Origin of the sequence: Burkholderia sp. MBR-1, from assembly GCF_013822785.1 — a bacterium.
GTDB classification, from domain to species: Bacteria; Pseudomonadota; Gammaproteobacteria; order Burkholderiales; family Burkholderiaceae; genus Burkholderia; species Burkholderia vietnamiensis.
Genome location: NZ_CP053610.1, coordinates 687,356 through 743,607, shown reverse-complemented (window position 1 = coordinate 743,607; position 56,252 = coordinate 687,356). Strand labels below are relative to the sequence as shown.

At 69.7% G+C, this 56,252-nt stretch carries 51 protein-coding genes (2 of these 51 running past the window's edge); 23 read left to right on the top strand and 28 right to left on the bottom strand.

The genetic code is table 11. The features are described 5' to 3' along the window. Nucleotides 1–457, top strand: the end of a protein-coding gene (locus tag MBR110_RS18110) for a glycoside hydrolase family 68 protein (protein WP_059559600.1). The gene continues 1,124 nt to the left of window position 1, outside the view; only the last 457 of its 1,581 coding nucleotides appear in the window; its start codon lies off the left edge, out of view; the stop codon is at nt 455–457. 154 nt (nt 458–611) lie between these two features. Beyond that, nucleotides 612–2,258, top strand: coding sequence for a glycoside hydrolase family 32 protein (locus MBR110_RS18105; protein ID WP_181709460.1), 1,647 nt, complete (start codon nt 612–614; stop codon nt 2,256–2,258). Nucleotides 2,259–2,314: 56 nt separating this feature from the next. On the opposite strand, the gene MBR110_RS18100 is transcribed toward MBR110_RS18105, so the two are convergent. Together MBR110_RS18100 and MBR110_RS18095 are read right to left on the bottom strand one after the other, a co-directional pair. Then, the gene (locus MBR110_RS18100; RefSeq protein ID WP_034193500.1) at nt 2,315–3,064 is read right to left on the bottom strand and encodes an SDR family oxidoreductase; all 750 of its coding nucleotides are present in this window, start codon (nt 3,062–3,064) and stop codon (nt 2,315–2,317) included. Nucleotides 3,065–3,207: 143 nt separating this feature from the next. Further along, nucleotides 3,208–4,125 carry a LysR family transcriptional regulator gene (locus MBR110_RS18095; protein WP_011882118.1) on the bottom strand — a complete coding sequence of 306 codons (918 nt, stop codon included), beginning with the start codon at nt 4,123–4,125 and terminating at the stop codon, nt 3,208–3,210. A gap of 247 nt (nt 4,126–4,372) precedes the next feature. Between MBR110_RS18095 and pdxR the strand changes: the two genes are divergently transcribed. From pdxR to MBR110_RS18080, 3 genes are all read left to right on the top strand, one after another. After that, on the top strand, nt 4,373–5,854 hold the full coding sequence (gene pdxR / locus MBR110_RS18090) for a MocR-like pyridoxine biosynthesis transcription factor PdxR (protein ID WP_181709506.1): 1,482 nt from the start codon (nt 4,373–4,375) through the stop codon (nt 5,852–5,854). Nucleotides 5,855–5,948: 94 nt separating this feature from the next. Further along, complete coding sequence (locus tag MBR110_RS18085) at nt 5,949–6,386, top strand: carboxymuconolactone decarboxylase family protein (protein ID WP_045578043.1); 438 nt, start codon at nt 5,949–5,951, stop codon at nt 6,384–6,386. Nucleotides 6,387–6,396: 10 nt separating this feature from the next. Then, nucleotides 6,397–6,822 carry a cupin domain-containing protein gene (locus MBR110_RS18080; RefSeq protein WP_011882115.1) on the top strand — a complete coding sequence of 142 codons (426 nt, stop codon included), beginning with the start codon at nt 6,397–6,399 and terminating at the stop codon, nt 6,820–6,822. 101 nt (nt 6,823–6,923) lie between these two features. Here MBR110_RS18080 and MBR110_RS18075 read toward each other — a convergent pair whose 3' ends face one another. The 5 genes from MBR110_RS18075 to MBR110_RS18055 form a co-directional block, all read right to left on the bottom strand. Beyond that, on the bottom strand, nt 6,924–8,120 hold the full coding sequence (locus MBR110_RS18075; protein WP_045578045.1) for a porin: 1,197 nt from the start codon (nt 8,118–8,120) through the stop codon (nt 6,924–6,926). A gap of 519 nt (nt 8,121–8,639) precedes the next feature. Further along, nucleotides 8,640–9,707 carry a phytoene/squalene synthase family protein gene (locus MBR110_RS18070; protein WP_181709459.1) on the bottom strand — a complete coding sequence of 356 codons (1,068 nt, stop codon included), beginning with the start codon at nt 9,705–9,707 and terminating at the stop codon, nt 8,640–8,642. A gap of 253 nt (nt 9,708–9,960) precedes the next feature. Further along, complete coding sequence (locus tag MBR110_RS18065) at nt 9,961–11,586, bottom strand: rhodanese-related sulfurtransferase (RefSeq protein ID WP_181709458.1); 1,626 nt, start codon at nt 11,584–11,586, stop codon at nt 9,961–9,963. 94 nt (nt 11,587–11,680) lie between these two features. Beyond that, nucleotides 11,681–12,247 carry a cysteine dioxygenase gene (locus tag MBR110_RS18060; protein ID WP_014724967.1) on the bottom strand — a complete coding sequence of 189 codons (567 nt, stop codon included), beginning with the start codon at nt 12,245–12,247 and terminating at the stop codon, nt 11,681–11,683. Nucleotides 12,248–12,556: 309 nt separating this feature from the next. Continuing rightward, nucleotides 12,557–13,897, bottom strand: a complete 1,341-nt coding sequence (locus MBR110_RS18055; protein ID WP_014724969.1) for an acyl-CoA dehydrogenase family protein — start codon at nt 13,895–13,897, stop codon at nt 12,557–12,559. Between the two features lie 353 nt (nt 13,898–14,250). Between MBR110_RS18055 and MBR110_RS18050 the strand changes: the two genes are divergently transcribed. The 8 genes from MBR110_RS18050 (at nt 14,251) to MBR110_RS18015 (ending at nt 22,418) form a co-directional block, all read left to right on the top strand. Beyond that, a complete protein-coding gene (locus MBR110_RS18050) occupies nt 14,251–15,336 on the top strand; it encodes an LLM class flavin-dependent oxidoreductase (RefSeq protein ID WP_014724970.1) in 1,086 nt (361 codons plus the stop codon). 18 nt (nt 15,337–15,354) lie between these two features. Beyond that, nucleotides 15,355–16,200: a class II aldolase/adducin family protein gene (locus MBR110_RS18045; protein WP_045578050.1), complete on the top strand. Its 846-nt coding sequence runs from the start codon at nt 15,355–15,357 to the stop codon at nt 16,198–16,200. A 37-nt stretch (nt 16,201–16,237) separates the two neighbouring features. Next, nucleotides 16,238–17,272 (top strand): ABC transporter substrate-binding protein, encoded by a 1,035-nt coding sequence (locus MBR110_RS18040; protein WP_014724972.1) that lies wholly within the window; start codon nt 16,238–16,240, stop codon nt 17,270–17,272. Between the two features lie 4 nt (nt 17,273–17,276). After that, nucleotides 17,277–18,365, top strand: coding sequence for an ABC transporter permease (locus MBR110_RS18035; protein ID WP_131754157.1), 1,089 nt, complete (start codon nt 17,277–17,279; stop codon nt 18,363–18,365). Further along, the gene (locus tag MBR110_RS18030; RefSeq protein WP_069263590.1) at nt 18,359–19,183 is read left to right on the top strand and encodes an ABC transporter ATP-binding protein; all 825 of its coding nucleotides are present in this window, start codon (nt 18,359–18,361) and stop codon (nt 19,181–19,183) included. The genes MBR110_RS18035 and MBR110_RS18030 overlap by 7 nt, the downstream gene beginning before the upstream one ends. Nucleotides 19,184–19,236: 53 nt before the next feature. Next, nucleotides 19,237–20,430, top strand: a complete 1,194-nt coding sequence (locus tag MBR110_RS18025) for a c-type cytochrome (RefSeq protein ID WP_059474309.1) — start codon at nt 19,237–19,239, stop codon at nt 20,428–20,430. 42 nt (nt 20,431–20,472) lie between these two features. Further along, nucleotides 20,473–21,429 carry an ABC transporter substrate-binding protein gene (locus MBR110_RS18020; protein WP_059474308.1) on the top strand — a complete coding sequence of 319 codons (957 nt, stop codon included), beginning with the start codon at nt 20,473–20,475 and terminating at the stop codon, nt 21,427–21,429. Between the two features lie 122 nt (nt 21,430–21,551). After that, nucleotides 21,552–22,418 (top strand): MOSC domain-containing protein, encoded by an 867-nt coding sequence (locus MBR110_RS18015; RefSeq protein WP_011882102.1) that lies wholly within the window; start codon nt 21,552–21,554, stop codon nt 22,416–22,418. A 144-nt stretch (nt 22,419–22,562) separates the two neighbouring features. Here MBR110_RS18015 and MBR110_RS18010 read toward each other — a convergent pair whose 3' ends face one another. Together MBR110_RS18010 and MBR110_RS18005 are read right to left on the bottom strand one after the other, a co-directional pair. Beyond that, complete coding sequence (locus tag MBR110_RS18010) at nt 22,563–23,960, bottom strand: sensor histidine kinase (RefSeq protein ID WP_060044460.1); 1,398 nt, start codon at nt 23,958–23,960, stop codon at nt 22,563–22,565. 31 nt (nt 23,961–23,991) lie between these two features. Next, complete coding sequence (locus tag MBR110_RS18005; protein ID WP_011882100.1) at nt 23,992–24,666, bottom strand: response regulator; 675 nt, start codon at nt 24,664–24,666, stop codon at nt 23,992–23,994. A 231-nt stretch (nt 24,667–24,897) separates the two neighbouring features. Between MBR110_RS18005 and MBR110_RS18000 the strand changes: the two genes are divergently transcribed. The 4 genes from MBR110_RS18000 (at nt 24,898) to MBR110_RS17985 (ending at nt 30,181) form a co-directional block, all read left to right on the top strand. After that, on the top strand, nt 24,898–25,986 hold the full coding sequence (locus MBR110_RS18000) for an ABC transporter substrate-binding protein (RefSeq protein WP_011882099.1): 1,089 nt from the start codon (nt 24,898–24,900) through the stop codon (nt 25,984–25,986). A 117-nt stretch (nt 25,987–26,103) separates the two neighbouring features. After that, nucleotides 26,104–27,876 carry an ABC transporter permease gene (locus tag MBR110_RS17995; protein WP_014724978.1) on the top strand — a complete coding sequence of 591 codons (1,773 nt, stop codon included), beginning with the start codon at nt 26,104–26,106 and terminating at the stop codon, nt 27,874–27,876. Beyond that, entirely contained in the window at nt 27,869–28,936 is a 1,068-nt protein-coding gene (locus MBR110_RS17990; protein ID WP_181709457.1) for an ABC transporter ATP-binding protein, read from the top strand. Before MBR110_RS17995 ends, MBR110_RS17990 begins: the two co-directional genes overlap by 8 nt. A gap of 153 nt (nt 28,937–29,089) precedes the next feature. Next, the gene (locus tag MBR110_RS17985; RefSeq protein WP_014724980.1) at nt 29,090–30,181 is read left to right on the top strand and encodes a porin; all 1,092 of its coding nucleotides are present in this window, start codon (nt 29,090–29,092) and stop codon (nt 30,179–30,181) included. A 121-nt stretch (nt 30,182–30,302) separates the two neighbouring features. Here the strand turns inward: MBR110_RS17985 and MBR110_RS17980 are convergent, their stop codons facing one another. Then, a complete protein-coding gene (locus MBR110_RS17980) occupies nt 30,303–31,265 on the bottom strand; it encodes a quinone oxidoreductase family protein (RefSeq protein WP_181709456.1) in 963 nt (320 codons plus the stop codon). Between the two features lie 43 nt (nt 31,266–31,308). Continuing rightward, the gene (locus MBR110_RS17975) at nt 31,309–31,560 is read right to left on the bottom strand and encodes a hypothetical protein (RefSeq protein WP_059890604.1); all 252 of its coding nucleotides are present in this window, start codon (nt 31,558–31,560) and stop codon (nt 31,309–31,311) included. Nucleotides 31,561–31,656: 96 nt separating this feature from the next. Here MBR110_RS17975 and MBR110_RS17970 point away from each other — a divergent pair, with 96 nt between their 5' ends. Then, the gene (locus MBR110_RS17970; protein WP_011882093.1) at nt 31,657–32,454 is read left to right on the top strand and encodes an AraC family transcriptional regulator; all 798 of its coding nucleotides are present in this window, start codon (nt 31,657–31,659) and stop codon (nt 32,452–32,454) included. 97 nt (nt 32,455–32,551) lie between these two features. Here MBR110_RS17970 and hpaI read toward each other — a convergent pair whose 3' ends face one another. The 7 genes from hpaI to MBR110_RS17935 are packed head-to-tail and all read right to left on the bottom strand — an operon-like array spanning nt 32,552 to nt 38,461. Next, a complete protein-coding gene (hpaI, locus tag MBR110_RS17965) occupies nt 32,552–33,358 on the bottom strand; it encodes a 4-hydroxy-2-oxoheptanedioate aldolase (protein WP_059559565.1) in 807 nt (268 codons plus the stop codon). 14 nt (nt 33,359–33,372) lie between these two features. Beyond that, a complete protein-coding gene (gene hpaH / locus MBR110_RS17960) occupies nt 33,373–34,176 on the bottom strand; it encodes a 2-oxo-hept-4-ene-1,7-dioate hydratase (RefSeq protein ID WP_131754154.1) in 804 nt (267 codons plus the stop codon). 20 nt (nt 34,177–34,196) lie between these two features. Then, nucleotides 34,197–34,589 (bottom strand): 5-carboxymethyl-2-hydroxymuconate Delta-isomerase, encoded by a 393-nt coding sequence (locus tag MBR110_RS17955; protein ID WP_014724986.1) that lies wholly within the window; start codon nt 34,587–34,589, stop codon nt 34,197–34,199. 29 nt (nt 34,590–34,618) lie between these two features. Then, nucleotides 34,619–35,467: a 3,4-dihydroxyphenylacetate 2,3-dioxygenase gene (gene hpaD, locus MBR110_RS17950; protein WP_011882089.1), complete on the bottom strand. Its 849-nt coding sequence runs from the start codon at nt 35,465–35,467 to the stop codon at nt 34,619–34,621. 51 nt (nt 35,468–35,518) lie between these two features. Then, nucleotides 35,519–36,982: a 5-carboxymethyl-2-hydroxymuconate semialdehyde dehydrogenase gene (gene hpaE / locus MBR110_RS17945; RefSeq protein WP_131754153.1), complete on the bottom strand. Its 1,464-nt coding sequence runs from the start codon at nt 36,980–36,982 to the stop codon at nt 35,519–35,521. Between the two features lie 22 nt (nt 36,983–37,004). Next, nucleotides 37,005–37,769, bottom strand: a complete 765-nt coding sequence (locus MBR110_RS17940; RefSeq protein WP_059559555.1) for a fumarylacetoacetate hydrolase family protein — start codon at nt 37,767–37,769, stop codon at nt 37,005–37,007. Next, nucleotides 37,766–38,461, bottom strand: coding sequence for a fumarylacetoacetate hydrolase family protein (locus MBR110_RS17935; RefSeq protein ID WP_045578062.1), 696 nt, complete (start codon nt 38,459–38,461; stop codon nt 37,766–37,768). Before MBR110_RS17935 ends, MBR110_RS17940 begins: the two co-directional genes overlap by 4 nt. 152 nt (nt 38,462–38,613) lie before the next feature. Here MBR110_RS17935 and hpaR point away from each other — a divergent pair, with 152 nt between their 5' ends. Next, a complete protein-coding gene (hpaR, locus tag MBR110_RS17930; RefSeq protein WP_011882085.1) occupies nt 38,614–39,054 on the top strand; it encodes a homoprotocatechuate degradation operon regulator HpaR in 441 nt (146 codons plus the stop codon). A gap of 82 nt (nt 39,055–39,136) precedes the next feature. Here hpaR and MBR110_RS17925 read toward each other — a convergent pair whose 3' ends face one another. Further along, on the bottom strand, nt 39,137–40,342 hold the full coding sequence (locus MBR110_RS17925) for an SDR family oxidoreductase (RefSeq protein ID WP_069224605.1): 1,206 nt from the start codon (nt 40,340–40,342) through the stop codon (nt 39,137–39,139). A gap of 562 nt (nt 40,343–40,904) precedes the next feature. Here MBR110_RS17925 and MBR110_RS17920 point away from each other — a divergent pair. Both MBR110_RS17920 and MBR110_RS17915 read left to right on the top strand, forming a co-directional pair. Beyond that, nucleotides 40,905–41,252 carry a DUF3564 family protein gene (locus MBR110_RS17920; protein WP_034193484.1) on the top strand — a complete coding sequence of 116 codons (348 nt, stop codon included), beginning with the start codon at nt 40,905–40,907 and terminating at the stop codon, nt 41,250–41,252. Nucleotides 41,253–41,614: 362 nt separating this feature from the next. Then, the gene (locus MBR110_RS17915) at nt 41,615–43,501 is read left to right on the top strand and encodes a peptidoglycan D,D-transpeptidase FtsI family protein (protein ID WP_014724992.1); all 1,887 of its coding nucleotides are present in this window, start codon (nt 41,615–41,617) and stop codon (nt 43,499–43,501) included. 377 nt (nt 43,502–43,878) lie between these two features. Here the strand turns inward: MBR110_RS17915 and MBR110_RS17910 are convergent, their stop codons facing one another. From MBR110_RS17910 to MBR110_RS17890, 5 genes are all read right to left on the bottom strand, one after another. Then, a complete protein-coding gene (locus MBR110_RS17910) occupies nt 43,879–45,594 on the bottom strand; it encodes a cation:proton antiporter domain-containing protein (RefSeq protein WP_059474304.1) in 1,716 nt (571 codons plus the stop codon). Between the two features lie 245 nt (nt 45,595–45,839). Beyond that, on the bottom strand, nt 45,840–47,264 hold the full coding sequence (locus tag MBR110_RS17905) for a c-type cytochrome (RefSeq protein ID WP_181709455.1): 1,425 nt from the start codon (nt 47,262–47,264) through the stop codon (nt 45,840–45,842). After that, nucleotides 47,261–49,039, bottom strand: a complete 1,779-nt coding sequence (locus tag MBR110_RS17900; RefSeq protein ID WP_046428498.1) for a GMC family oxidoreductase — start codon at nt 49,037–49,039, stop codon at nt 47,261–47,263. Before MBR110_RS17900 ends, MBR110_RS17905 begins: the two co-directional genes overlap by 4 nt. Further along, nucleotides 49,039–49,779 (bottom strand): gluconate 2-dehydrogenase subunit 3 family protein, encoded by a 741-nt coding sequence (locus tag MBR110_RS17895; RefSeq protein ID WP_046428495.1) that lies wholly within the window; start codon nt 49,777–49,779, stop codon nt 49,039–49,041. The genes MBR110_RS17900 and MBR110_RS17895 overlap by 1 nt, the downstream gene beginning before the upstream one ends. Nucleotides 49,780–50,312: 533 nt before the next feature. Beyond that, the gene (locus MBR110_RS17890; protein ID WP_011882077.1) at nt 50,313–50,729 is read right to left on the bottom strand and encodes a DUF3995 domain-containing protein; all 417 of its coding nucleotides are present in this window, start codon (nt 50,727–50,729) and stop codon (nt 50,313–50,315) included. Between the two features lie 322 nt (nt 50,730–51,051). Between MBR110_RS17890 and ald the strand changes: the two genes are divergently transcribed. Continuing rightward, entirely contained in the window at nt 51,052–52,167 is a 1,116-nt protein-coding gene (ald, locus tag MBR110_RS17885; protein ID WP_011882076.1) for an alanine dehydrogenase, read from the top strand. A gap of 66 nt (nt 52,168–52,233) precedes the next feature. Here the strand turns inward: ald and MBR110_RS17880 are convergent, their stop codons facing one another. Next, nucleotides 52,234–52,626, bottom strand: a complete 393-nt coding sequence (locus MBR110_RS17880) for a TraR/DksA family transcriptional regulator (RefSeq protein ID WP_046428490.1) — start codon at nt 52,624–52,626, stop codon at nt 52,234–52,236. 335 nt (nt 52,627–52,961) lie between these two features. Here MBR110_RS17880 and MBR110_RS17875 point away from each other — a divergent pair, with 335 nt between their 5' ends. Next, the gene (locus MBR110_RS17875) at nt 52,962–53,135 is read left to right on the top strand and encodes a hypothetical protein (protein WP_014724999.1); all 174 of its coding nucleotides are present in this window, start codon (nt 52,962–52,964) and stop codon (nt 53,133–53,135) included. A 147-nt stretch (nt 53,136–53,282) separates the two neighbouring features. Here the strand turns inward: MBR110_RS17875 and MBR110_RS17870 are convergent, their stop codons facing one another. From MBR110_RS17870 to MBR110_RS17860, 3 genes are all read right to left on the bottom strand, one after another. After that, on the bottom strand, nt 53,283–54,455 hold the full coding sequence (locus tag MBR110_RS17870) for a glycosyltransferase family 4 protein (protein ID WP_052691546.1): 1,173 nt from the start codon (nt 54,453–54,455) through the stop codon (nt 53,283–53,285). Nucleotides 54,456–54,609: 154 nt separating this feature from the next. After that, on the bottom strand, nt 54,610–56,016 hold the full coding sequence (locus MBR110_RS17865; RefSeq protein WP_181709454.1) for an undecaprenyl-phosphate glucose phosphotransferase: 1,407 nt from the start codon (nt 56,014–56,016) through the stop codon (nt 54,610–54,612). Nucleotides 56,017–56,027: 11 nt separating this feature from the next. Then, on the bottom strand, nt 56,028–56,252 hold the final stretch of the coding sequence (locus tag MBR110_RS17860; protein ID WP_011882072.1) for a Crp/Fnr family transcriptional regulator. It continues 558 nt past the right edge of the window; 225 of the gene's 783 nt are visible here — the last part of the coding sequence; the start codon falls outside the window, past its right edge; the stop codon is at nt 56,028–56,030.

Genomic DNA, 56,252 nt, shown 5'->3' with positions numbered 1-56,252 from the left:
GGACGGCAAGTACTACCTGTTCACGATCAGCCACCGCACCACGATGGCCGCGGGCGTCGACGGCCCCGACGGCGTCTACGGCTTCGTCGGCAACGGCATCCGCAGCGACTTCCAGCCGCTGAACGGCGGCAGCGGCCTCGTGCTCGGCAACCCGACCGACTTCTCCGCACCGGCCGGCGCCCCGTATGCGCAGGACCCGAATCAGAATCCGCGCGAATTCCAGTCGTATTCGCACTACGTGATGCCGGGCGGGCTCGTCGAGTCGTTCATCGACGCGATCGGCCCGCGCCGCGGCGGCACGCTCGCGCCGACCGTGAAGGTGAACATCAACGGCACGTCGACGGCGGTCGACCGCAGCTACGGCCGCGGCGGCCTCGGTGGATACGGCGAGATTCCGTCGAATCTGCCGGCGACGGGCGCCGGCCACAACGACGGCGGCCCCGGCACGCGGCCGTAACAGGCTCAGGCGGCACACGCCGCCTGCTGCGGAGGCGCACGTCGCGCGTGTCGCGCGTGCGCCTCGCCTTCCGTTCCCCATCACGCGCATGCAGCCGGTGCCGGCAGCGTGCGCGCTTCTCTCCCGCCCCGCACGACGACGCCCGGCCTCTCGCATGACATCGACTTTCCCCTGCTTTTTCCTCCGGCTCGCCGGACTCCTGCTCGCCTGCTCGGCCGGCGTACAGGCGGCGAGCGCCGCCTGCACCGCAGCGCCCGCCGACGGCACGCCGCAATGGCGGCCCGCATTCCATTACACGCCGCAACGCAACTGGATGAACGACCCCAACGGCCTCGTCTACGAGAACGGCCGCTATCACCTGTTCTACCAGTACAACCCGCTGGGCGCCGACTGGGGCAACATGTCGTGGGGCCATGCGACCAGCACCGACCTCGTCCACTGGCACGAGCAGCCGGTCGCCATGCGCGCGAACGCGACCGAGGAAATCTTCTCCGGCTCGATCGTCGCGGACCCGCACAACACTTCCGGCCTCGGCGCGCCGGGCGACACGCCGCTGATCGCGGTGTACACGAGCGTCTACAAGGAAGGTTCGGGGCACCCGCCGGGCACCCAGGCGCAATCGATCGCGTACAGCCTCGACCACGGCGCAAGCTGGCAACCGTACGCGCACAATCCGGTACTGACGCTCGATCCGGAATCGAAGGCGTTCCGCGACCCGAAGGTCTCGTGGTACGCGCCGGGGCGCTACTGGCTGATGACGACGGTGGTCGCGGACGCGCAGGTGGTCAAGCTCTACCGTTCCGACGACCTGATCCATTGGTCGTTCCTGAGCGACTTCACCTTGCCGGGCGTGCCGCATACCGGCGCACTGTGGGAGATGCCCGATCTCGTGCCGCTACCCGTCGATGACGACCCGCGGCACATCAAGTGGGTGATGATCGTCAACGTCAATCCGTGGTCGATTGCCGGCGGCTCCGGCGCGATGTACTTCGTCGGCGAGTTCGACGGCCGCACGTTCGTTCCCGACCGTGTCGCCCCGGCCGGCTCCGACCCTGCGCAATTCCGCTGGGTCGATCACGGCGCCGACTTCTACGCGGCCGGGACGTTTTCCGGTGCGCCGGGCCGCCGCCCGCTCGCGATCGCGTGGATGAGCAACTGGGACTACGCGGCGAAATCGCCGACCGCGCCGTGGCGCGGCGCGATGACGTTGCCGCGCGAACTCGCACTCAAGGCGATCGATGGGGAGCCGACGCTCGTCGTCACGCCGGCCGCTGCATTCACCGCATGGGCCGACCGGCGGCCCGCGGTGCACGTGGGCACGCTGGAAGTCGATTCGGCCGCGCGCGCATTGCCGCCGGCCACCCGCGGCGTCGCACAGCGCATCCAGGTGACGATCGCACCTGGGCAGGCGGCCCGCGCAGGCGTCGTCGTGCGGGCGTCGGCGGACGGCGCGATCGGCACGCGCATCGTGTACGACACCGCCGCGCGCACGCTGACGCTCGACCGCTCACGCTCCGGCACACCGGACTTCGCCGCCACTTTCAGCCGCCAGCACATCGTCGCCTTGCCGCTCGAGAACGGCTTGCTGCGACTCGACATCATCGTCGATCGCGGGTCCGTCGAAGTGTTTGCCAACGGCGGCCGCACGGTGCTGACGGACGTGGTCTTCCCGCCCGCCGACGCGGACCGGGTTTCGGTATTCGCCGAACGGGGCACTGCGACGTTTTCAGGACTGACGGTGACGCCGCTCGGCGCGCGCGACCGGGCCGGCGAAGGCGACTGCGTGGCTTCTGCGCGCTAGCGACACGAACGCCCGGCCGGCACAGCGGCACGCATGCCGCTGCGCCGGCCACGCGCTCAGAGCAAGCCCATCCCGCCCGACGCGATGATCTCCGCGCCCACGATGAACGCCGATTCGGGCGCGCTCAGATGCAGCACGGTCGAAGCGATTTCGTCAGGCGTGCCGAACCGGCCGAGGGGCACGAGCCCCTTGATCTTGTCGGCGGTCTCGTCGAGCGTCGCCGCGTCGAGCCCGAGCTTGCCGTACAGCGGCGTCTGGACCGGCCCCGGGCTCACCACGTTCACGCGCACGCCGTTCGGCAGCAACTCCGTCGACAGCGTCTTCGCCAACGAATTGACCGCAGCCTTGCTCGCCGCATACACCGACGAGCCCGGCATGCCGATATGCGCGTTGATCGAGCCGTTGATCACGATCGACGCGCCGCGATTCAACAGCGGGACGAGCGCCTGGATCTGGAAATACGCGCCCTTCACGTTGGTGTCGAACACGAGGTCCCACAGCGCCTCGTCGGTGTCCGCGAACGGCGCGAGTTTGGCGACGCCCGCGTTGACGAACACCGCATCGAGCCGCACGCCGGCCGCGCCGAGCGCGTCGGCCAGCGCCCGCGCCGACGCGACGCTGCCGACTTCGTTGCGGATCGCGAGCGCGCCGTGCCCGAGCGTCGCGCGGGCCGCTTCGAGCGTCTGCTCGTCGCGGCCGGTGATGACGACGCGCGCGCCTTCGGCCGCGAATGCCCGTGCGGCCGCCAGGCCGATGCCGCTGTTGCCGCCCGTGACGAGTACCGTCTTTCCTTCGAAGCGTTGCATGATGTTCTCCTGTGAACCGGTGAGTTGACCGTGAACACAGGATGCGCGCGTCGCCCGGCCGTGCCGTACGAGCGGCACGACGAACACGTTCGAAAACGTCGAACGAGTCGATGGAGCCGCACTTTGCGCCGCGCGCCGCGCCCTCACCCGGTCACGTCGATTCCGTCGAGCAACCGCTGCGCGAGCCGCGGCTCGCGCAGCCGTTCCAGCCACCATTGCAGCGCGCGGCCGTCGCGGTCGCCGCGCCACGCGACGTACAGCACGTTCGGTTCGCGCGGATCGGCGGTCTCCTTCTCGAGCAGTTCGCCGCGCGCAAGCAGCGTCGCGGCGCGTCGGCGCGGCAGCCAGCCGACGCCGAGCGCGTCGCGCTGCGCGAGGATCTTCGCGCGCATCGACGGCACCGCGAGCAGCGACTGGCCGCCGAGCAGCCCGTACGCGCGGCCGACGGCCCGGCGCGACGAATCGGCGACCACGACCGCGCGATGGGCGCCGATCGCGTCGCGGCTGAGCGGCCCGGCCACCGATGCGAGCGGATGGCGCGGCGCGACCGCGAACACCCATTCCATCGCCCCGAGTTCGAACCATTTGAAGCCGGGGATGGCCGGCGGCTCGTTGGTCGCACCGATGACCAGATCGGCGCGGCCGTCGCGCAGCGCCTCCCACGTACCGCCGAGCACCTCGTGCGTGAAGCGCAGCGACACGCCCGACTCGAGCGCATCGAACGCGCGTACGACCGGCAGCAGCGTATCGAACTCGAGCACCTCGTCGCTGACGATCCACAGCCGGTCCTCCCAGCCGCTCGCGACCTGCCGCACGCGCTGCGTGAGCCGCGCGACGTCGAGCGCGAGGCGCGCCGCCTCGTCGGTCAGCAGTTGACCGGCCGGCGTGAGCTGCAGCCGGTAGCCGCGCCGGTCGAACAACAGCGCGTCGAAGCGGGTTTCGAGCTGCCGCGCCGCGTGCGAGATCGTCGACGGCGCCTTGCCGAGCCGCGCGGCGGCGCGCGACAGGCTGCCGGTCGCCCGGATCGCGTCGAGCAACGCGAGTTCGTCTTCGGACAGCATGAGGGCACTCCGGTCGCGGTAATGGAGTCGATCCTAAGGCAGCGGCGAGCGGCGGTCCAATCGGATCCACGCAGGAATCCACCGGCGGGATCCGCCGCAGTGCGACCGCCGCCTCCCCGCGCCGCAATGGCTCGTCCACGGCTCATCCGTCCGCCGGCCCGCCCGCGATCCGCTCACGCCGCTCTGCCGCCGCTGTTCCGGTATGCTGACCGACACCCCATTCCGCTACGTCGAGGTAACCACTGCGATGGACATCGCGATCCGCATCGAAGGCCGGCACGACCTGACCGGGCAAATCTTCCGGCAATTGCGCACCGCGATCGTCGACGGGCGGCTTGAAGGCGGCGCGCGGCTGCCGTCCACCCGCGATCTCGCGAAGCAGCTCGGCGTATCGCGCAAGACGACGCTCGACGCGTTCGAGCGCCTCGTCGCCGAGGGTTATCTGAGCACGCGCGCGGGCGACGGCACGTTCGTCGCCGACGGCCTCGCGCGCGTGCCGCATGCGGCCGCGGCCGCCGCGTCGCTGGTCGACGGCACGCCGCCGCCCGCCGCCGTCAGCGCACTGGCGCTGTGGGACGAACTGCCCGACACGCTCGCCATGCCGGCGCCGCAGGACTCGCCCGCGTTCGACTTCCGCGGCGGCGTGACCGACAAGGCGCTGTTCCCGTTCGACGCGTGGCGGCGCTGCCTGCATCACGCGTTGCGCCAGCAGGCGCGCGGCCCCGGCCAGTACCACGACCCGGCCGGCGACGCGCAGCTGCGCGGCGCGATCGCCCGCTACGTCGGATTCAGCCGCGCGGTCGCGTGCGGCTGGGACGACGTGCTGGTCACCCAGGGCGCACAACAGGCGCTCGACCTCGTCGCGCGCGTGATGCTGCGGCCCGGCGACGTGGTCGCCGTCGAGAATCCCGGCTATCCGCCCGCGCGCGCGGCGTTCGCGTCACTCGGCGCCACGGTGGCGGGCGTGCCGGTCGACGCGCACGGCCTCGTGATCGAGCAACTGCCCGACGACGCACGGCTCGTCTACGTGACGCCGTCGCACCAGTTCCCGCTCGGGATGCCGATGACGCTCGAGCGGCGCATCGCGCTGCTCGAATGGGCGCAGCGCCGCCGCGCGGTGATCGTCGAAGACGACTACGACGGCGAATTCCGCTTCGAGGGCCGGCCGGTGGAATCATTGAAGAGCCTCGACCGTACCGGCCTCGTCGTATACGTCGGCACGTTCTCCAAAACGATCTTTCCCGAACTGCGGATCGGCTATGCGATCGCGCCGCGCGCGCTCCGCGGCGCGCTCGCGAAGGCGCGGCAGATCGTCGGCTGGCACAGCTGCACGCTGACGCAGGCGGCGCTCGCCCGCTTCATGCTCGAAGGCGATTTCGCGCGGCATCTGCGGCGCGTGCAGAAGCACTACGACGCGCGCCGCAAGATGCTGCTCGCGCATCTGCACGGCGAGCTGGCGCGCTGGTTCGACGCGATCGTGCCGACCGCCGGCATCCACGTGGCCGCGCCGCTGAAACCGTGGCTCGACGAAACGGCGCTGATCCGGGCGGCCCGCGCAGAGGGTATCGGGCTGTACGGGATCTCGGGCTTCCATGTCGGCGCGGGCGCACGCGCCGGGCTGCTGTTCGGATACGGCGGAATCGACGCGCTGCGCATCGACACCGCGCTCGCCCGGCTCGCCGTGCTGCTGAAATCCGGGGGTGCCGGTGCGATGCCGGTGGTCACCTGACTTTTCCCGGAATTGGTCATTCAAGCGGGCCAGTGGCGCGCTTAAAGTGGGTCCTGTCGCGCCGCCGTGCGCACCAACCGAACGAGGAGCCGTGATGCAACCCCGCCTGAACTTCTATACCGCCAGCCCGAACGCGATCAAGGTGATGCGCAACGCCGAGGAATTCCTCGGGAAGTGCTCGATCGAAAAGCCGCTCGCCGAGCTCGTCCGCCTGCGCGCGTCGCAGATCAACGGCTGCGCGTTCTGCGTCGACATGCACACGAGCGATGCCCGCAAGGGCGGCGAAACCGATCGCCGCCTCGCGACCGTCGTCACGTGGCGCGAGACGCCGTTCTTCACCGAGCGCGAACGCGCAGCGCTCGAATGGACCGAAGCGTTGACACTCGTCGCCGGCAGCCACGTGCCCGATTCGGTGTGGGAAGCCGTCCGGCCGCACTTCACCGATGAAGAACTGTTCGACCTGTCGATGCTGATCGCCACGATCAATTCGTGGAACCGCTTCGCGATCGCGTTCCGCAAGATGCCCGAGTAAGGAGCCGACGATGACGCAAACGAGCATGACGTTGCGCCGCGCGCTCGTCGGCGCGGCGCTCGCGCTGGGCGTCGCGCTGCCGGCCGCCGCGCAGGCGCACGACGGCGGCGACAACGTGCACGCCATCCTGCAGCAGCCGGTGCCCGAAGCGCCGGGCCGACTCGCGGTGGTCGCGACCGTCGACTACGCGCCCGGTCAGGCATCCGCCGCCCACAAGCATCTCGGCTCGGTGTTCGCGGTCGTGTCGAAAGGCGAAGTGCTGTCGCAGGTGAACGACGGCCCGCTGCGCCGCTACCGCGCCGGCGAAGGCTGGTACGAGCCGCCCGGCTCGCGTCACATGGTGTCGCGCAATGCGAGCGCGACCGAACCGGCGCAGCTGGTGGTGTTCGGGCTGACCGGCGAGCATCAGCCGCTGAAGTCGCCGATCGACCAGTGATCGGGCGCGCCACGCAAAGGCGCGCACCGTAAACGAGAAAACCGGCCCGAAGGCCGGTTTCGTACCGCATGCCGTGAGCGGCGCTCGCGCGCCGCGCGACATCAGAAGCGGTGGATCATGCCGACGCCGGCAGCGATCTGGTTCTGCTTGGAACCTGCGCCCACGCCGTCGCCGATCGACGTCGTTGCTGCCTGGATGACGCCAGTCTTGTTCAGCGTGTTGCCGCTTGCGTGCTGGTAAGCCTCGACTGCGTACAGGCCCGTGCGCTTCGACAGGCTGTAGTACTGCGACAGCGTGACCTGGTGGTACTTGGCCGAGCTCGAGATGCCGTTCGACTGCGTTGCCGCCGTGTACGAGTAGCCTGCCGCGAAGTCCCACTGCGGCGCTGCCTTCCAATGCAGCACGGCGCCTGCCGTGTTGAAGATCGCCGTGTTGCGGAACGCCGAACCGACGCCCGGAACGTACTGGACGTTCGTGTACGACACGGACACGTCCCATGCCGGCGTGAACTGGTAGCCGGCCGTCACACCGAGGCGCTGCTGCGTTTGCGCCGTCTGGTAGCCGCTGTTGATCGACGACACGGCCGGCTGGCCGCCGCTCGTGACCGTCGAGTTGTCGCCCCACACGCCGCCGCCGAGCGTCGAGTTGTTGACCTTCTGGAAGCCGACCGCGATGCCTGCCGGGCCGTTCAGGTACTGGATCGCCGCGCTCCAGGTCGAGCCGCGGTTGAAGCTGCCTGCGACGCCGCCGAGCGAGTACGAACCGCCGACCGTGAAGCCGTAGAACTTCGGCGACATGTAGACGAGCGAGTTGTTCGCGCGGTAGCTGGTGTCGAGCGAGTCGATATCGCCCGGGTGTGCGCCGTAGTAACCGGTCAGCCAGGTCGTCGGGCTATACGGCGACAGCAGCGTGTAGTACGCGGTGTACTGACGGCCGGCCGTCAGCGTACCGTACGTCTGGTTGGTCAGGCCAACCCACGCCTGACGCGTGAAGATGCCGTTCGCCCATTGCGACGAGCCGTTGTTCGCGTTGAACCCGGCTTCCAGTTGGAAAATCGCCTTCGTGCCGCCGCCGAGGTCTTCGCTGCCCTTCAGGCCGAAGCGGCTGCCTGCCCAGATGCCGGTGGCCATCTGCACCTTCGAGTGGCCGCCCGAGGTCGCGCCGGTTCCCGACGAATTGTTCTGCCAAGCGATGGCGTTGTCGACGATACCGTACAGGGTCACGCTGCTCTGAGCGTGGGCTGCGGTTGCGGCTGCGAGACCCGCTGCCGTCATGGCGAAAGCGACGCGCTTTTTCATTGATTCTCCGTCCTCAAAGAATGATTTCTTTTCTGGTGTGGTTTTATGACTGACACATGTGCGAGTACATGCCGGTGCGATTCTGACGGATTACCAATCGTTTCCCAACACGTGCGGTCGGTCATCGTATGATCGACGCAACGCGGTGGTTCACCAAGCGGTTACCTAACACCTGAAAACGCTTACGCAGCGGGCCTTTCCGGCATTTCCCGGTGAAAACCCTAGCTTTACATTTTTACGGCTGTAACGCGACCGCCCGATGTCGTCAGACGCCTTCGGCACATAGTGCCCGGCCGAGGCGCGGACCCTGCCCGAAGACTGATCACACCGCCGCGCAGGATCGCTGACATTCATGACAGCCACATTTCTGAAAACGAAATCGTGAAAACGTTTTTGTACGGAGACGCGCGCTGAATGGAAACGGCCCGCGAGCGCGGGCCGAAGAATGCTGCGGAAGAATGCCGCCGAGCGACGCTGCTGCCGGCTGCCGCCAGCCGGCCGACGGCGGCTCGGCGCGCGTCAGGACGCGCGGCCCGTCTGCGCGAGCCGCGCGTCGACCGCGCCGACGAGCGCGTTCAGGCGCGCACGAACCGCCGCGTTCGAGCCGACGAGCGCGAGCGACGCCGCCATGATCCGGTAGATGCGCTTGCGCGGCACTTTCGCCGGCCGTGCCGGATCGAGCCACGCGTCGTGGTCCGCGAGGCGTTCGAGCGTCTCGAGGCCGATCATGATCGGCCACAGGCACGCCAGCCGCAGCCGCACGAAGCGGCGCGGAATCGCGAGCGTGTACAGGCATGCGTCGCGATACAGGTCGAGCGCCACGCGCAGCAGGTCGACCAGCACGCCGCGCGCACGCGCCGACGCGTGCGGCGCCATCAGTTCGGCGACGCCGACGCCGTGCGCGGCCAGCACGTCGTCCGGCAGATAGCAGCGGCCGATCCGCAGATCCTTCGGGCAATCGCGCAGGATGTTGGTCATCTGCAATGCCTTGCCGAAGCGGATGCCCTTCTCGCGCATGTCCGCGCAGTCCCAGCCGCGCGCGGCGCGCGTGTGCGCGGCCGTCATGTCGGTCCAGAATTCGCCGACGCAGCCGGCGACCAGGTACGTGTAGCGATCGAGCGCGTCGCGCGTCGGCAGCGACGCGACCTGCCCCGACTGCTCGTCGGGGAACGTGCGCAGGTCGAACTCCATCCCCGACGTGAGCGTCGCGACGACCTTGCGGATCGCCGCGCGGTCCGCGTCCGGCTGCACGCGCAGCAGCGCGAGCATCGGCTCCATCGAGCCGAGCAGCACGTGCTCGTGGGAATCGGCCTGCATCCGCGTCACGTCGTCGAGCGAGCGCGACAGCGCCGCGCCGTCGCCGAGCCGCTCGATCTCGTCGCGCAGGCCATTCAGCAGCGTCGCGCGCCGCTCGGGCGCGACCAGCGCGGTGTCGGCGATGGTGTCGGCCGCGCGCGCGAGCAGATAGGCGAGGCCGACGGGTTCGCGCATGCCGTCGGGCAATACGCGCAGCGTCAGGTAGAAGGAGCGGGAAACGTTTTTCAGCAGATCGCCGAGCAGGTAGGCGGGTTCGGTATGAGTCGTCATGGGTCGGTCAGGGTCGGCCGGCGCGGGCGCCGGCCGCCAACCGGCGCCGGGCGCCCGCGCCGGCCCGCGATTCGCCGCACCGCCGCGTGCACGCGAGACGCGGCCCGACGCGGCGATGCAAAAGTCCCGCAAGTTTAGTGCATCCGGCGCGACTGCTGCCGCCGGCGCGGCGACCGAGCGCCGTGCGCGGCCCGCCGCCTCGCCTGCCTCGCCTGCCTCCTGCCTCGCCTGCCCCGCGCTTGCCGCACCGCGCTCAGATCACGCGGAAGTGGTGCGTGCCGTCGCGCTTCAGTTGCTCGACCAGCCCGTACTCCCAGTCGAGATACGCCTGCATCGCCGCGCTCGCATTGTCGGTGCCCTCGTACGGCCGCCGGTAACGGTCGACGCGCGGCGAAGCCAGATGCGTGTCGCCGTGCTCGAGCGGCAGCCCCGCGTCGATCCACGCGGCCGTGCCGCCCGTCAGCACCGAGATGGGCGCGGACGCCGGCAGCAACGCGCGCGCGTCGTCGGCCGCGAAGCGCGCGAGCAGGCTCGACCCGCACGTGAACACGTAGCGCTGCGCAGACGGGATCGCGCGGAGCGCGTCGCGCAGCTGCGCACGCACGACGAACCACGCGCCGGGGATGTGGCGCTTCACGTAGTTGGCGCTGGTCGTCACGTCGACGATCGCGATCTCGCCGGCGCCCGCTTCGCGCAGCCAGCCGGCGAGCGTCGCAGGCGCCACCTCGGCCGCCTGCGGCGCGGCCGGCACGGCGCGCGGCGGCTGGCCGCGCTCGGTGAACGCGGCCGGATCGACCGGTTCGAGCACGCGCACGTCCCAGCCCATCTGCGCGAGCCACGACGCGGTCATGTCGGCGCGCACGCCGTCGTCGTCGGCCAGCACGATCCGCGCGCCGCGCACGGCCGCGTGATGATCGGTCTCCTGCACGAGCTGGCCGCCCGGCGTGCCGAGGAAGCCCGGCAAGTGGCCGGCTTCGTATTCTTCGGGCGTGCGCACGTCGAAGCGGTACAGCGTGCGGCCCGGCTCGTCGAGCGCGGCCAGTTCGGTGAGCGTGATGCGCGGCACGCCGGCGCGCTCGGCCACCGCGCGCGCCGCGCGGCGCGCTTCGTCGCGTTGCGCGGGTTCGACGTCGTCCGGGAAGCGCCGCGCGGCGCCATGCTCGAGCGTCTGTCCCGCGAGCGTCCAGCCGATCGTGCCGTTGCGCAGCGCGGCCACCGGGTTCGGCAGGCCGGCGTTGATCAGCGACTGCGTGCCGATGATGCTGCGCGTACGCCCCGCACAGTTCACCACGACCTGCGTCGCCGGGTTCGGCGCGAGCGCGCGCACGCGCAGCACGAGCTCCGCGCCCGGCACGCTGGTCGAGGTCGGGATGTTCATCGTCTGGTATTCGTCGTAGCGGCGCGCATCGACGATCACGACGTCGGCCTGCGCGTCGATCAGCGCCTGCACTTCCTCGGCGGACAGCGACGGCGTGTGGCGCTCGGCTTCGACCCATTCGCCGAACGCCTTGCTCGGCACGTTGACGTCGATGAACAGCTCGCCGCCGGCCGCGCGCCAGCCCGCGAGGCCGCCGTCGAGCACGCGCACGTCGGTGTAGCCGAGCTGCGCGAGCTTCGCGGCGGCGCGCGGCGCGAGATCCTCGCCGCCGGCTTCGCCGAAGACGACGATCGGCGTGTCGCGGCGCGGAATGCGCGTCCATGCGTCGAGTTCGAGCTTCGACAGCGGCAAGTTGGCGGCCCACAACGGATGGCCCTGTGCGTACGGATCTTCCTCGCGCACGTCGATCAGCGCGAGTTCGTCGCGTGCCAGCAGGCGTGCGCGGACGTCTTCGTACGTCGCGACGGGAAAACGGGAAAGGGAATCGGCGGATTGCGTCACGGTGTCTCGGTCGGATTCGGTTGAAGTCGTTGAAAAGCGAAGCGGGCGTCGGATGGATGCCGGGCGCGCCGGGCGCGGCCCGCCGCGCTGCGGGTCATGCGTTCGAATAGCCGGAGATGAACGGCTTCACGGTGCCGTCGTCCAGGAACACGGCGCGCTCGACCTTGCCGATGTTCGCGCCATAGACGTGGATGCTGATCGACACCTGATCGGCGTACGCATTGGTCACGCGATGGATGTCGCCGATGCGCGGCGACACGGCCTCGACCTCGCCCGGCTGCAGCCGCACTGCGTCGCCCGACGGCACCGGCTTGCCGGTCGGGTCGAGCCGGTACGGCTGCGAAAACTCGCCGCCGCGCAGCATGCCGATCAGCCCCCACACCGTGTGGTTGTGGATCGGCGTGGCCTGGCCGGGGCCCCACACGAAGCTGACGACGGAAAACCGTTCGTCGGGGTCGAGATGCAGCAGGTACTGCCGGTAGCGCTCGGGATCGGGTTGCGCGAACGCGTCGGGCAGCCAGTCGTCGCGCGCGACCAGCGCGGCGAGCAGCGCGCCGCCGTCGTCCAGGATGCGCGCCTCGTTCGCGCCGGACGCGAGCAAGGCGCCCAAGCCTTCGACGAACGGGCGCAGCGGCGTGTGCTGCAACGAAAGCGTACTCATCGGGGTCTCCTCGAATAAAAATGCCCGGCTTGATCGATCGTCATGATGCACCTGGTCGTGCATGCAGAACAAACGTGAAAATCAGCGATATCGATGCTTTGTGGTGGTCGTGCGTTGCCGAACGCCGAACTCGGCCGAGCCGCGCCGCAGCGGGCCTCGGAATCACGCAGCCAGTGATCGCGCAACGCGTGCGAAGTCCCGCGCAAGTCTGCGGCGCCTTCGCCCTGCGCGCCGATGTGGCCGATCGAGCCCGTTCGGCGACGCACGCACGGCGCGGTCCGGCCTGCGCGGTATGCCCCATCGCCGTCCTTACGCATCGCTTCGATCGAATGCCCGCGCAGCGTGCGGCGCGCTGCGCGAACTCGCGGCGTCGCTCGGCGCGTTGCGCGCCGCCGCCGCCGCTGCCGCATCGAGCGCCGCGCGGCCGGCCGCCATCGCGATCGCATCGTCCTGCGGCGTATGCACGCGCCCGCACAGCACGTCGCGATAGTGACGTTCGAGCGGATTGTGGCGGCTCAACCCGTGGTTGCCGGACAGCTTCAACGCATGCTCGACGACGCGGATCGCCTGCTCCGTCACGGTTCGCTTGACGAGGCCGCTCGTCGTCACCGTCGGCGCGTCGCCCGCATCGGTGCGCGCGATGTGCTCGTCGAGCAGCACGCGGTTCGCGTGCAGCCAGCCTTCGATCTCGCCGATGGCCTCCTGCACGCGCGGCAGCGTCGCGAGCGGCGCGCCGAGACCGCTCGGCGCGCGGGTCGTCGCGAACCCGAGCAGCCAGTCGCGCGACGCGCGCGCGACCGCATCGTAGAGACTGCCGAGCAGCGCGACCATCCATGCCTGCTGGTCGGTCTGCGCGTCGATGTCCGCGTGGCTCGCGGCCGACACGGCCCACGCGCCGGGCGCGCGCACGTCGACCGCATGATCGGCGGGCAGCCACACGTCGTCGAACACGACCTCGTGGCTGCCCGACGCGCGCAGGCCCAGATGATCCCAGCTTTCGATCACACGAATCCGCGCGTCGTCGTGCCCGTCGCCGTCGCGCCGCACCAGGAACACGCCGACGCGCGGCTCTGGCTCGTCGGTGCGCGCCCAGACGGCCAGCCAGCGCAGCGCCGGAATCCCGGTGCTGTACAGCTTGTGGCCGGACAGCCGCCAGCCGTCGCCGTCGCGGCGCGCGATCGTCTCCGGCAGCCCGCCGCGCGACGGCGAGCCGAGCGCCGGCTCGACCCGCAACGCGTTGATCAGCGCCCCTTCGTCGACGGCGCTGTCGAACACCGCGCGCCTCACGCGCGCGGGCCAGCGGCTGTCCGCACGGCCGAGCGCGCGATGCTGCAGATACGTCATCGTCAGCACCAGCGCGGTCGCCGGGTCGGCGCGCGCGATCGCGGCGACGATGCGGCTCGCCTGCGCGAGCGTCGCGCCCGCGCCGCCATGCTCGCGCGGCACGACCTGCGCGATCAGGCCGGCGCGATGCAGCCGCGCGAAGTTCTCGTGCGGGAAACGGCCGTCGACGTCGTTGCGCGCGGCGTCGGCGGCGAGTTCGGGCGCGAGCCGCTCGAGCAACGCGGCGACGCGTGCATCGTCGGCGGGCAGATGACGCAGTGACGATTGCGCCGGAAGCGGCGCGGAAGCAGCAAGGCTGGCGGACATCGGTACGGTTTCCCTTCGGTGACGGGTAGCGGGGCAGCGTTGGATCGACGCGCGAGCGCCGTGCCCGCGCCGACGGCCGTCTGCGCGCCGACTTCGCCGCTCGGCATGCGTGCGCGCCGACCGTTTGCGCCCGTGCGGCAGCAAGCCCGCACAAGCGCCGGCAGACGCCCTGTCGATCCATTCGGAGCGCACAGCGTATGCGCAGCATGGTGCCCGCCCAAACCATGCAAATCTGATATTGAAATCGGCAATCGTTATTTCCGTTGCGCCTGATCCGGACGGTAATCTGCGCTGCATTCCTGCCCCGCCGGCCGCAGCTGGCACGGCGGGCCTTCCTTGCATCGGAGACCGAGATGAGCGTTGAATTCATCGGCATGATCCAGAGCCAGAAGCAGTCGGAAATTCATCCGGCCACTGGCCCGGCCGTCGACCCCGACTACGTGCGCGACTTCGCGCGCGCCCATGAAACGGCCGGCTTCGACCGAATTCTCGTCCCGCATCACTCGACCAGCCCGTCCGCGACGCTGACGATCGCGTTCGCCGCCGCCGCGACCGAGCGCATTCACTTCATGCTCGCGCATCGTCCCGGCTTCATCGCGCCGACGCTCGCCGCGCGGGAGATCGCGACGCTCGACCAGTTCAGCCGCGGCCGCCTCGCCGTGCACTTCATCTCGGGCGGCTCCGACAGCGAGCAGCAGCGCGACGGCGATTTCCTCGACCACGACGCACGCTATGCGCGCACCGACGAATATCTCGGCATCCTGCGCCGCATCTGGACCGAGTCGCAGCCGTTCGATCACGACGGCGCGCACTATCGCTTCAGGCAGGGCTACTCGGAAGTGAAGCCGCACCAAAAGCCGCACGTGCCGATCTATTTCGGCGGCGCGTCGGAAGCGGCGCTCGCGGTCGCCGGCAAGCACGCGGACGTCTATGCGCTGTGGGGCGAATCGCTCGACCAGGTGCGCGACCTCACGACCCGCGTGCGCGCCGAAGCCGCGAAACACGGCCGGCAGGTGCGCTTCTCCGTGTCGTTCCGGCCGATCCTCGCGGCCACCGAGGACGAAGCGTGGGCGCGCGCCCACCGGATCCTCGACGAAACGCGCCGGCTGCGCGACGCCGCGGGCCTCGGCACCGGCGACCCGCAGCAGAGCGAAGGCGCGCGGCGTCTGCTCGCGGCGGCCGAGCGCGGCTCGCGCGTCGACAAGCGGCTGTGGACCGAGATCGCGAAACTCACCGGCGCGCGCTCGAATTCGACCGCGCTGGTCGGCACACCCGAGCAGGTCGCCGACGCGTTGCTCGACTACTACGACCTCGGCGTGACGACGTTCCTGATCCGCGGCTTCGATCCGCTCGAGGACGCGCTCGACTACGGCCGCGAACTGATCCCGCGCGTGCGCAGCGGCGTCGCCGCCCGCGACGCCGCGCGCCGCGCCGCCTGACGCACGGAGACCATCGCCATGTCCGCCGTCCTGTCTTCCACGTCGCGCACGCGCACCGCGTCGGGCCTCGTGCTCGCCGAGGCGCCGCGCCAGCACTTCTGGTTCGATCCGCCGGCCCCGCGCATCGACGTCGCCGCCGAGCGCCGCCACCGTCAGGAGCGGCTCGCGGCCGCGTTCCGCCTGTTCGCGCGCTTCGGCTTCGCGGCCGGGCTCGCCGGCCACATCACCGCGCGCGATCCGGAGCTGCCCGACCACTTCTGGGTGAATCCGCTCGGCGTGCATTTTTCGCAGATCAAGGTGTCGGACCTGCTGCTCGTCAACGCGCGCGGCGAAACCGCGATCGGCAGCCGGCCGCTGAACAAGGCCGCGTTCGCGATCCACGCGGCGATTCACGACGCGCATCCGCATCTCGTCGCGGCCGCCCATACGCATTCGACCTACGGCAAGGCGTGGTCGACGCTCGGCCGCCCGCTCGATCCGCTCACGCAGGACGCGTGCGCGTTCTACGAGGACCACGCGCTGTTCGACGACTTCACGGGAATGGTCGTCGACACCGGCGAAGGCGCGCGCATCGCCGATGCGCTCGCGCGGCCCGACGGCTCCACGCACAAGGGCGTGATCCTGAAGAACCACGGCATCCTGACGGCCGGCCCGAGCGTCGAGGCGGCCGCGTGGTGGTACATCGCGCTCGACAACGCCGCGCATACGCAGTTGCTGGCCGAAGCGGCCGGCACGCCGCAACCGATCGATCACGCGACCGCGCGGCACACGCACGGCCAGATCGGCGGCCCGGACGGCGCGTTGCACGCGTTCGACAGCCTGTTCCAACGCGTCGTCGCCGACGAACCCGACCTGCTCGACTGAGCGCCCTTGCGCACGACCGGAACCGGAGACCACACGAATGACCGATACCACCGCACCCGCGCCGGCCGGCGCCCCTAGCGACAAGCGTCGCCGGCTGCTGCGCGCGGCTGGCGCCGTCGCGCTGGCCGCGCCCGCGATCACACTGGGCCGCAAGGCCTGGTCCGCGGCGCCGCTGAAAAAGCTCACGTTCGCATGGAACCAGAACGCGTTCTGCCTGACGCCGATCGTCGTCGCGCAGGAACGCGGCTTCTTCGAGAAGAACGGGCTGAAGGTCGACCTGATCAACTACAGCGGCTCGACCGACCAGCTGCTCGAAGCGATCGCGACCGGCAAGGCCGACGCCGCGGTCGGGATGATCCATCGCTGGCTCAAGCCGCTCGAAGCCGGCTTCGACGTGAAGATCATCGGCAGCTCGCACGGCGGCTGCGTGCGGCTCGTCGGCGCGAAGGCGGCCGGCGTCACGACGCTGCAGGCGCTGAAGGGCAAGACGGTCGGCGTCAGCGATCTCGCCGCGCCCGGCAAGCACTTCTTCTCGATCCTGCTCGCGAAGAACGGCATCGACCCCGAGCGCGACATCACGTGGCGCCAGTATCCGGCCGACCTGCTCGGCGTCGCCGTCGACAAGGGCGAGATCCAGGCGATCGCCGACGGCGACCCGAACCTCTACCTGCTCGAAAAGCGCAGCAACGGCGCGTATGCGGAACTGGCGACGAACCTGTCCGGCGAATACGCGCGCAAGGTGTGCTGCGTGATCGGCGCGCGCGGCGAACTGGTGCGCAACGATCGGCCGGCGGCGGCCGCGCTCGCGCGCTCGATCGTGCAGGCCACCGAATACACGCACGACAACCCGAACGAAGCCGCGAAGGTGTTCGCGAAGTATTCGCCGAAGATCAGCCCCGACGACCTGCGCAAGCTGTACGCGACGCTGACCTACACGCACCATCCGACCAACGTCGACCTGCAGCAGGAAATCGCGTTCTATGCGGACGATTTCCGCCGCATCAACGTGCTGAAGAAAAGCACCGACCCGCAGCGCTTCGCGCAGCAGGTCTATGCGAACGTGCTGGGGTGAGCCGATGTCGACGATCGAACCCGCCTCCGCCGCACGCCGCGCGTCCATCGCGGGCGCACCCGCCGCCGCCACGTCCGCGGCCGGCTGCACGGCCTGCGACGCGACGCTCGCCGCCGAAGCGCGCCGCGCGCGCAACTGGCCGACCGGCGTCGCCGCCGCGCTCGCGTGGAGCGCGCTCGGCGCGCTGACGCGGCTGTGGCCCAACCGCATCGCCGGTTTCAGCGACTGGGCGTATACCGACGCGTTCGGCGCCGCCGCATGGGCGATCGCCGCGCTGCTGCTGCTCGCCGCGACGCTCGGCCAGCGCGTGCCGGCCACGCGCGCGCAGCTCGCCCGCGTGCGGCCGGCCGGCCCGTGGCTCGTCGCGCTGCCGCTCGTGCTCGCCGCGTGGGAGGTCGCGACCGCGAAAACCGCGTGGCTGCCGACGCCGTTCTTCGCGCCGCCGCAGGCGCTCATCGAGGTCTACGTCGACGACTGGCCGCGCCTCGCCGGCAGCGCCGCCAACACGCTGAAGCTGCTGTCGCTCGGCTTCGCGTACGGCGTCGCGGTCGGGTTCGCGGTCGGCGTGTCGATCGGCTGGTCGCGCCGCATCGGCTACTGGGTGCATCCGGTACTGCGCGTGCTGGGGCCGGTGCCGGCCACCGCGCTGCTGCCGCTCACGTTCTACTTCTTCCCGACCAGCTATTCGGCCGCCGCGTTCCTGATCGCGCTGGCAACCGGCTTCCCGGTCGCGGTGCTGACGTGGTCGGGCGTCGCGAGCGTGAATCGGCAGTACTACGACGTCGCCCGCACGCTCGGCGCGAACGCCCGCTTCCTGGTGTTGCGCGTCGCGATTCCGGCCGCGCTCCCTCACGTGTTCGTCGGCATCTTCATGGGGCTCAGCGCATCGTTCACGGTGCTCGTCGTGGCCGAGATGATGGGCGTCAAGTCGGGGCTCGGCTGGTATCTGAGCTGGGCGCAGGGCTGGGCATCGTACGTGAACATGTATGCGGCGCTGATCGTGATGGCGCTGCTGTTTTCCGGGCTGATCGCGCTGCTGTTCGCCGTGCGCGACCGCGTGCTCGCCTGGCAGAAAGGAACCGTCAAATGGTAAGCGCCGCCGCTGTGGAACCGCTCGCCGCGACCACGCCCGTCGCCGGAAACGCCACGCCGCCGCGCGGCGCGCGCATCGACATCCGCCGCGTCAGTCATGCGTTCGACGGCCCCGGCGAGCCGCTGCCGGTGCTCGACGACGTCACGCTGTCGGTCGCCGCCGGCGAGTTCGTCGCGCTGCTCGGGCCGAGCGGCTGCGGGAAATCGACGCTGCTGCGGCTCGTCGCCGGGCTCGATGCCGCGCGGCAAGGCACGATCGCGCAGGACGGCGTGCCGATCGAGCAGCCCGACCCGTCGCGGATCGTCGTGTTCCAGGACCCGACGCTCTACCCGTGGCGTCGCGTGCGCGCCAACGTCGCGCTCGGCCTCGAAGCGCGCGGCGTCGCGCGCCGCGCCCAGCATCGCGTCGACGATGCGCTGGCGCGCGTCGGGCTGCAGGAATTCTCGAACGCGTTTCCGCATCAGCTGTCGGGCGGGATGGCCCAACGCGTCGCGCTGGCGCGCGCGCTCGTCAATGATCCGCGCCTGCTGATCCTCGACGAGCCGCTCGGCAAGCTCGATTCGCTGACGCGCCTGACCATGCAGGCCGAGCTCACCGCGCTGTGGCAACGCGACGGCTTCTCGGCGCTGCTCGTCACGCACGATGTCGAGGAGGCGCTGTTCCTCGCCCAGCGCGTGATCGTGTTCGGGCCGCGGCCGGCGCGCATCGTCGCGGAGCTGCGCGTCGACCTGCCCTATCCGCGCCATCGCGGCGATCCGCGGCTCGCCGAGCTGCGCCACGACGCGCTGCGGCATCTCGGACTCGATGCGAGCTGGTAGATGCACGGCGTCGCTCGCCGAACCGGCGCTTTGCCTCGACACGCGCGGCGCGGATGAACGCGCTGCCGTTTGCCGATTGGGCGCTGCGGTTCCTGCAACTGCTGTATCGCGCGCAGCTCGCGTGTGCCCAAACGCTCCATGCGCTGGGCCTGACCGGCGACGCCGACGGCCAGGCCGCGTGGCCGTGGGCGCAGCGGGTCGCGCTCGAAACGCTGCGCATCGACGCCGGCCTCACGCGGCAGCTTGCGTTCGCCGTCGCGGCGACCGTGTTCGCCGCGGCGCTCGGCTGCGTCGCGATCGCGAGCCGCAAGTACCGTGCGGCCGCGTCGATCGCCGCGCTCGCCGGGGCTTGCTTCGCGCCGTGGCCGCCGGCTTCGCTGTGGCTCGCGCCCGCCGTGCCGACCAGCTTCCAGCGCAATCCCGAACCGTTTTCCGTCGCGAACGTGATGCACGGCGCGCGCCTGTATGGGCAGCATTGCGCGGCCTGTCATGGTGCGGACGGCCGCGGCGAGGGACCGCTCGCGGCGACGCTCGCGCATTGGCCGCCGACCTTCGCGGGCGCGCTGCTCGCGCGGCGGCTGGACGGCGAACTGTACTGGCGCGTGCGCCACGGCACCCGCGACGCGCACGGCGCGACCTCGATGCCGGGCTTTGCGGCGACGCTCGGGCCGGCCGACACGTGGGCGGTACTCGATTACCTGAAAGCGCTGTCGGCCGGCAGCGGTGCGCGCGCCGAGGGCGCGTGGCCCGTGCCCGTCCCGCTGCCGGCGCTCGACGTGCGCTGCGGCGATGCGGCGCCGCAGCCGCTCGCGCGCTGGCGCGACGGCCAGCGCGTGCGGATCGTCGCGCTCGCCGCGGGCGCCACGCCGCCTCGCGAGGATCCGCGCTGGCAGACGCTGATCTTGACCGGCGACGACGCTCGTACGTCAGCCGCACCGAACGCGCCGGCCGGCGCGCGCGCGAACTGCGTCGCGACGACGGCCGGCGCCTGGCAGGCGTTCGCGACGATCGCGGGCGTGCCGCCCGCTGCGTTCGGCGGCACGCAGCTGCTCGCCGACCGGCGCGGCTGGCTACGCGCTCGCGCGTTGCCGGGCAGCGCCGGCTGGTCCGCCGACGACCTGCTATGCCGCGCGCAGACGAGCACGCGCCCGTCCGACGCCGCCGCAAACGCCGATCCGCTGACCGCGCTGCTGCTGCGCGTGGACAGCGAGCCCGTGCAGGACGTGCAGGCCGGGCTGCCGCATTGACACCCCGAACCGTTTCTCCGCCCGAACCGAACCGACCCGACGATGAATCCGAACCGACGCCACTTCCTCGCGCAGGCCAGCGCACTCGCCGCCACCTTCGGCACCGCGCCGGCCATCCTCCATGCGCAATCGGGCACGCGGCCGCTGCTGCGCGCCGGCGACCAGAAAGGCGGGCTGCGCGCGCTGCTCGAAGCAGCCGGCGAGTTGAACGGCGTCGCCTACGACATCGCGTGGACCGAGTTTCCGGCCGCCGCGCCGCTCGCCGAAGCGCTGAACGCGGCGGCCGTCGACTGCGGGCCGATCGGCGACGCACCGGTGATCTTCGCGCTCGCGTCGGGCGCGCGCCTCAAGGTGATCGGCGCGAACCGCTCGGACCCGTACGGCACCGCGGTGCTCGTGCGGCCCGACGCAGCGCTGAAAGACGCGGCCGATCTGAAGGGCAAGCGCATCGGCACCACGCGCGGCTCGATCGGCCATTTCGTCACGCTGAAGGCGCTCGATGCGGCCGGCCTGCCGCCCGACGCCGTGTCGTTCCGCTTCCTGCCGCCGGCCGACACGATGCTTGCGCTCGCCACCGGATCGATCGACGCATGGGCGACGTGGGAACCGTACACCGCGCTCGCCGAAACGAGCGGCCGCGCGCGCGTGCTCGTCAACGGCCGCGGGCTGTGGTCGGGCCTCAGCTACATCGCGGCCACCGATGCCGCGATCGCGGCGAAGCGCGACGTGCTGCGCGACTTCGTGCAACGCGTGGTGCGTGCGCAGGCGTGGTCGTACCGGCACGTCGACGCGTATTCCGCGACGCTCGCGCGCATCATCGGCATCCCGCCGGCGGCGGCAAAGCTGCAGTTCGAGCGGCGCAACACGCGCTGGCAACCGATCGACGCGGCGGTGATCGCGCAGCAGCAGCGCACCGCCGATTTCTATCTGAAGGCCGGGCTACTGCGTGAGCCGCTCGACGTGCGCGCGACGTTCGACCGCGGCTTCCCGCTCGCGTGACCGGCCGGCGCCGCGCGCGCAGGCAGGCAGGTGCAGGCAAACACGCGAGCAACCGTCCAAACGGCCGGCGCACGATCTGGCACAATCGCGATTCGCCCATCCCGTGTTTGCCAGCCAGCGTCATGCCAGCCATTTCAGAACTGTTCGTCTACCCGATCAAATCCTGCGCCGGCATCGCGCTGCCGCGCGCGCAATTGCTGGAGACGGGCCTCGCGTACGATCGCCACTGGCTGATCACCACACCCGACGGGATGATGATCACGCAGCGCACGCATCCGCGGCTCGCGCTGATCCGCACGGCGCTCGAGCACGACGCGCTGGTGCTGAACGCGCCGGGCATGCCCGAGATCCGCACGCCGCTCGACGGCGATGCGACGCCCGCCACGCCCGCGATGGCGGCGACCGTGTGGCGCGACACCGTCGACGCGATCGACACGGGCGCCGAGACGGCCGCATGGCTCACGCAATTCGTCGGTACGCCGTTGAAGCTCGCCCGCTTCGGCGACGGCGCGCGCCGCGGCTGCAACCGCAAATGGACCGGCGACGTCGATACCCACACGCAGTTCGCCGACGGCTATCCGCTGCTCGTGATCGGCCAGTCGTCGCTCGACGACCTGAACGCGCGGCTCGCCGCGAAAGGCGCGCCCGCGATTCCGATGAACCGCTTCCGCCCGAACCTCGTCGTGTCGGACCTCGATGCGTACGAGGAAGACTTCGTCGAGCATCTCGACGCGGCCGGCGCGACGCCCGTGCGGCTGCGCCTCGTGAAGCTGTGCACGCGCTGCCCGATCCCGACGATCGACCAGGCGAGCGGCGAGCCGAACCCGCAATGGCCGCACGAGCCGACCGACACGATGCAGACGTATCGCGCGAACCCGAACTTCGACGGTGCGCTGACGTTCGGCATCAACGCGATCGTCGTCGCGGGCGCGGGCGCATGGCTCGAAGTCGGGCAGGCGCTCGACGCGCAACTGGGGTTCGGGGACTGAGGGGAAGTGGACGCGTCGCTCGTGGCGCGTCGGTTTTGCTGCTGCTCGGCGCCAACGTTCGTTTGTAGCGCCGCCTTCTGACGCGCCGGTTCCGAGGCTCGTTCGTAACGGCCGCCTCAGCCGCTCGGCCTCCACCACCAGTCCCTACCCCGCCTCCGGCAACACCGGCAGCCACACCGTCACGATCAATCCCCCGCCGTCCGCATCGGCGAGCGTCACGCTGCCTCGATGCACGCGCGCGATCTCGCGCACGATCGACAGCCCGAGCCCGGTGCCCTCGATCGTCTGCGTGGTGCTGCCGCGATGAAAGCGTTCGAACACCGCATCGCGCTCGCCGGCCGGAATGCCCGGCCCGTCGTCGATCACGTCGAGGCGCGCGCGCGCGCCGTCGCGCGACACGCGCACGGTGATCACCGCGCGGTCGCCCGCGTAGCGGATCGCGTTGTCGATCAGGTTGCCGATCAGTTCGCCGAGCAGGTCCGGCTGACCGAGTACGTCGACGTCGGCGTCGTGCTCGAAGCCGAGGTCGATGTCGCGCGCACGCGCGACCGGCGACCAGTCGAGCGTCGCGCTGCGGGCGATCCGGTGCAGCGCGACCGGCTGATGCGCGACCGCGTGGCCGCTGTCCGAATCGAGCCGCGACAGCGACAGCAATTGCTGGACGATCTTCGCCGCCTGCCGCACGGCGCCGTTCGCGCGCCGCAGATGCGCAGTCGCGCGCGGCTGCTCGTCGGGCCGCAGCGCCAGTTCGACACCCGCCTGCACGGCGGCGAGCGGCGTCTTCAGCTGATGGGCGGCATCCGCGAAGAAACGCCGCCGCGCCAGTTGCATCCGCTGCGTGCGCGCGATGTACAGATTGATCGACTCGACCAGCGGCGCGAGTTCGCTCGGCATGCCGGCCGTGTCGAGCGGCGTCGGATCGCCGTCGCTGCGCGCGGCGACCGTCGCCGACAGCCGGTTCAGCGGTCGCAGCCCGCGCCCGACGCCGAGCCACACGATCCCGAGCGCCAGCACGACGAGCAGCCCTTCCTGCAGCAGCGACCCGGTCAGGATCTCGCGCGCGAGCGCCTGGCGCGCCTCGATCGTCTCGCCGACCATCACCCACACGATGCGCGTCTGCGCGCTCGGCACGTCGTGGACGGGCACGCGCAGCGCGGCCATCCGCAACTGCTCGCCGCGATACACGACGTCGTAGTACTGCGTGACGAACAGCGCGCCGCCGCGCGGCGGCAGCGGCAGGTCCGGGTAGCCGGTGATCGTGCGGCCGCGATCGTCGCGGATCAGGTAGTAGATCTTGCCGCCGTCCCCGGACTCGAACATCTCGAGCGCGAGATACGGCAGGTCGACCTCGATCTCGCCGTCGTTGAGCCGCACGCCTTCCCGGATCGACTTCAGCGACGACGACAGCGTGCGGTCGAACGCGACGTGCGCGGCGCTCATCGCGCGCTGGTAGGTGAGCCACGAGTCGAGCGCGAGCAGGCCGAGCAGCGGCAGCAGCAGCCACAGCGCGACCTGCGTGCGCAGGTTCGGGCGGATCGTCACGCCGCCGCCCGCGGATGCGTCGGCGCGCGCCTCATGCGGCGGCCTTCGCTTCGAGCAGGTAGCCGAGCCCGCGCAGCGTGACGATCGCGACGCCGGTGTTCTCCAGCTTTTTCCGCAGCCGGTACACGTAGATCTCGATCGCGTCCGCGTTCACCGACTCGTCGAGCCCGAAGATCTTCTCCGACAGCGTCTCCTTGTTGATCGCGCGGCCGTTGCGCAGGATCAGCACCTCCAGCACCGAGCGTTCGCGCGGCGTGAGCGACAGCGCTGCGCCGGCGAGCTGGAAGCTGCGGTCGACGCTGTCGTACGCGAGCGGCCCGCATTCGATCCGCGAGTGCTCGTGGCCGAGGCTGCGCCGGATCAGCGCGCGGGCGCGCGCTTCCAGCTCCGTCAGTTCGAACGGCTTGGCCAGATAATCGTCGGCGCCGAGATCGAGCCCCTTCACGCGGTCCTCGACCGAACCGTGCGCTGTGAGAATCAGCACCGGCACCGGATTGCGACGCGCGCGCAAGCGGCGCAGCACCTCGAGCCCGTCGAGCTTCGGCAGCCCGAGATCGAGGATCACCAGCGCGTAGTCCTGCGTGCGCAGCACGTGATCGGCGGCTTCGCCGTCCGCCATGTGATCGACCGCGAAGCGCGCGGCGCTCAGCGCGTCGTGCAGCGACTGCGCGAGGTTCGGGTTGTCTTCGACGAGCAGCACACGCATTCGGATTCCGTAAGGTCAGCGACAGGCCGCTACATTACATGATCCTTTCCGCGCCGACGCTTCGCGCAAATACCGGTTGCGCGCCCGCGCAGCCGCGCCCGCAGCCCCATCGTCTCCGGGAAATCCATGACCCGCCGGACGCGATTGCTCAAGAAAATGAAAGCAGGCTGAAAGTGCCGCGCAATTAACATCCGCGTCACTCGAACCACACACGCATCACTGGAGGAAGACATGCCGTTTGCACCGAAGCCGCTCGCCGCCGCGCTGGCACTCGTCGCGGGCACCGCCGTCGCACAGGTTCCCGCCGGATATCCGGGCAGCTATCAGGGCGTCGTGGACGCCGCGAAGAAGGAAGGCAAGCTGATCGTCTACTCGACCACCGACACGGGCCTCGTGCGCCCGCTGATCAAGGACTTCGAAAGCCTGTACGGCGTGAAGGTCGAATACAACGACATGAACAGCACCGAGCTGTACAACCGCTACATCAGCGAGAACGCCGCCAGCAGCACGAGCGCCGACGTGCTGTGGAGCTCCGCGATGGACCTGCAGGTGAAGCTCGTCAACGACGGCCTGATGGCGTCGTACGATTCGCCCGAAAGCCAGCACGTGCCGCAATGGGCGCAATACCAGAAGCAGGCGTACGGCACGACGTTCGAGCCGCTCGCGATCGTCTACAACAAGCGCCTGATCCCCGAGAACGAGGTGCCGAAGACGCGCGCCGACCTGATCCGGCTGCTCACGACGCAGGCCGACAAGTTCAAGGGCAAGGTCACGACCTACGACATCGAGAAGTCCGGCGTCGGCTTCAACTACCTGACGCAGGACGCGCACGTGAACGAAAAGGTCACGTGGGAGCTGGTGAAGGCGATCGGCGCGACCGGCCCGAAACTGCAGTCGAGCACGGGCGCGATGATGGAGCGCATCTCGTCCGGCGAGAACCTGATCGGCTACAACATCATCGGCTCGTATGCATACGCGAAGGCGAAGAAGGACAAGTCGATCGGCTACGTGTTTCCGAAGGACTACACGCAGGTCGTGAGCCGCCTCGCGACGATCTCGAAGAAGGCGAAGAACCCGAACGCCGCGAAGCTGTGGGTCGACTATCTGCTGTCGAAGCGCGGCCAGACGCTGATCGCGAACCAGGCGAACCTGTATGCGATCCGCACGGACGTCGCCGGCGAAACGTCGGCCGCGAGCCTCACGAAAGAGCTCGGCGACTCGCTGAAGCCGATCCAGATCGGCACCGGCCTGCTCGTGTATCTCGACCAGTCGAAGCGGCTCGCATTCCTGAAGCAATGGCAGCAGGCGATCAAGCGCTGATCCGCTGATGCGCTGACCCGCCGAGCCCCGGCCGCCCGCTGAAAATGCCGCGGGCCGGCCGCTTCCCGTTACCGACTTTCCGTAGGCGGCCATCCGGATGGCCGCAGGGGTGTACTCATGCTTTCAACCAGCACACGGGCAACGACGCCGGCCGTTGCGCGCACCACCGGCCCCGGCGACGCGATCCCCGCGCTCCCGGCCAACGGCCTGCAGCCGCTCGCCGGCATGCTGCGCTGGATCGTCGTCGCGGTGCTGACCATCGCGGTCGCGCTGCCGCTCGGCTTCATCCTGTTCCAGAGCCTGCTCACCGCGCCGTTCTTCGACGCGAACAAGACGCTCGGCGTCGAAGGCTTCCGCTTCATCTTCGCCGATCCCGATTTCTGGTCGGCCGTGAAGAACTCGTTCATCATCGCCGGCGGGATGCTGTTCATCTCGATCCCTCTCGGCGGCATCCTGGCGTTCGTGATGGTGCGCACCGACCTGCCCGGCCGCCGCTGGCTCGAGCCGCTGCTGCTCACGCCGGTGTTCGTGTCGCCGATGGTGCTCGCGTTCGGCTACGTCGTCGCGGCCGGCCCGGTCGGTTTCTACTCGGTCTGGTTCCGGCAGCTGTTCGGCGTGCAGGACGTGCCGTGGAACGTGTACTCGATCCTCGCGATCACGGTGATCGTCGGCCTCACGCACGTGCCGCACGTGTACCTGTACTCGTCGGCGGCGCTGCGCAATCTCGGCTCGGACGTCGAGGAAGCCGCACGCGTGACGGGCGCACGTCCGTTCCGCGTCGCGCTCGACGTGAGCCTGCCGATGACGATGCCCGCGCTGCTGTTCGCCGGCGTGCTGGTGTTCTTCCTCGGCTTCGAGGTGTTCGGGCTGCCGCTCGTGCTCGGCGACCCCGAAGGCCACCTCGTGCTCGCCACCTACCTGTACAAGCTGACCAACAAGCTCGGCGTGCCGTCGTATCACCTGATGGCCGCCGTCGCGGTGTGCATCGTCGCGATCACGTTTCCGCTGGTGCTGCTGCAGCGCCGGCTGCTGAAGACGGCGAACCGCTTCGTCACCGTCAAGGGCAAGGCCGGCCGCTCGACCGTGCTGCCGCTCGGCGCATGGCGCTGGGTCGCGCTCGCGATCGTCGCGCTGTGGCTCGCGCTGACCGTCATCGTGCCGATCTCCGGCATCGTGCTGCGCGCGTTCGTGACCAACTGGGGCGAAGGCGTGCCGCTCGCCGACGTGCTGACGCTGGCGAACTTCGTCGAACTGTTCGAGCAGGACAACCTCGTGCGCGCGATCGTCAACACGCTCGGCATCGGCGTGATCGGCGGCGCGCTCGCGGTCGGCTTCTACTCGCTGGTCGCGTTCGCGGGTCATCGCCGCCACGACTGGGCGACCCGGCTGCTCGACTACCTCGTGCTGCTGCCGCGCGCGGTGCCGGGCCTGCTCGCCGGCCTCGCGTTCCTGTGGATCTTCCTGTTCGTGCCGGGCCTGCGCGAGCTGAAGAACTCGATGTGGAGCATCTGGATCGCGTACACCGTCGTGTGGCTCGCGTACGGGATGCGGCTGATCCAGAGCGCGCTGCTGCAGGTCGGCCCGGAACTCGAGGAAGCCGGCCGCAGCGTCGGCGCGACGCGCAGCCGCGTGTCGCTCGACGTGACGCTGCCGCTCGTGCGCTTCGGGCTGCTCGCCGCGTGGCTGCTGATCTTCATGATCTTCGAGCGCGAATACTCGACGGCCGTCTACCTGCTGTCGCCCGGCACCGAAGTGATCGGCGCGCTGCTCGTGTCGCTGTGGGCGACCGGCGCCGTCGACCAGGTCGCCGCACTGTCTGTCATCAACATCGCGATGGTCGGCGCCGGACTCGGCGTGGCCCTGCGCTTCGGAGTGAAACTTCATGGATAAGCTCATCGTCGACGACCTGCATCTCAGCTACGGCGCCAACCCGATCCTCAACGGCGTGTCGTTCGAACTGAAGGCCGGCGAAGTCGTGTGCCTGCTCGGCGCGTCGGGCAGCGGCAAGACCACGCTGCTGCGCGCGGTGGCCGGCCTCGAACAGCCGTCCGGCGGGCGCATCCAGCTCGACGGCCGCGTGTTCTTCGACGGCGCGCAGCGCATCGACCTGCCCGTCGAACAGCGCTCGCTCGGCCTCGTGTTCCAGTCGTACGCGCTGTGGCCGCACCGCACCGTCGCCGACAACGTCGGCTACGGGCTCAAGCTGCGCCGCGTGGCGGCTGCCGAACAGAAGCGCCGCGTGCAGGCCGCGCTCGACCAGCTCGGCCTCGGTCATCTGGCCGGACGCTTCCCGCATCAACTGTCGGGCGGCCAGCAGCAGCGCGTCGCGATCGCGCGCGCGCTCGTCTACAACCCGCCGGTGATCCTGCTCGACGAGCCGCTGTCGAACCTCGACGCGAAGCTGCGCGAGGAAGCGCGGGCGTGGCTGCGCGAACTGATCGTGTCGCTCGGGCTGTCGGCGCTGTGCGTGACGCACGACCAGACCGAGGCGATGGCGATGTCCGACCGCATCCTGCTGCTGCGCAACGGCCGCATCGAGCAGGAAGGCACGCCGGCCGAGCTGTACGGCGCACCGCGCTCGCTGTACACGGCCGAATTCATGGGCAGCAACAACCGGATCGATGCGCGCGTCGCGGCCGTCGACGGCGAGCGCGTGACGCTGGCCGGCGACGGCTGGCAGCTGCAGGCGCTCGCGCGCGACACGTTCGCGCCCGGCCAGCCCGCGCAGGCCGTGATCCGGCTCGAACGCGTGCAGGTCGTCGACGGCCCCGGCGCGAACCGGCTGCAGGCCGATCTCGTCACGTCGATGTATCTCGGCGATCGCTGGGAATACCTGTTCCATCGCGGCGACATGCGGCTGCGCGCGTTCGGCCACGCACCGCGCGCGGCGGGCGCGCACTGGATCGAATTCCCGGCCAACGACTGCTGGGCGTTCGCGAAGGCGGGCTGACACGCCTGCGGCGGCCCGCGCGCCGCCGCATCCCCCACCCGTTCCACCCCGTTTCAACCCGCATGCGGCGCGCGCTCCCCGGCGTGCGCCGCGTGCCGCTGCGCGCCGCGCATCCGTTTCACCGAACCCACAACGAACCAGGAGACACCGTCAATGAAGTCATGCGTTCAACGTTTCGCCCGCACCGCCCGCGTGAGCGTGCCGGCCCTCGCGGTCGGCGTCGCGGCCGGCGCCGTGCACGCGCAGTCGTCGGTCACGCTGTACGGGATCATGGACGCCGGCATCGAATACGCGAATCACGCGGCGCCGGACGGCGGCGATTCGTTCAAGCTCAAGTCGGGCAACAAGAACACGTCGCGCTGGGGCCTGCGCGGCGTCGAGGATCTCGGCGGCGGGCTGAAAGCCGTGTTCCGCCTCGAAAGCGGGATCGACCTCGCGAACGGCGCGTCGGACGACGGCCCCGACGCGATCTTCGCGCGCCGCGCGACCGTCGGCCTGAAAGGCAAATGGGGCGAGGTATCGCTCGGGCGCAACTTCACCGTCACCTACGACTACATGCTGCCGTTCGACCCGATGGGCTACGCACAGAACTACTCGTGGGCGACGTCGTCGATGGCGACGGGCGCGCGCAAGGACGGGCTGTTCACGCGCGCGTCGAACGCCGTGCGCTACGACGGCGAGTTCGGCGGCTTCCGGTTCGGCGCGCTGTACGGCTTCGGCAACGTGCCGGGCAGCGTGAAGACCAGTTCGAAGTACGACTTCGCGCTCGGCTACGAGGCCGGCCCGTTCGCGGCGGTCGTCACGTTCGACCGGCAGAACGGCGCGGCCGACAGCGTCACGCCGGCCGATACCGTCAACTACGTTCAGGGCATACACGCGGGCGTCAGCTACGACTTCGGCAGCCTGAAAACGATGGCCGGCTATCGCAACTACCGCCGCACCTACCACACGCGCGCCGCGAACCAGCTGAGCGACATGATGTGGGTCGGCGGCACGTACCAGTTCACGCCGACGTTCTCGATGATCGCCGCCGTCTATCACCAGAACATCAAGGGCGGCAGCGACGCCGATCCGACGCTGGTGTCGGTGCGCGCGAACTACGCGCTGTCGAAGCGCACGGTGCTGTATGCGGCCGGCGCGTTCGCGATCGCGCAGCATGGCGAGAAGGTCGGCGTGTCGCGCGATGTCGCCGGATACGGGACGACGCAGGTCGGCGTGACGGCGGGGATTCAGCAGCGCTTCTGACGCGGATCCGGCCCGCGGCGCGGCTCGAGGGCGAGACGCGCCGCGGGCGCCGGCGTCGATGCCGATGCCGGTGCGAGCACTCGACGGCCGGGACGCGTTCGATGCGCGCCGTGCTCCCGCTTTATCGATCGCGCATCACGAACACCGTGCGCGTCCGGCTGTCCGTATCGGCCCAATGCTCGCCGACCGCGGCAAGCGGCACGGTGCGCGTGTCGATCGACAGCGCCGCCGGCGCGGCCGCGTCGAACACGCCGCGGATCGCCGCGAGCAGACGCGGCATCGGCACGCTGCCGAGGCCGCTGCCCATCAGCTCGATCGCCGTCGCGCGCAGCACGGCGCCCGGCAGCGAGACGTCGGCGCCGCCGATCGAGCCGATCTGCACGAAACGCAGCCGGCGCCCTTCGTCCGTCGCATTCGCCGCGGCGACGAGCCCCGCGCGGGCGCTGCCGCCCCACAGATAGTCGAGCACGACGTCCACGCCGGCGCGAAAATGCGGCTCCAGCGCGCGCACCAGCTCGGCGTCGTCCTGCCGCAACGACACGACCGCATCCGCGCCGGCGTCCAGCAGCGCATCGAGCGCAGCCGGATCGCGCCCGGTCGCGATCACCTTCGCGGCGCCCAGATACTTCGCGATCCGCACGGCGAGCCGGCCCGAGGTGCCGGTCGCGCCGTTCACGAGCACCGTCTCGCCGGCGGCAAGCCGCGCGCGTTCGGTCAGCGCGGCCCACGACGACATGCCGGGGATCGCGAGCGCCGCCGCCGAGACGTCGTCGAGATCGTCCGGCAGCGGCACCCAGCGGTCGTCGGGCACGATCGTGCGTTCGGCCATCGCGCCGAACGGAGCGGGCGCGCCGAAGAAGTACACGCGCCGGCCGTCGTCCGTGCGTCCGACGCCATCGACGCCGACGACGAACGGATAGCGACCGCTCGACGAATAATGCGTGCCCGCCGCCCGCCCCTGCGCGAGGCGGCTCAGCGCAGATGCCGCCACGGCCACCAGCCGATGGCCGGGCAGCGCGCGCGGCGCGTCGAACTCCATATACACCGGACGCTCGCCGGCGCCCGTGACGACTGCAGCTTTCATGTTCACTCCTTGAATCGGGATGGCGGCCGAGGTTGCGCGCCGGTCATCGGGCGGCGAGCCACGCGCGCAGCGCGGCGTCGCGCACCTCCAGCACGTCGAACAGGCCGAGCGCGCGCAACGTCGGCAACGCGGCGATCGTGTCCGCTTCCGCACGCGCGCGCTCGGCCGGCTCCGCATGCGGGTCGGCCAGCACGCGCGCATTGATCAGAAACGCCGCGACCGTGCCCTTGCGGATCGTCGTTCCGCACGCGTCGATCTGGTCGGCATGGTCGGGAAGGACCTGTTCGGCTCGCATCGTGCAGCACTCCCTTGGGTTGTCGATGCGCCCAATGTACGCGTGCAGCGCCGGCCAATCTCCGGTATAAAAGCCATTCGATACTGAAATCCGGCCATGCCCGATCCCTTGCTTCCTGCTCATCTGATCGCGTCCGACGACGGCCCGTTCGTCGCCGCCGCGCTGCTCACGCAGCGCGACCCGCGCGTGACGCCATCGCATGCGCACGCGCGCGGCCAGCTCGTCGGCACGCTGAGCGGGCTGGTGTCGATCGGCCTCGACGATCAGCAATGGGTCGTCCCCGCGATCCATGCGGTGTGGATTCCGCCGCACTTCCGGCATTCGCTGCACTCGTTCGGTCCGATCGCCGGCTGGTCGGCGTTCATCGCGCCCGCGCGATGCGCGTCGCTGCCCGCCGCGCCGCGCGCGATCCGCACCACGCCGCTGTTGCGCGAGGCCGTGCAGCGTGCGGCGAGCTGGGACGGCGCGGCGCTCGACGCGGCGCAGACCCGCATCGCCGACGTGATCCTCGACGAGATCGCCGCGGCGCCGGCGGAATCGCTCGGCCTGATCCGGCCGCAGGAGCCGCGGCTCGCGCGCATTACCGACGCGCTGGCCGCCAATCTCGCGGACAACAGGCGCCTCGAGGAATGGGCCGAATGGGCCGGCATCGGCGCGCGGACGATGAGCCGCCGCTTCGTGGCCGAAACGGGGCTCACGTTCGCGCAATGGCGTCAGCAGGCGCGGCTGCTGCGCGCGCTCGAGAAAATCGCCGACGGCGCGCCGGTGACGACGATCGCGCTCGATCTCGGGTACGACAACGTGAGCGCCTTCATCGACATGTTCCGCCGCGCGACCGGCACCACGCCGGGAAAATATCCGGTCGCGGGCAGCGCAGTGCGCGGGGCGGCATAGCGGGCGGGCGAGGCGGGCGCGATCCGGCGCGGGTTCCCGAATGCCGGCACGCGGCGGCTCGACGCTTCATCGCCCCACCGCGCCACCGCCCGCGTCGTCAATACGTTGCGTCGCCGTTCGTCGAAGCGTCGCCGCCCGTGTTCCTGAACTGCGCGGCCAGCCGTTCCGCGCTGCGCGCGAGCAGCGTCGTATCGACGCCCACCGCGACGAACGACGCGCCCGCGCGCAGATAGCGCCGCGCGGCCGCCGCATCGGCGCTGAGAATCCCCGGCGCTTTGCCGGCGCGCTTGATCGCCGCGAGCGCGCCGTCGATCGCCGCCTGCACGTCCGGATGCGCGGGATTGCCCAGATGCCCGAGATCGGCGGCCAGATCGGCCGGGCCGATGAATACGCCGTCGACGCCGTCCACCCGCGCGATCGCGTCGATCGCATCGAGCCCGGCGCGCGTCTCGACCTGCACCAGCACCGCCATCGCGTCGTTCGCCCGCTGCAGATAGTCGCCGAGGCGGTTCCAGCGCGACGCGCGGGCGAGCGCGCTGCCGACGCCGCGCATCCCGTGCGGCGGATAACGCGTTGCCGCGACCGCCGCGCGCGCTTCGTCGGCGCTCTGCACCATCGGCACGAGCAGCGTCTGCGCGCCGAGATCGAGCACCTGCTTGACGATCACCGGATCGTTCGACGGCACGCGCACGACCGGATGCGACGGATACGGCGCGATCGCCTGCAACTGCGCGAGGATCGTCGGCACCGTGTTCGGCGCATGTTCGCCGTCGATCAGCAGCCAGTCGAAACCGGCGCCCGCAACCACTTCCGCGCTGTACGGATTCGCGAGGCCGAGCCACAGCCCGATCTGCGCATCGCCGCGGGCGAGCGCGGCCTTGAAGCCATTCGACGGCATCTGCATCGCCTGCCCTCCCGTCACGCGAAGTGGCACTGGATCGTGCCGAGCGGGCCGTAATCGACGCTGAACGTGTCGCCCGGCCGCGCCGCGCAGGGCCGCGTAAACGATCCGCCGAGCACGATCTGGCCGGGCTCCAGCGCGACGTCGAAACGCGCCAGCCGGTTCGCGAGCCACGCGACGCCGTTGGCCGGATGATTCAGCACGCCGGCCGCGACGCCCGTCTCCTCGACCGCGCCGTTGCGCGACATGATCGCCGCGACCCAGCGCAGGTCGAGGTCGTGCGGCCGCACCGGCCGGCCGCCGATCACGACGCCCGCGTTCGCCGCGTTGTCGGCGATCGTGTCGAACACCTTGCGCGGCCGCTGCGTCGCGGGATCGATCGACTGGCTGCGCGCGTCGATGATCTCGAGCGCCGGCACCACGTAATCGACCGCGTCGTACACGTCGAAGATCGTGCAGCGCGAGCCGCCGAGCCGCTTGCCGAGCACGAACGCGAGCTCGACCTCGACGCGCGGCACGATGAAGCGGCCGGTCGGGATCGTGCCGCCGTCGTCGAAGAACATGTCGTCGAGCAGCGCGCCGTAATCGGGCTCGTCGATCTGCGAAGCGCTCTGCATCGCCTTCGACGTGAGGCCGATCTTGTGGCCCTTCAGCGTGCGGCCTTCGGCGAGCTTGAGCGCCACCCACGCGCGCTGGATCGCGTACGCGTCGTCGATCGTGATGTCCGGATGGTCGAGCGAAATCTGGCGGATCTGCTTGCGCTCGCGCTCGGCGTCGTGCAAACGCCGCGCGAGCTGGTCGATGAGGGCGGGTTCGAGCATGGTCGGTTCGGGAGCGGGGTTCAACCGGCCCGCTGATAGCGGGCGTGGATGTTGTTTTGCTTGTACGAGCCGGTTTCGCTGAACTCGATCAGCTCCATAGACAGCGCAAGGTAGCGCGTCGCGTACAACGGCGCGAAGTGCGCGGTGATCGCTGCGAACAGCGCATCGCACGCGGCCTTTTTGGTGGCGTCGCTGCGTCCCGCGGCGATCTTCAGCGTCACGTGCACGAACGCGTCGTCGTGCGTGCCGTCGGCGACGCAGTAGTCGTGCAGCTCGATCGCGCGCGAGCGGATGCCGCCCGTCGGAAACACGCCGCCCTGCGCGATCAGCGTCGCGTTGATGGTGCGCAGCAGCGCGGGAACGTGCGCGTCGTCGCGGATGTTCGCGGTGTATTCGACGACGATGTGTGGCATGGCAATGCTCCTGATGGAAAATGCGGCGCTCAGTCGAGCGGGAAGATCGCGTTGATCTGCCCGGTGCCCGAGCTCGCGAAGTAGTCGGTGACGATCTCGACCGGCCGGTCGTAGCGGTCCCAGCCGAGCAGGCCGAGCAGCATCGCCGTGTCGTGCATGCCGCCTTCGCCGTGACAATGGACGTTGTATTCGGGCAGCATCGCGCAGAACGTGCTGAAGTCGCCCTGCTTCCACAGCTCGATCACGCGCAGATCGACCTGCCGGAAGAATTCGCGGCTGATCGTGTGGATCGATTCCTCGGGGCTGCCGTTGTCGTTGAAGCGATGCGACAGCGAACCGCTCGCGAGGAACGCGACGTTCGAATCGCTGTTGCCGATCGCTTCGAGCAGCGCCTCGCCGAAGCGCCGGCTCTCGTCGAGCGTGTGCCACATGCACCAGCCGGCGATCGACACGACCTTGAAGTGCTGGTCGGCGTTCATGTAGCGCATCGGCACGAGCGTTCCGTATTCGAGCTCGAGGCTGTCGATCTCGTGCGCGCGCGTCGCGATGCCGCGCGCGCTGGCCGTCTGCGCGATCAGGCGGCCGAGTGCCGGGTTGCCCGGATACGCGTACTGCATGTCGCGGATGAAATGCGGCAACTCGTTGCTGGTGTACGTGCCGGCGAATCGCGCGTTGCAGTTCACGTGATAGCCGGCGTTGACGAGCCAGTGCACGTCCGCCACGACGATCGTGTCGACGCCGAGCGCGCGGCAGCGCTCGCCGATCAGCCGGTGGCCGCGAATCGCCGCGTCGCGACAGCCGTGATGCCGGCCCGGCAACTCGGACAGGTACATCGACGGCACGTGCGTGACCTTCGCGGCGAGGGACAGTTTGCCCATCGTGAAGTCTCCTGTTCTGGCGCGGCGAACCGAAGCGCGCGCGGCGGCCGGTCACACGCCCCAGCGCGGAATGTGATGCGAGCCCATCGAGATGCAGACGTTCTTGATCTCGGCGAACACCTCGAAGCTGTACTCGCCGCCCTCGCGGCCGGTGCCCGACTCCTTCACGCCGCCGAACGGCTGGCGCAGGTCGCGCACGTTCTGACTGTTGACGAACACCATCCCGGCCTCGATCCCGCGCGCGAGCCGATGCACCTTGCCGACGTCCTGGGTCCAGAGGTAGGACGCCAGGCCGTAGCTGGTCTCGTTGGCGAGCCGCAACCCGTCGTCCTCGTCGTCGAACGGAATCAGGCACGCGACCGGCCCGAAGATCTCCTCCTGCGCGATGCGCATCCGGTTGTCGACGTCGGCGAACACGGTCGGCCGCACGAAGTTGCCGTTGCGCAGATGGGCGGCGAGGCCCGCCGGCGCTTGCGCGCCGCCCGCGACGACGCGCGCGCCCTCCTGCTCGCCGAGGCGGATATAGCCGGTCACCTTCTCCCAGTGCTGGCGCGTGATCATCGCGCCGAGCTGCGTCGCCGGATCGGCCGGGTCGCCCACCACCAGCCGGTTCGCGCGCTGCGCGAACGCCTGCACGAAGCGGTCGTAGATCGTGCGCTGCACGAAGATGCGCGAGCCGGCCGTGCAGCGCTCGCCGTTGATCGAGAAGATCGTGAACAGCGACGCGTCGAGCGCGCGGTCGAAATCGGCATCGTCGAAGATCAGCACCGGCGACTTGCCGCCGAGCTCCATCGAATACTTCTTCAGGCCCGCGCGCTCCATGATGCGCTTGCCGGTGACCGTGCCGCCGGTGAACGACACCGCGCGCACGTCCGGATGGCGCACCAATGCGTCGCCGGCGGTCGCGCCGTAGCCGTGCACGACGTTCAGCACGCCCGGCGGAATGCCGGCTTCGAGCGCGAGACGCCCGAGCTGGTCGGCGGTCAGCGGCGCCAGCTCCGACATCTTCAGCACGGCGGTGTTGCCGAGCGCGAGACATGGCGCCGTCTTCCACGTCGCGGTCATGAACGGCACGTTCCACGGCGACACCAGCGCGCACACGCCGACCGGCTGGTACAGCGTGTAGTTGAGCATCTGATCGTCGACCGGATACGTGCGGCCGTTCATCTGCACGCACACCTGCGCGAAGAAGTTGAAGTTCTCGGCCGCGCGCGGAATCAGCTGCTTGCTCGTCTGGGCGATCGGCAGGCCGGTGTCCTGCGTCTCGAGCGCCGCGAGCATCGGCACGTTCTTCTCGATCAATTCAGCGAGCCTGCACATCAGCTTCGCGCGCTCCCGGGCCGGCGTGTTCGCCCACTTCGGAAACGCCGCCTTCGCCGCGCGCACCGCCGCATCGACTTCGGCGTCGCCGCCCGACGCGACGTCGGCGATCACGTCGCCGGTTGCCGGGTTCAGCGTCGTGAAGGTGTCGCGGCTCGCGACTTCGCGGCCGTCGATCCAGTGCTTGATGGTCATCAGTGCTCCTCGCGCGACCGGCTCAGCCGGCGCGATAGTAGTCCGCTTCGCCGACGATCGTGTTCACCAGCCGGCCGATCCGTTCGATTTCGGTCACCACTTCGTCGCCGGGCTGGGTGTCCGCGAGCCCTTGCGGCGTGCCGGTGAGAATCAGGTCGCCCGGCGACAGCGTCATGAAGCCGCTGATGTGCTCGATCAGCGCCGGCACGTCGAAGATCATGTCGCGCGTGCTGCCGCGCTGCGTCTCCACGCCGTTGACCGTCGTGCGCAGCGTGAGGTCGCCGGCATCGCCGATCTCGTCGCGGCTCACGAGCCACGGCCCGAGCGGCGTGCAGGTGTCGCGGTTCTTCACGCGCAGGTTCGGGCGGTAATAGTTTTCGAGGTAGTCGCGGATCGCGTAGTCGTTCGCCACCGTGTAGCCGGCGACGCAGTCGATGGCCTGCGCGCGGCTCACGCGGCGCGCGGGCCGGCCGATCACGACGGCCAGCTCGCACTCGTAGTGCATGTGCGTCGCGTCCGTCGGGCGCACGCTATGCGCGCGATGGCCGATGAACGTGTTCGGTCCTTTCAGGAAGATCAGCGGCTCGCTCGGCGCGTCGAACGCGAGTTCCCTCGCGTGGTCCGCATAATTGAGCCCGAGTGCGAAGGTCGTGCGCGGCACGACGGGCGGCAGCCACGTCACGGCTGCTTCGCCGAGCACGCGGCCGGTGTCGAGCCGGACCGCGCCGTCGTCGGCCGGCTCGGCCGCATGCACGGCGCCGTTGTAGATCACGCGTGCGGTCTTCATTGCGCAGGCTCCGCGATCAGCGTATGCCGCAACGTGCCGAGGCCGGCCGCGGCGATCTCGATCGCGCTGCCCGCGCGCGCACGCGGTGCGCCGCCGGCGACGCCGAGCAGCAGCACGTCGCCCGCGTCGAACGACATGAAGGCCGTCACGTCGGCGATCAGTTCGCGCACCGGGCGAATCAGCGTGGCGGTCGAGGCGGCGGCGGCCGTGGCACCGTCGATCTTCACGCTCAGCGCGATCGCGTCCGCATCGGCGAGCGCGAGCGCGTGCGCCGGCACGATCGCCGGGCCCAGCGGGCAAAAGCCGTCGCGGCACTTGAAGCGCACCGCGGGCCGGTAATAGTCGGGATGCGGAATCGACACGTCGCTCGCGAGCGTGAAGCCGTGCAGGTAATCGAACGCATGCGCGGCCGGCACGCGCGTCGCGCGCCGCGAGAACACGACGGCCACCGACGCGCCGATTTCCAGCGCATCGACGCCGGCCGGCACGACGACCGCCGCACCGTCGCACGCATGCGTATTGGCCGGCTTGATGTACAGAACCGGCGCTTGCGGCGGCCGGCCATAGGGCGGCGCATGAACGGCGTCGCCGAGCGCGTCGAGCGCGCTGCGCTGGTTCAGCAGCGCGCCGTACACGGTGCCGATCGCGACCGGCAGCGGCGGCGCCCCGGCGGTCCTGCAAGACAGCTCCATGCGTCGTTCCCCTGCCGCGCGTCGCGGCGCATCGTCGATAATTAATATCTTAAGTACGGCATGGACGGCCCACAACCTCGATTACCCTGATACGCGAAATTCATCTCCGGCCGCTGTTAAGATTGCCGCGTACCCGCCCACTCTCCACGCCGATGAACCGTACGCTAGACCATCGCAACCTGGCCATGCTGCTGCTCGAGGCACGCGAGACGCTGATGGGCATGTTCCGCCCGATTCTCAAGGAATTCGCGCTGACCGAACAGCAATGGCGGATCGTCCGCGTGCTCGACGGCGAACCGGCGCACGCGCTCGAGGCGGGACAGATAGCGCGGCGCTGCTGCATCCTGAGTCCGAGCCTGACCGGCGTGCTGGAGCGGATGGAGCGCGACGGCCTGATCACGCGCACGCGCGCGCAGGAGGATCAGCGCCGGCTGCTGGTGAGCCTGACGCCGCAAAGCAGGAAGCTGGTATCGGAAATCGGGCCGCGCATCGACGAGCAGTATCGTCTGCTCGAAGCACGGTTCGGCGCGGACGGCCTCGACGACATCTATCGCGCACTCGACCGGCTGATCGAACTCGGCAACGCGCCGTGACGCACGCCGGGCGGCGCGCCGCGGCCGATCCGCGACGGGCCGCTGGCGCGGCCCGAGCGAAGCGCGCGAACGGCGCGAACGATCAGTGCGGCGTGCCGCGCACCAGTTCGGTTACCGCGACACCGCGCGACGTGCGCATGCATTCCTCGACGTAATCGACGAACGGCAGCGGCTCGAAATCGATCTCGTCGCGCACGCGGCTGTTGTCGAACACGCGATCGACCGTCGCGAACTCCGCGCAGCGCTGCAACGCGCGGCCGATCACGCGCTCCAGCGCCGCGTCGCGCCGCCCCAGCACGTCGCGCACCACCAGCGGCAACTCGGCCGGCGCACAGGCCGCGTAGCGCGGCGCGGCCGTCATGCCGGCCGCCTCGTCCATTGCGCGCACGATCTGCGCGACCTGCGGCGCCCCGTCGCCGGCCGACACGTGGTACACGTCGTGCATCAGCGTCGGCTTCACGGCGAGCAGCATCGTCGCGCGCGCGACGTCGTCGACCGACACGATGTCGATGCGCGTCATCGGCCGCGCCGTGAAGCGGCGTGCCGCATGTGCAACGCGGAAGGTCCAGAACGAATTCGGCGCGGGCCGCGTGCCCAGCACCGTATGGCCGACGACGTGCGACGGCCGCACGACCACCAGCGGCAACCCGAGCCCGCGCAGCCGCTGCTCGGTTTCCGCCTTCGCGCGCAGGTAGTCGGCGGCGAGCACCGCGCCGGGCAGCGCGTGGGCGGCCTGCGCGGCTTCGCCCGCGCTGCGCGACTCCTCATGCACGAGGCCGCCGCGGCCCGCATGCGCGTAGGCGGTGCCGATGTGGACGAAACGCTGCAGCTGCGGCGCATCCGCGAAGCGCGCGGCGAAGCCGACCGAATCGGCGAGGTCGGCCTGCAGATGCGCGCCGCCGGCCGGCGACGCATGGCCCGCGCAGTGGATCACGTGCGTCGCGCCGGCCAGACGCGGCGCGTCGGCGCGCTGCCACACGTCGCCGAGCGCGCCGAGCGCGACGTTCGCGTCGCTCAGACGCGACGCCCAGTACGGCGCGAGCCCCGCGCGCAGCGCGGCTTCACGCAGCCGCGCGAGCGCGTGGCCGCGGTCGTCCGCGCGCACCAAGCAGACGATGCGTTCGAGCAACCCGGCGTTGACGAGCGCCGTCAGCACGCTGCTGCCGATGAAGCCGGTCGCGCCGGTCAGCACCAGCCGTCCGACGTTGGCCGCCGCGACCGGTGCGCTGGCGGGCGAGACGAGGCTCGTGCGCCAGTTGAGCGATAGCGCGGTTTTCCAGATCAGCACGATAGTCTCCTTCGAAAAATCGGCGCGGCGCCGCGCGGCCCCGGTTCACGGGATGCGCCTCGCGCCCGGCCGGCCGGGACTGGCATGGGTCCCGGGGCTCCCGATCCCGTTGCGCTGCCGCAGGGATATGCGTCGAACGCGTCTCGGCGTGGAAGGCCGTGGGACGCCACGGAGGGGCGTCCGCGACAGAGGATCGGAAACCGGCAGTGTGGGGCCCGATCGTCCGGATGTCTGTCCTGAAAGTTTCGTGAAAGTGTGAGGATTTGTATGCGTATGTCGGGGTATGTCGTGACGGCGCCGACGCGACACTTCGACGCCGGTCGATCCGAGTCGTCGCATGTCCGGAGCCACTCGATTTGCCGCCGCGACGCACGGATCGCGCTACGGCGGGTCTTTGCCGGCGAGATTCGGATCTCGGCCGATCGTCAGACGTCGTTTCATGGCGTATACGAATGCACGCAATTCGATTTATTGAGGATTATCACTTGCGTTTCACCACAGTCTATCTAGACTGGTCAAACCAAAACGGTCGAACGTGTGATTTTCTTCAGGAGAGGATCCAATGCGCCTCACTATTCGTATTAATGGCAGCGACTCGGCAACCCGCCACGCTTACGCAGTGCTGTGGGTGGACACGGAGGAAGGGCTGTGGTCGCGCGAGGCACACGAGGGGATCGATCTTCCGAGCTGGGGCAAGGTGCGCCACGTCGAAGGCGCGATGGCACTGTGCGCGGCGGACAGCGGCAACGCAGTATGTCAGCTGAAGGGCCTGTCGTTCAGCGCGATGCAGCGCGATCAAGGCCCTGCGGTGCTCGCCGGCGAGCATCCCGACGGAGCCTGGCGGCTGCAGGCGGTCGATCGTTCCACCGCGGAGCCGGAATACGAGGAATTTATTTCCGTCGCGCGTTAGTTTTTTTGACGGCAATCGTCTGCGGTTTAGGGATATTCCCATTTCGCGATACGCGATATTAATTTCGATATTCATCAATAAGGCGCCTCTCGACGAGGCGCTTTTTCTTTTGGCGCGAGAAAACTAATCGGGGACGGGTAAATCCGCCCGGCTCGGCAATAACGGTTGGCGCGCAGGTCGCGGGTCGCGGCTCGCGCGCGGCCACGGAGCGCGTCCTTTCCGTCGTCCTCGTTGCGTATGCTGCGTGGCCAGCAGCGGCCGGCCGGCGGCTCACACTTTCCCCACGCGATGCTTACTCATTTATTACAATCACATTATTCAGACTGACCTGCCGCCGCCCGGCGGCCCGACCCGGCCCTTGCATGAGCGCAAAGAAGAAGACCCACCCCGCCGACCCGTATTCCGCCGCGACCAAGCATCCGATGCTGGCGTCGCGCTTGCCGATGTGGCGCTCGAAGTTCGTCGTGATCATGGTGTCCGCCGGCTTCGCCGCGCTGATCGGACGCGCATTCTGGGTGCAGGTCGCGAATCAGGACTTCTACGTCGGCGAAGGCCAGAAACGCTACCAGCGCACGATCGAGCTCGATGCGATGCGCGGACGCATCGTCGACCGCAACGGCGCGATGCTCGCCGTCAGCCTGTCGACCTACGAAATCTGGGCGAACCCGAAGCAGGTCGCCGAAATCGACTATCCGCAGATCGCGAAGCTGCTCGACATGCCGCTCGCCGAGGTGAAGCGCCGGCTGCGCAACGATCGTACGTTCGTGCTGCTGAAGCGGCAGGTCGACGCCGACACCGCGAGCCGGCTCGACAAGCTGGCGCTCGACGGCATCACGCAGATCGCCGATTCGAAGCGCTTCTATCCGGAAGGCGAATCGGCCGCGCACGTGGTCGGCTTCACGAACGTCGAGGACAAGGGCCAGGAAGGCGTCGAGCTCGCGGCCAACGCGCGGCTGTCGGGCACGTCGGGCCAGCGCGAGGTGATCCGCGACCGGCTCGGCCGCATCGTCTCCGACACGCGCCCGCTGGTGCCCGCGCAGCACGGCGCGACGATCGAGCTGACGATCGACCGGCGGATTCAGCAGCTCGCCTTCAGCCAGCTCAAGGCGGCGGTGATCGAGAACAACGCGGTGGCCGGCAGCGTCGTCGTGCTGGACGCGCAGAACGGCGAGATCCTCGCGCTCGCGAACTACCCGACCTTCGATCCGAACGACCGTGCGCGGCTGACCGGTCAGCAATTGCGCAACCGCGCGGTGATCGACACGTTCGAGCCGGGCTCGACGATCAAGCCGCTGGTCGTCGCGCTGTCGATCGACGAACGCAAGGTCACGCCGAACACGATCGTCAACACGTCGCCGGGCACCTACAGGATCGGCCCGGCCGTGATCCACGACACGTCGAACCACGGCTCGCTGACGGTCGCGCAGGCGCTGCAGAAGTCGAGCAACGTCGCGCTCGCAAAGCTCGCGCTGAATCTGCCCGCCGAGACGATCTGGAACAAGTACCAGGAGTACGGGATCGGCCGTGCGCCCGAGTTGACGTTCCCCGGCGTCGCGTCGGGCCGCCTGCGCGGCTACAAGCGCTGGCGGCCGATCGAGCAGGCGACGATGGCCTACGGCTACGGGCTGTCGATGTCGCTGCTGCAGATCGCGCAGACGTACACCGCGTATGCGGGCGACGGGACGCTGCATCCGGTGTCGCTACTGAAGAACGGCACCGACCCGCACACGGCCGATGCGCATCGCGGCCATCGCGTGACGTCGCCGCAAACCGCGGCGGCCATCCGCTCGATGCTCGAGCTGGCCGTCAGCGAGGGCGGCACGGGGCGCCGCGCGCGCGTCGACGGCTACCGGATCGGCGGCAAGACCGGAACCGCGCGCAAGCAGGTGGGCACGGGCTATGCGAAGGGGAAATATCGCGCGTTGTTCGCGGGGATGGCGCCGATGAGCAACCCGCGCCTGATCGTCGCGGTGATGATCGACGAGCCGCGCGGCAAGGGCTATTACGGCGGCACGGTGGCCGGCCCGGTGTTCTCGTCGATCACGAGCGGCTCGCTGCAGTTGCTCGGCGTGCCGCCGGATGCGCCGTTCGAGACGGCGCCCGATGCACCCACGGCGCGGCAAAAGACGGCCGCGGCAGCCGACTCGGCCGCGCCGCCGAAGACGTCAACCGCGCGGAAAGCGACGGCGCCGGTGACGGCGGACGCCGGACCGCGCGCGACGGCACGGACCGACGCCGCGGCGGGCTGAAGCGGGCTGGCGCGGCGGCGAGAGCGTGCCAGCGCCGCGCTGCGCGCCGAATGCGTTGCGCTCGGGCTTCGGATGCTGGCCGCACTGCCGACGCCGCGCCCGCAGACGGCCCGCATCTCGCGCCGGACGATCCTGTGCCATGTGCCGCCGCCCGGCCGCACGCCCTTCGCCCTTCGCCCTTCGCCCTTCGCCCTTCGCCCTTCGCCCTTCGCCCTTCGCCCTTCGCCCTTCGCCCTTCGCCGTTCGCCGTTCGCCGTTCGCCACGATCCACGATCCGCGATCCGCGATCCGCGATCCACCATCCACCATCCACGAGCTACGAGCTACGAACGGCGAGCCACGAGCAGCAAGACACACGCCGCCCAACGCCACGCCCCTCAATGCGCAACCGCCGCAGGCCTGGCCATTCTGCCGAGCACGTGTTCGGTCATCGCGCGCGCGAGTTCGCTCTCGCTCATGAACACCGTGCCGACGCCCTCGCTCGACAGCAGGCCGGCCTCGTCGCTGCTGTTCGTGCACAACACGACCTCGAGCGCCGGATTCAGCGTGCGCGAAATCTCGACGATCTGCCGCACGTCGAACACGTCGGGCAGCGCGACGACCAACATCCCCGCGCGCGCGATGTGCGCCTGCACGAGCACCACCGGCTCGATCGCGTCGCCCGACACGGCCGCGACGCCGTCCGCGCGCAGTTTCTCGACGAGCTCGCGGTTCTGCTCGACCACCACATACGCGATCCCGCGCTCGTCCAGCGCATGCGCGATGCGCGTACCGACCTTGCCGTAGCCGACGATCACGACCTGCCCGGTCAGGTGCGTCTGCGGCGTCGACATCGGCAGCGCGGCGAGCGGATCGTCGCGCGCCTCGAGCCTGCGCGCGAACGCGGAATGCTTGCGAATCCATGCGAGCGCCGGATCGATCATCGCGAACAGCAGGGTGTTCATCGCGATCGAGATCAGCGCGACCGCGAGTATCAGGCTCTGCCCCTCGGCCGACAGCAAGCCGAGCGCACGGCCGAGACCCGCGAGGATGAACGAGAACTCGCCGATCTGCGCGAGCCCCGCGCCGACCGTGAGCGCGGTGTTCAGCGGATACCGGAACGCGATCACCAGCGCGACGGCCGCCAGCGTCTTGCCGATCAGCACGATCGCCGCGACCTCGATCACGTGCAGCGGCTGTTCGATCAGCACCTTCGGGTCGAACAGCATCCCGACCGAAATGAAGAACAGCACCGAAAACGCGTCGCGCAGCGGCAGCGTCTCGTCGGCCGCGCGCCGGCTGAATTCCGATTCGCGCATCATCATGCCGGCGAAGAACGCGCCGAGCGCGAACGAGACGTCGAACAGCTTCGCGGCGCCGAACGCGATGCCGACCGCCGCGGCGATCATGCACAGCGTGAACAGCTCGCGCGACCCGGTGCGCGCGACGAGCCACAGGATGCGCGGGAACACGCGCTTGCCGACCACGAGCATCAGCGCGATGAACGCCGCCACCTTCAGCATCGTGACGCCGAGCGTGCTCCAGACGCCGCCGCCCGCCGCCTGCGCATCGCCGGGCGGCGTGCCGCCGAGCAGGCCCGCGACCGGCGGCAGCAGCACGAGCACCAGCACCATCACGAGATCCTCGACGACGAGCCAGCCGACTGCGATGCGCCCGTTGACCGTCTCGACGAGCCCGCGCCCTTCCAGCGCACGCAGCAGCACGACCGTACTCGCCACCGACAGCGCGAGGCCGAACACCAGCGCCGCGCCGACGCTCCAGCCCCACGCGAGCGCGAGCGCGCCGCCGAGCAGCGTCGCGACGGTGATCTGCACGACCGCGCCGGGCAGCGCGATCTTGCGCACCGCGAGCAGGTCGCGCAGCGAAAAGTGCAGACCGACGCCGAACATCAGCAGCATCACGCCGACTTCGGCGAGCTGCTGCGCGAGCGACAGATCGCCGACGAACCCCGGCGTGCCGGGGCCGATGACGATGCCGGCGAGCAGATAGCCGACCAGCGGCGGCATCCTGAGCAGCGACGCGAGATAACCGAAGACCATCGCGAGCCCGAAACCGGCCGCGAGCAGTGCAATCAGGCTGACGTCATGTGGCATCCCCTCTCCCAAGGTCTTGTAACTATTTAGTAAGGCTCAAAAACCAAAGGATACGGGATGGGACAAGGAAATGGCGCGCCGCCGCGAAAAATTCGCGGCCTGGCGCGCCATGGCGGCGTGGCAGTGCGGTGCTGCGAACGGCGGCGGCCGGCCCGTCGTCGCCGCCGCACGCCGACGCACGCCGACGCACGGCGGCGAATACCGGCGAATGCCGGCGCGCAACCGCAGCGCAACCGCCGCGCGCGTCAGCGCGACGCCTGCGGGAAGCGTGCGCCGGGCGGCGGCTCCGGTCGCGTCGACGGCACGCGCTTGCGCAGCTTCGCGACCTGCTCGGCCGTGATCGGCGTGCCGGAATTGCCCCAACTGGTGCGAACGAAGTTGGACACGTCCGCGACTTCCTGGTCCGACAGGCGCCAGCCGAACGGCGGCATCGTGAACGTCGACGGCGCGGTATGCGTGCCTTGCAGCGCGCTGCCCTCGAGCACCACGTGAATCAGCGACGTCGGATCGTCGCCCTGCACCACCGGGTTGCCGGCCAGCGCCGGGAATACGCGCGTGTAGCCGTGGCCGTCGCTGCGGTGGCATGCCATGCAGTTGTCGCGATAGACGGCCGCACCGGGCTTGCTCGCATCGCCGGCGCGCAGCGCGGTGGCGGCGGCCGCGTCGTACACGTGCGGCTGCTCGCCCTGCACGCGCGGCGGCAACGTCTTCAGATAGCGCGCGATCGCGGTCAGGTCGTCGTCGCTCAGGTGCTGCATGCTGTGGCCGACCACGTCCGTCATCCCGCCGAACGCCGCGGTGCGGAGCGTGCGGCCGGTCTTCAGGAACCGCACGATCTCGGTCTCGCTCCACGTGCCGAGCCCGGTGCGCGGCTCGCCGCGCAGGCTCGTCGGCACCCAGCCGTCGATCGCCGCGCCGCCGGCCAGGAAATCCAGACCGCCGGCGTCGGTCAGCGCGCGCTCCTGCATCGTCGCCGCGCGCGGCGTATGGCAGGCGCCGCAATGGCCCAGGCCCTGCACGAGATACGCGCCGCGCGCGACGACCGGATCGCCGTACTGCGCCGCATCGAACGGCTTCGGCGCCGGCGCGAACATCTTGCGCCAGAACCCCAGCGGCCAGCGCATCGACAACGGCCACACGATGTCGACCGCGCGGTTCTGCTGCTCGACCGGCGCGACGCCGTGCATGAAGTACGCGTACAGCGCCTTCACGTCGTCGTCGGACAGGCGCGAGTACGACGGATACGGCATCGCCGGGTACATCGTGTCGCCGTTCTTGCGCATGCCCTCGCGCACTGCCCGCGCGAAGTCGTCGAGCGTCCAGCCGCCGACGCCCGTGTTCCGGTCGGGCGTGATGTTGGTCGAATAGATCGCGCCGATCGGCGTGTCGAATTTCAACCCGCCGGCGAACGGCTTGCCGCCGCTCGCGGTGTGGCACGCGACGCAGTCGCCGGCGCGCGCGAGGTATGCGCCGCGCTTGACGAGGTCGGCGTCCGCCGATTGCGCGGCGTGGGTTGCGGTGGGCGCTGGCGCGACCGATTGAGAGGCAGGTTGCGCGACAGCCGGCGCACCCGCGACGCCGATCGCCGCCCATGCAGCGCCGAGCAACGCGGCGCGCCGCAGCGGAAACACGCGGCGCGCCGCGTTGCGAGAGTTCATCGTGCGGTTCATGCGGTCACCAGCGGGGCGGGATTTTTCAGGTACTGCTCGCGGATCGCACGCGCCGACCAGTAGGCCAGCGCGGCGACGATCCCGGTCGGGTTGTAGCCGATGCCTTGCGGCAGCGCCGACGCGCCCATCACGAACACGTTGTGCACGTCCCAGCACTGCAGGTAGCGGTTCAGCACGCTCGTCTTCGGATCGGTGCCCATGATCGCGCCGCCGACCAGATGGGTGGTCTGGTACGCGCGCGTATCGAAGTGCTTGCCGAATTCGCGCGTCGACACGCCGATCGCCTTCGGCCCCATGGCTTCCGCGATTTTCTTCATCTGCCCGGTCACGTACTGCGCCATCCTGATGTCGTTGTCCTTCCAGTCGAAGGTCATGCGCAGCAGCGGCTGGCCATACGAGTCGCGATAGGTCGGATCGAGGTCCAGGTAGACGTCGCGGTACGACATGTTGGTGCCGTGCGCATCCATCGAGATCGTGTGCGCGTAGCTGTCCTTCACGGCCTTCTTCCACGCCGAGCCCCACTGCGGCGTGCCGGGCGGCGTCGCGATGCCGCTGACCGGCTTCACGCCCGCCTGGTTCACCCACAGCGGCGAGCCGCCGACGAAGCCGAGCGGCCCGTGGTCGAAGTTGTCCGCATTGAAGTCGTCCACCGCGACGCCGTTGCCGCCCGCGCCGACGAACGGATTCGTGTACGTATCCTTGTCGAAGTACGCCTTGATGGTCGACAGGTTCTGGTACGCGAAATTGCGGCCGACGACGCCCTCGCCCGAGATCGGATCGTACGGCTTGCCGATGCCCGACAGCAGCAGCAGGTGCACGTTGTGATACTGGAACGCCGCGACGATCACGAGATCCGCCGGCTGGTGAATCTCGCGGCCGGCCGGATCGACGTAGGTGACGCCGGTCGCGCGTTTTTTCGTGTCGTCGAGATCCACGCGCAGCACGTGGCACTTCGAGCGCAGCTCGAAGTTCGGCGTCTGCCGCAGCGCGGGCAGGATGTTCAGGTTCGGCGACGCCTTCGAATACATGTAACACGCGTAGCCGCTGCAATAGCCGCAGAAGTTGCACGGCCCCATCTGCACGCCGTACGGGTTCGTGTACGGCCCCGACGTGTTGGCCGACGGCAACCGGTACGGATGCAGCCCGAGCGACTTCGCGGCATCGAAGAAGCGCTGTGCCGAATAGGTATTGAGCTGCGCGGGCAGCGGAAAGTGGTCGCTGCGGTTCGCCTCGAACACATTGCCGTCGCCGACCACCTTGCCGCCGACCTGGTACGCCTGCCCCGACGTGCCGAACACCTTCTCCGCAAAATCGAAGTACGGTTCGAGCTCGTCGTAGCTGACGCCCGTGTCCTGGATCGTCATCCCGTCCGGGATGAACTTCTTGCCGTAGCGTTCTTCGTAGTGGCTGCGCAGCCGCAGTTCTTCGGGCGTGATCCGGAAGTGCACGCCCGACCAGTGCAGCCCCGCGCCGCCCACGCCCTCGCCCGGCAGGAACGCCGCCAGCTGCCGGTACGGCAGCGCGGTGTCCTGCACGCCGTGCCGGATCGACACGGTCGTCTTCGACAGGTCGAGGAACAGCTTCTTGCGCACGTTGTAGGTCAGTTCGTCGATCGTGTTCGGGTACGCGCCGTCCGGATAGGTGTCGCGATACTCGCCGCGCTCGAGCGCGACCACGTTCAGCCCGGCTTCGGTCAGTTCCTTCGCGAGGATCGCGCCGGTCCAGCCGAAGCCGACGATCACCGCATCGACGTGCGGCTTGTTTTCTGCGGCCATCAGGTGCGCTCCCCGTTGATCGAAACCGGGCCGTACGGATACGGCTTGCCGTTCTGGTTGACGAAGTCCATGAAGTCGGCGCGCGCGCCCGGAAAACCGATCATCTTCCACGCGGCCATGTCGCGATTGCCGCCGTGCACCGGATCGCAGAAATACCCTTCGCGCGTGTTCTGCAGCAACTGGCCGAAGAACACCGCGGACGGCACGTCGTCGATCGGCGCCGCGCCCTTCTCGAGCGCGCCGAGCACGCTATCGCGCGTGGGCGCGTCGAGATCGGCGAAGGCCTTGCCGTGCGCCTTCTCGCAATAGCGGTTGACGGCCGCGATGCCGAGCCGGTAGATGTCGCGCGGCACCAGCTTCAGCTGGTAGCCGAGCTCGGGCACGCCCTGCTGGAACGGCCCCTGCATGTACCAGGTCGCGCCATGCGCATACGGCGTTTCCATCTGCCGGTCGATGAACTCCGGCACGCCGGTCTCCAGCGCGCCGGGGCCTTCCGCATCGGCCGGAATCAGACGGTCGACGGCGGCCTGGACGAACGCCCATTCCTTCGCGTCGAAGAAGGTCGGCTTGTACGGCGCGCGTTCGGCGCTCGCCGATGCCGCGGAGGCCGCGCCGGACGGGCTGCCGGAAGATGGCGGCGAGCGCAGATCGCAGCCTGCGACCGAGGCGATCGGCACGAGAGCGACCGACGTGCGCAGGAAGCGGCGCCGCGAGTTGGATTTGTCGGTGGGCGTGGACATGGTCGGGATGTTGATCGTTGGGGGCGAGATCCGGGAAGGCGCGTTCCGCATGCGGCATGCCCGGCACGGCAGCCATGCCGCGTGCGGCCGGCCGTCCTGGATTGGCAACACTGCGAACCTCGGCGCGTCCGGCATCGGCCGGACGCCGCACGCGGTGCGTCAATGCCCGCGCGCGGCGTGCCGGCTGCGGCCCGCCGCGCATGGTCGGCCTCTTCGCGGGCCTATCGTCGGGCAAACGCACGACTATTGCCGTCATCCGCCCTCATCGCCCTTCCCCCGAATTACCTCGAACGCCACGCCCGCCACCGGCAAGCGCGACGCGCACGGCCCTCGTCAGGGGCAAGCGACGTGCTGCGCATTATAAATGGAACCGGTTCCATTGCAAATTGGGTTCGAGGCAGGCCATTGCATCGCGAAGCGCAACAGTTGAAAAATGGCGCGGCGCGATCGCCGGCCGCCGCAGCGCGAGACGGTGGGCGGCAGGCAGGAGCGCGCCAGCCGGATGGCTCCGGTCGACCCGGCGCGCGCGCCGCTCACCTCGCCCAGTACATCGACGCGAAAGCCAGCGCCAGCGCCACGCAAAGCGGCGAATAACACAGCGTGTCCATGCGCGCGAAGCGCGACCCGCGGACACGCTTGAAGAAGCCGACGTATCGGAAGTCGCCGACCGCCCGAACCGCGAAAATGAGTGCGAACGCAACGATCGCGAACGCGGTCGCGCCGGGCAGAACCTTCGGCCCCAACCAGCCCGCGCGCGACGCGACCGCGCCGGCGCCGCACAGCAGCGCCGCCGCGACTGCGAGCGTGCCGCGCCGGGTCGGACGCAACAGCGGGACACCATCCTGCTCCGGAATGGCCGCGCGCTTGCCGCGCTGTCCACCGAGCGCCCAGTAGACGTGAACGAGTGCGATCGCACAAAGCGTCGGCACGCTGAAGTACGCGCCGGTCATGTCGGTAGGGTCCCCTGTCTCATCTGGTCGTCGTGTGGTCGTGTATCGGTCGGGCATGGACCTGCCCGCACGCGCGCGCCTGCGCGTGCCCCCGAGACGATACCGAAATCGCGCGCGGCCTGCAGTGTGGCGTCCGGTCGCAATCGGACACGCGGACACGCGCATGCTGCGATGCGGTGCGCATCCGCGCGCGCGGGGCCGGCACTTGACTTCCCACCGGCCACCACTACCCTTTGATTGCAATCGCGCAATCGCGCCGGTGCATGCGCAACCGCCGCGCGCCCGGCACGACCGCGATGACGAAAGATCATGGAGACGACTCATGCTGATCGGCGTGCCGAAGGAAATCAAGAACCATGAATATCGCGTCGGCCTCACTCCGGCCGGCGCACGCGAGCTGGTGCGCCACGGCCATCGCGTGCTCGTGCAGCGCGGCGCGGGCACGGCGATCGGCCTGCTCGACGACGACTACGCAGCCGCCGGCGCCGCGCTCTGCGACGACGCGCGCGACGTCTTCGCGCGCGCCGACCTGATCATCAAGGTGAAGGAGCCGCAACCTGCGGAATGCGCGATGCTGCGCCGCGGGCAGATGCTGTACACGTACCTGCACCTCGCCCCCGATCCCGAACAGGCGGCCGCACTCGTGAAGTCGGGCGCGGTCTGCATCGCGTACGAAACCGTGACCGGCGTCGGCGGCGGACTGCCGCTGCTCGCGCCGATGAGCGAGGTCGCGGGGCGCATGTCGATGCAGGTCGCGGCCGCCTGCCTGGAGAGCCCGCGTGGCGGCCGCGGCGTGCTGATGGCCGGTGTGCCGGGCGTGCCGGCCGCGCACGTGGTCGTGCTCGGCGCGGGCGTTGTGGGCACCGGCGCATTGCAGATGGCGGTCGGCATGGGCGCCCGCGTCACCGTCCTCGACACCAACGTCGCGCGGCTGCGCCAGCTCGATCTCGTGTTCGCGAACCGGATCTCGACCGTCTGCTCGAACACGCACACCGTCGAAGAAGCCGTGCGCGACGCCGACGTGGTGATCGGCGCGGTGCTCGTGCCGGGCGCGTCGGCGCCGCGGCTCGTCACGCGCGACATGATCGCGACGATGCGCACGGGCGCCGTCGTCGTCGACGTCGCGATCGATCAGGGCGGCTGTTTCGAGACGTCACATGCGACGACGCATGCGCAGCCGACCTTCGTGGTCGACGGCGTCGTGCATTACTGCGTCGCGAACATGCCGGGAGCGGTCGCGCGCACGTCGACGTTCGCGTTGAACAACGCGACGCTCGGCCATGCGCTCGCGCTCGCCGACAAGGGCTGGAAACGCGCGATGACCGACGACCCGCATCTGCGCGCGGGCCTGAACGTATGCGACGGACACATCACCTACGAGGCCGTCGCGTTCGCGCTCGGGCTGCCGTACGTCCCTGCTGAAGACATGCTGGGTTGATTGCGGAATCGGGCGACGCAACCGGGTGCCGGCGGTCGCCCTCTTTGCCGCCATCGGCCGCCGACGTCACAGCGATGCGCGCGGTGTCGTCGCGTAACGGCGCTCGTATACGGACTGGCAATGCGTGCAACGCTCGGCCGTCGGCCGCGCGAGCAGACGTTCATAGCCGACCGCGGCGTCGCAATCGACGCATTCGCCGTAGCTGCCGTCGCGCATGCGCTGCTGCGCGCGGTCGATCGCACGCAGCTCGGCCAGCTTCATCCCGATCAGTGCGTGATCCACGTCGACGAACAGATCGGCGTTGGCCTCGTCTCCTTCGTCCGGCGCGGCGCCGGCGAGGTCCGCATAGGAGGTCGACGCGCGCTGATCCTCGCTCGTCCGAATCTCCGCGCGCAACACCTGTTCGCTTTCCGTCAGCCGCTGCTGCAACGTCTGCCGTTGTTGGGGGTCGAGCGCCATCGCCGTGTCTCCTGTTCCGGGTTCCGCGCGACGCTGCACGTCGCGCGGCGGTCGCCGGTCACGGCGGGCCGGATTGCCCCGTATGCCGCGCCCGGAGGTGCGCCCGGGCGCTCGAAGCGCCGGACGTTCGACGCAGCATAAACCCATTGAACGCGGACGTGTTGACCTGCATCTGCAACCGCGCGCGTTGCACGGAAACCGGGGCCGGAGACGACGGGCCGATGCGCGCCATTCGTATGACGCTCCCGCCGTTGAGGTCGATCAATTCCCTGCTGAAACTTGCGACATAGATTGACAGCATGTGCGGTATATCCGCGGCTCTGCGGGAGAACGTCATGCTGTTCGGCGTCGTGGTCTGGGTGGCACTCGCTGTCTTCGTCCCGACCGTGGTCGTGCCGACGGTGCAGCACGCGGTGCAGCCATCGGGCCCGCAAGCCGCGCCCGACGCGCGCCCCGCAGGCGCGCCCGCCGTGCTGCCGGCGAGCGGGCGGTCGAACGAGGACGGCTGACGCGAACGCGTCGGCTCGTTACGCCGACGCTCGGCGGTTCGCAACGCAACACGTCACGTCACGTCGATCATTCGGATGGCTATCGGTCTCGGCGAATTCCCAGCGCACCGTGTGATCCACCCACGAGCGCGCCGCACCGCAGCTGCATCACGTCACCGCATCCGCCCGCAGGATCTCGAGCAAAGCCCGCGCCGAGCGCTGCCAGCTGTATCGCTGCGCGTGTTCGCGACCCAGTACGCGTAGTCGATCCCGCAGTTCGGCATCGTCCATCACGCACGCGATCGCCGCCGCGATATCGGGCGGCGAATACGCGTCGCAGAACAGCGCCGCGCCGCCGCACACCTCCGGCAGCGATCCCTCGTGTGACGCGATGACCGGGCAACCGCATCGCATCGCCTCGAGCGGCGGCAAACCGAAGCCTTCATACAGCGACGGAAACACGAACGCGCCGGCGTTCGCATACAGCGCCTTCAGTTCCCCGTCTGTCACGTAGCCGGCCCATGTGACACAAGGGTCGTCTTCGCGCAGGCCGGCCTCTCGCACGCCGAATATCTTCGCGTTGGCGCCGCCCGCGATCACGAAGCGCAACGTCGGGTGCGACTCGCGCATCAGCGCGATCGCGGCAAGCGCGCGCACGAGATTCTTGCCAGGCGCGAGCGAGCCGACGAACAGCACATAGCGGTCGGGTTCGAGGTTCAATCGCGACAGCACGCCGGGGTCGGCGTCGATCCGGTCGATATGATCGACCGCATTCGGCACGACCGACACGCGCGCCGGCGATATGCGCAACCTTGCGGCCAGCCGCGCGCGCGAGAAATGCGACACCGTCACGAGGTGGCGCGCGCGTCGCTTGATCATCCAGAACGCGAAGCGGTACCACAGCCGGAACGCGAGCGAATAGCCGTCGGGCAGGTCGAAAATCGCCGCGTCGTGAATCATGACCAGCTGATCGCGCTTGAACAGCGGGCCGATGTTGCACAGGCTCAGCAAGGTCCGGCCGCGCGTCGTGCGCGGCAGCGCCCACTGTTCCCACAGCGTGCCGCGCAGGTGCGTCGACGGCTGCGCGCGCGCGCCGGCCGGCAACGCGGCCGGGTCGTGATCGGGCGGCACGATCAGCGACGGCGCATCGTCGGCGATCCGCGCGAGCTCGCAGGTCAGCTCGTACGCGGTGCGCTGCACGCCCGTCATGCGCTGGGCCGTGAATTTTCCGTTGATGACGAGGCCGCGCGCGCGCGCGGCATGCGCTGCCGCACCAATGCCCCGCTCCGTGCGGGCGTCCTGCAGCACGGCCCCGTTGCGCTCCCGAATCGACGTTGACATGATCGTGACTGTTCCGATGGCGGCGGCGCACCAGCGCGCCGCCGGACATCCCGCCGGGCGGGATGCTGCTATACGGCCAGTGTGTGCGCCGCGCGCGCGCCGGTCGGTACGTTCGCTCTCACAACGCCGCGGTTCCGGGCGGATTTTCGAGGCGTCAGAATGCGTTGCGGCCGATGAAGCCGCGCACGATCGTCAGCACGATGATCTTCATGTCGAACGCGAAGCTCCAGTTCTGCATGTAGAAGAGATCGAACTTCACGCGCGCCTCCATCGCCTCGACCTTGCGCGTCTCGCCGCGATAGCCGTTCACCTGCGCCCATCCGGTGATGCCGGGCCGCACGCGATAGCGGTACATGTAGCAGTCGATCAGCTGCCGGTAGAAGTCGTCGTGCTCGACCGCGTGCGGACGCGGCCCGACGACCGACATCTGCCCGCACAGCACGTTGAAGAATTGCGGGAGCTCGTCGAGCGACGTGCGGCGCAGGAATGCGCCGACGCGCGTGATACGCGTGTCGTGGCGCGACGCCTGCCGGATGACGCCCGGCTGTACGCGGTGCACGCGCATGGTCCGAAACTTGAGGATGTCGAATTCGCGGCCGTCGACGCCCTTGCGGCGCTGCCTGAACAACACCGGCCCGGGCGACGACAGCTTGACGGCGAGCGCCAGCACCGACAGCAGCGGCAGCAACGGAATCAGCACGCCGAGCGCGAACAGCCGGTCGAACGCGAACTTGGCCCACAGCTCGGGCGCGGCGCGCGGCGTGGTCGCCAGATTGATCGCCGGCATGCCGAGCACGTCGGTCGCGGAGCGCTCGACCACGGCCATCTGCCGCACGTCGGGCAGCAGCCGCAACTGCACGAATTCGTCGCGCAGCTCGCGCACGATGCGCTGGATCCGCCACTCATGCGACATCGGCAGCGTGAGCCACACCTCGTCGATCCGTGCGCCGCGGATCATGTCGCGCAAGGTATCCCAATCGCCGATCACCGGCACGCCGCCGATGCCTGCCGCATTGGCCGGCGCTTCGTCGTCGAATACGCATGCGGCGACGAACGGCCCGCCCGGCGTCAGCTGCATCCGCTCGACCGCCACGCGCCCGTATGCGGTCGCACCGACGACGGCGACGCGGCGGCGGTGCACGTGCGCGTCGTCGCGCGTCAGCACGAACGCGAGCAGCATCGCGCGGCCGATCAGCACGGCGGCGTCGCCGGCGAGCACCGTGCGCACGATCCAGCGGGTGTTCACCGTTGCGCTGCGATTCATCAGCCACATCGTGCCGGCCACCGTGAGCGCGCTCGCGCACACCAGCGCCAGCGCCGTGCGCGTGAGCACGTGCGGGCCGTCCGGCACGGCCACCCCGTTGCGCACGGTCCGCACGTAACGCGGCAGCAACGCGACCGTCAGCACGCACAACAGCGCGATCGCGCCGTGCTGCGCATCGGACAGGTCGCGCCATCCGAGGCCGGCCGCCTGCTGCGCGGCAAGCGCCCCGGCCAGCACGAGCGCAACGTCGGCCGCCGCGATCGCGGCACGCCGCAACGCATTCGCTCCTCCGGACATCGACTGCATCGTCACGCACCGTGCGCCGGATAACGGCTCTGCAGTTCCGGCATGCGCGCGCGCAGCGGCGCGGGCGTTGCATTCGTGCGCGTGCCGAGCAAGCGCCGATAGTCGGCGCGAATCAGGTCGTAGCATTCGCACGCGTGATGTTCGAGACCATGGCGGTCGAGCACCGTGATACGGCCGCGGCGCTGCCGGATCAGCCCGGCTTCCTGCAGGTCGCCGGCTGCTTCGGT

Excerpts from the sequence above, each read along its gene's own strand:
- MBR110_RS17880 (WP_046428490.1), bottom strand. The coding sequence starts at position 52,626 with ATGGCGCTCGACCCCCAACAACGGCAGACGTTGCAGCAGCGGCTGACG.
- MBR110_RS17940 (WP_059559555.1), bottom strand. The coding sequence starts at position 37,769 with ATGAAGACCGCACGCGTGATCTACAACGGCGCCGTGCATGCGGCCGAG.
- hpaH (WP_131754154.1), bottom strand. The coding sequence starts at position 34,176 with ATGCTCGAACCCGCCCTCATCGACCAGCTCGCGCGGCGTTTGCACGAC.
- MBR110_RS17905 (WP_181709455.1), bottom strand. The coding sequence starts at position 47,264 with ATGAACCGCACGATGAACTCTCGCAACGCGGCGCGCCGCGTGTTTCCG.
- MBR110_RS18025 (WP_059474309.1), top strand. The coding sequence starts at position 19,237 with ATGAACGCGCTGCCGTTTGCCGATTGGGCGCTGCGGTTCCTGCAACTG.
- MBR110_RS17990 (WP_181709457.1), top strand. The coding sequence starts at position 27,869 with ATGGATAAGCTCATCGTCGACGACCTGCATCTCAGCTACGGCGCCAAC.
- MBR110_RS18055 (WP_014724969.1), bottom strand. The coding sequence starts at position 13,897 with ATGTCCGCCAGCCTTGCTGCTTCCGCGCCGCTTCCGGCGCAATCGTCA.
- MBR110_RS18050 (WP_014724970.1), top strand. The coding sequence starts at position 14,251 with ATGAGCGTTGAATTCATCGGCATGATCCAGAGCCAGAAGCAGTCGGAA.
- MBR110_RS17935 (WP_045578062.1), bottom strand. The coding sequence starts at position 38,461 with ATGGAGCTGTCTTGCAGGACCGCCGGGGCGCCGCCGCTGCCGGTCGCG.
- MBR110_RS17915 (WP_014724992.1), top strand. The coding sequence starts at position 41,615 with ATGAGCGCAAAGAAGAAGACCCACCCCGCCGACCCGTATTCCGCCGCG.
- ald (WP_011882076.1), top strand. The coding sequence starts at position 51,052 with ATGCTGATCGGCGTGCCGAAGGAAATCAAGAACCATGAATATCGCGTC.
- MBR110_RS18015 (WP_011882102.1), top strand. The coding sequence starts at position 21,552 with ATGCCAGCCATTTCAGAACTGTTCGTCTACCCGATCAAATCCTGCGCC.
- MBR110_RS17875 (WP_014724999.1), top strand. The coding sequence starts at position 52,962 with ATGCTGTTCGGCGTCGTGGTCTGGGTGGCACTCGCTGTCTTCGTCCCG.
- hpaI (WP_059559565.1), bottom strand. The coding sequence starts at position 33,358 with ATGCAGATGCCGTCGAATGGCTTCAAGGCCGCGCTCGCCCGCGGCGAT.
- MBR110_RS18105 (WP_181709460.1), top strand. The coding sequence starts at position 612 with ATGACATCGACTTTCCCCTGCTTTTTCCTCCGGCTCGCCGGACTCCTG.
- MBR110_RS17980 (WP_181709456.1), bottom strand. The coding sequence starts at position 31,265 with ATGAAAGCTGCAGTCGTCACGGGCGCCGGCGAGCGTCCGGTGTATATG.
- MBR110_RS18005 (WP_011882100.1), bottom strand. The coding sequence starts at position 24,666 with ATGCGTGTGCTGCTCGTCGAAGACAACCCGAACCTCGCGCAGTCGCTG.
- MBR110_RS17995 (WP_014724978.1), top strand. The coding sequence starts at position 26,104 with ATGCTTTCAACCAGCACACGGGCAACGACGCCGGCCGTTGCGCGCACC.
- MBR110_RS17920 (WP_034193484.1), top strand. The coding sequence starts at position 40,905 with ATGCGCCTCACTATTCGTATTAATGGCAGCGACTCGGCAACCCGCCAC.
- MBR110_RS18035 (WP_131754157.1), top strand. The coding sequence starts at position 17,277 with ATGTCGACGATCGAACCCGCCTCCGCCGCACGCCGCGCGTCCATCGCG.
- MBR110_RS18100 (WP_034193500.1), bottom strand. The coding sequence starts at position 3,064 with ATGCAACGCTTCGAAGGAAAGACGGTACTCGTCACGGGCGGCAACAGC.
- MBR110_RS17910 (WP_059474304.1), bottom strand. The coding sequence starts at position 45,594 with ATGCCACATGACGTCAGCCTGATTGCACTGCTCGCGGCCGGTTTCGGG.
- MBR110_RS17970 (WP_011882093.1), top strand. The coding sequence starts at position 31,657 with ATGCCCGATCCCTTGCTTCCTGCTCATCTGATCGCGTCCGACGACGGC.
- MBR110_RS18080 (WP_011882115.1), top strand. The coding sequence starts at position 6,397 with ATGACGCAAACGAGCATGACGTTGCGCCGCGCGCTCGTCGGCGCGGCG.
- pdxR (WP_181709506.1), top strand. The coding sequence starts at position 4,373 with ATGGACATCGCGATCCGCATCGAAGGCCGGCACGACCTGACCGGGCAA.
- MBR110_RS18030 (WP_069263590.1), top strand. The coding sequence starts at position 18,359 with ATGGTAAGCGCCGCCGCTGTGGAACCGCTCGCCGCGACCACGCCCGTC.
- MBR110_RS17900 (WP_046428498.1), bottom strand. The coding sequence starts at position 49,039 with ATGGCCGCAGAAAACAAGCCGCACGTCGATGCGGTGATCGTCGGCTTC.
- MBR110_RS17870 (WP_052691546.1), bottom strand. The coding sequence starts at position 54,455 with ATGTCAACGTCGATTCGGGAGCGCAACGGGGCCGTGCTGCAGGACGCC.
- hpaR (WP_011882085.1), top strand. The coding sequence starts at position 38,614 with ATGAACCGTACGCTAGACCATCGCAACCTGGCCATGCTGCTGCTCGAG.
- MBR110_RS18045 (WP_045578050.1), top strand. The coding sequence starts at position 15,355 with ATGTCCGCCGTCCTGTCTTCCACGTCGCGCACGCGCACCGCGTCGGGC.
- MBR110_RS18040 (WP_014724972.1), top strand. The coding sequence starts at position 16,238 with ATGACCGATACCACCGCACCCGCGCCGGCCGGCGCCCCTAGCGACAAG.
- MBR110_RS18085 (WP_045578043.1), top strand. The coding sequence starts at position 5,949 with ATGCAACCCCGCCTGAACTTCTATACCGCCAGCCCGAACGCGATCAAG.
- MBR110_RS18075 (WP_045578045.1), bottom strand. The coding sequence starts at position 8,120 with ATGAAAAAGCGCGTCGCTTTCGCCATGACGGCAGCGGGTCTCGCAGCC.
- MBR110_RS18060 (WP_014724967.1), bottom strand. The coding sequence starts at position 12,247 with ATGAGTACGCTTTCGTTGCAGCACACGCCGCTGCGCCCGTTCGTCGAA.
- hpaE (WP_131754153.1), bottom strand. The coding sequence starts at position 36,982 with ATGACCATCAAGCACTGGATCGACGGCCGCGAAGTCGCGAGCCGCGAC.
- MBR110_RS17865 (WP_181709454.1), bottom strand. The coding sequence starts at position 56,016 with ATGTCCGGAGGAGCGAATGCGTTGCGGCGTGCCGCGATCGCGGCGGCC.
- MBR110_RS18095 (WP_011882118.1), bottom strand. The coding sequence starts at position 4,125 with ATGCTGTCCGAAGACGAACTCGCGTTGCTCGACGCGATCCGGGCGACC.
- MBR110_RS18000 (WP_011882099.1), top strand. The coding sequence starts at position 24,898 with ATGCCGTTTGCACCGAAGCCGCTCGCCGCCGCGCTGGCACTCGTCGCG.
- MBR110_RS17985 (WP_014724980.1), top strand. The coding sequence starts at position 29,090 with ATGAAGTCATGCGTTCAACGTTTCGCCCGCACCGCCCGCGTGAGCGTG.
- MBR110_RS17975 (WP_059890604.1), bottom strand. The coding sequence starts at position 31,560 with ATGCGAGCCGAACAGGTCCTTCCCGACCATGCCGACCAGATCGACGCG.
- MBR110_RS18020 (WP_059474308.1), top strand. The coding sequence starts at position 20,473 with ATGAATCCGAACCGACGCCACTTCCTCGCGCAGGCCAGCGCACTCGCC.
- MBR110_RS17955 (WP_014724986.1), bottom strand. The coding sequence starts at position 34,589 with ATGCCACACATCGTCGTCGAATACACCGCGAACATCCGCGACGACGCG.
- hpaD (WP_011882089.1), bottom strand. The coding sequence starts at position 35,467 with ATGGGCAAACTGTCCCTCGCCGCGAAGGTCACGCACGTGCCGTCGATG.
- MBR110_RS18070 (WP_181709459.1), bottom strand. The coding sequence starts at position 9,707 with ATGACGACTCATACCGAACCCGCCTACCTGCTCGGCGATCTGCTGAAA.
- MBR110_RS17890 (WP_011882077.1), bottom strand. The coding sequence starts at position 50,729 with ATGACCGGCGCGTACTTCAGCGTGCCGACGCTTTGTGCGATCGCACTC.
- MBR110_RS17895 (WP_046428495.1), bottom strand. The coding sequence starts at position 49,779 with ATGTCCACGCCCACCGACAAATCCAACTCGCGGCGCCGCTTCCTGCGC.